The sequence below is a fragment of the Paenibacillus sp. FSL R5-0490 genome (genome assembly GCF_001956215.1).
In the GTDB taxonomy this organism is placed as follows: Bacteria; Bacillota; Bacilli; order Bacillales; family Cytobacillaceae; genus Cytobacillus.
The window spans coordinates 57672-103796 of sequence record NZ_MRTQ01000021.1 but is presented as its reverse complement, the minus strand read 5'-3'; the positions used below and the strand labels follow the sequence as shown (position 1 = coordinate 103796).

The window sequence follows — 46125 nt, the reverse complement described above, 5'->3', positions numbered from 1 at the left end:
AGATCTTAGCGACACTAGAACGCGACTAACAATCAGTGGGGGATAAGGAACCCCCCCACTGATTGAAGTTTCACTTTATTTCATTCTTTCGCTCACTAAATACTCAACGATCCAATCAGGGCCTTTAGGATCACCAATGCTGAAAAACGGTGCTTCAAAATTTGCATCGTTTAGTTTTATTACGTTATCATCCCAGCTGATCACTGCACATATATTTGTCAATTCCTTCAAAAGATGCATATCTTCATTACTTTTTAGCAAGAGAACCTTAGAATATGATGCCTTTTTATGACCTTCAATTAGCACCACGTCCGGATGCATCTGCAGCACAATGCTTACCTGCTCCTCCAGGCTCCAGCTTTTCTTTTCAGCATGCAGTAGCAGTCTGCCTCCCCCTTCTACAAGTGAAGCTGCAGCCCCTGATTCAATATGGCTTGTGGAATCCTTTCCTTCCGGGGTTTCAGGTTTGCCGCCATGACCATGATGTTTAATGGTAATGACAGAAAGCCCTTTCTCTTTTAATCCGGAAATTAATTTATTTATTAACGTTGTTTTTCCGCTGTTTTGATAGCCGGATACCTGAAAGATAACAGGTTCCTTTACCATGGCCATTCGCTTCCTTCATGGTCCTCAAGCAATAGCACTTCAACGGTGTCACCCTTGCCATAGCCTCTCGTTCCGCCTGGCAGAATCATTAGCGAATTCGCACCGGCAAGACTCATCACAATGTTTGATTTATCCACTCCGCTTGGTGCTGCCACCAGTCGTCCTGACAAATAATTAACAGACGTCCTGACAAATCGTGTAAACGGGTTTGCTTTTGGAAATTCTGCCACCAATTCAGCAGTTTCTTTCCTTAAATGCGGTTTCTCAGAGAAAAGCATTTTTCGGATGACTGGTCTTGTAAAAAGTTCAAACCCGACATAACAGGCAGAAGGATTTCCCGAAAGCCCAAACAGAAGCTTTCCTTCATGCTGGGCAACAGTCGTCACACTGCCTGGCCTCATGGCAACTTTATTGAACAGCACCTCAGCCTCAAGCTTTTCATAAATGCCCGGCAGATAATCAAAATCGCCCACAGATACACCGCCTGTAGTGATCAGCATATCCACATTGTTCAATGCTTCTTTCACAGCATTAAAACATGTATCAAATTCGTCAGGAAGCTTTCCATAATAAATAACTTCCGCGCCGGCCCGTTCAATTTGCGCTGTAATCATATGAGCATTGCTGTTTCTAATTTTCCCCGGCTCCAGCGGTTCATGGACTTCCAATAGTTCAGTTCCTGTTGCAAATAATCCAATAACAGGCTTTTTGGCAACAGGCACTTCTGCATAACCAAAGGTTGCGAGAATGGCCTGAATTCCGGGATTGATCTTTGTCCCCTTTTTAACTAATGAATCTCCTTTTTTTGCATCTTCTCCTTTGAAGGAAACATTGTCTCCCGGTTTATAGGATCGCTTTATGGACATATAATTCTTACCGTCTTCTTCATATGCTTTTGCCAGTTCAAGCATTACAACAGCATCACATTCCTGAGGCATTTGCGCCCCCGTCATAATCCTAACAGCCTGGAATGGACCAATGTTTTTAGAAGTCACATGCCCCGCCCCAATGTGGTCTACCACCTCAAATACGACGGGATTTTCCATTGAAGCTTCCTTTGTATCTGCAGAACGGACAGCAAAACCGTCATATGGTGATCGATCAAAATGAGGGACATCATGTGTCGCTTTTAAATCTTCCGCCAGAAAACGGCCGCTGCTTTCATTAATAGATACGTATTCCGAACTTCCGTTTAATTGATATGCCATGATTTTTTTTACGGCTTCAGCAACAGGAATGGGAGTTCTTTTTTCCAGCATGATATCAGCTCCTATGTACTTTTCTTAATGTATTTTCTAATTCAATTATTATAAACGTACATGAAAATCCATAACATGACAATTATCACACTTTCAGTTTTCATCTATGCAGAGTTTTACCCAAAAAACTTTATAAAAAGCCTGCAAGTGTGATGCCCATCACCAAATTAAAAAGGAAATTCGTTTATTCTTTAGATAGTTCACAAGATAGAAGGAGGAAAATTCAATGACTATACAAATTACAGAAGATCGTCTCGTAAAAGATATCGTAAATGAATTTCCAAAGACAAGCGATGTTTTTAAACGTCATCGCATTGATTTTTGCTGCGGCGGAAATATTCCGCTTGCGCGTGCTGTTTCAGACCAGTCAGCGGATATGAACGTCCTGATTAGCGAATTAAACGAAGTAATTCAAAAGGAAAACCAAACTGATGATTTAGAGGTTTGGACAGATAGTACAACAGATGACATTATTGAACATGTCATTAATCGATATCATCGTCCTCTTGAAGAAGAACTATCACAATTAAGCCCATATGTAACAAAGGTATCAAGAGTTCATGGAGAAAGCCATGAGGAGCTTCTTAAAGTCCATCAATTATTCTTTGAATTGAAGCACGAACTTCTTGAACATACTTCCAAAGAAGAAGAGTCAGTTTTTCCACTTCTGCTGAAGCTTGAAGATCCTAAAGTTGAAAATCGCGAAGAAATCATCAGCTATATCCGGGAGCTTGAGAAGGAGCATGATCATGCAGGTTCAATCTTAAAGGAATTGAGGGAAATTACAGCTGATTTTACTCCTCCAGCTGATGCATGCGGTTCTTACCGTCTTGTATATAAGCGGCTTGAAGATTTGGAAAGCCAAACGTTTATGCATGTTCACCTGGAAAATAATATTCTTTTTCCTCGATATATTTAAACACTCATTATCTGCAGCCAATATCGGCTGCAGATTTTTTGTGCATTCAAACGGCAAAAATAAAAGCCTGCCCGCTGTGCCTATTTCTCATGACACAGCAAAGCATGCTTTTTCATCCCCCAATATAGGACATTTCAATCTTTTTCCTGTTTGCAGCGGTTTCTTCTGTCCGTTCGTCTGAGTACCTGTCTTTTCTGCCATTCCAAATCTTAATAATCCGATCGGTAATTTCTTCGTCAGTAGCGCCTTTTCTCATAAATTCCTTTAAATCGTGCCCTTCACCATTAAATAGGCATGTGAAAATTTGGCCGTTTGCTGACAATCTTGAACGAGTGCAGCTTGAACAGAAGGATTCAGAAACAGATGTAATAAACCCAACATCTACATCGGTGCCTTTATAGCGGTACCGCTTAGCCACCTCTCCGAAATAATCCGGATCTACCGGCTCTAATAAATAGTGTTCCTTTAAGAGCTCATAAATCTCTTTTTTAGTTACTACCTCATCCATTTTCCAGCCGTTCGTGCTGCCGACATCCATGTATTCAATAAAGCGCAGCTGTAAGCCGTTATCTTTACAGAACTTAGCCATAGGGACAATTTCAGAATCATTCAGGCCTTTTTTGACGACCATATTGATCTTCACCCCAAGTCCTGCTTCTTTTGCTGCTTCAATCCCTTTAATGACTGGTTTGACACCCACATTGCGTCCGTTGATTTGTCCGAAAAGCTCATCATCCAGACTGTCAAGACTGATGTTAACCCTCAGCAGTCCTGCTTCCTTTAAGTCCTTCGCATGTTTGGGAAGCAATACGCCGTTGGTGGTTAGTCCAATATCTTTTAATCCCTCAATATCTGAAAGCATTTTGACAAGTTTAGGCATGTCCTTTCTCATAAGGGGCTCCCCGCCTGTTAACCTGATCTTCTCCACTCCAAGGCTTATGAAAATTTTAGCCAGCCTTTCAATTTCTTCATAGCTGAGCAGCTCGCTTTTTGGAAGAAAAGCAAAATCAGGACCGAAGATTTCTGCCGGCATGCAATATTGGCAGCGGAAATTACAGCGGTCAATGACAGAAATGCGCAGGTCTCTTAAAGGTCTATTCAATTTATCTTTAATAATCGTTTTAGCCATTTCGTTCAACTCCATTTAAAGAGTGACTTTATTAAGCTTTCTATACAGATGTATATTTTAGCCTTTCCCTTAAAATAACAGAAATAACCCAGTATCTCAAATTAAGGGCTTTTACTATTAGAACATACAATCGCTGCAATGTTAATAGGGAATTGCTGTTTATAAGTTAAGAGCGACCATTTCTATAGAAAATGCCACAATAAAGACACAAAAGCCGGCAATGTTTTCACTATACAAATGATATTATTGTGAGAAAAGACAGCTGTTTTATGAAGGAGGATTACCATGGCTCATACAGCCATTAAACAGACACATTCCATTGAGATTAAAGAGCTTCTTCATTTCGCTGACCGGCATATGAAAACACAGAAAGGGGCTTATATTTTTCAGGAAGGCATGGATGCTGATGAGCTATATATCATCCTTTCCGGCAAGATTCAAATCAGTAAGATAACAGCAGATGGCAGGGAACTCACCTTCAGGTTATGCGGAGAAAATGAAATCATTGGTGAGCTGACCTTATTTACCAGTGACCCAAAATATTTATTGAATGCTTTAGTTCTTGAAGCTGGTGAGGTAGCTGTGATAAAAAAAGATGTCCTGGAAAAGGAGATTTTTAAAAATAGTACTCTGGCCTATGAATTTATGAAATGGATGAGCGACCATTTCCGCAATACACAGACCAAATTCAGAGACCTTGTGCTTAATGGAAAAAAAGGTGCCCTGTATTCAACTCTTATCAGAATGACTAACAGCTATGGCGTAAAGGTGAATGGCGGCATACTCATTGATCTGCCACTTACGAATCAGGAACTTGGAAATTTTTGCGGCACCTCCAGAGAGAGTACCAACCGGATACTCGGCGAACTGAAGAAGGAAGGAATTATTTCAATTATGAATGGAAAAATTACAGTTAAAGATCTTCAGTATTTAAAAAATGAAATAGGCTGTGAAAATTGCCCTGCCGTATACTGCAGCATTGAATAGGAGTGCAGTCATGATGCACTCCTTATTCCTTTATGCTTTTGCTGCTTTCTTTCTAAGTGCCTTAGGAATATATACACAAAACGGTTCGCTCTCCATATAATCCCCTGTCATGGCAAATGCACGTGACCTTGATCCTCCGCACACATACCGGAATTCACATTGACCGCATTTCCCTTTGTATTTATCAGGATTTCTGAGATCTTTAAAAATGGGCGATTCCCTGTATATTTCAGCGAGGGGCTGTTCCCTTACATTTCCTGCTTTAACAGGCAAAAGCCCGCTTGGATAAACGTCCCCAATGTGTGAAATGAAAACAAACCCGTTTCCGTCATTTACTCCTTTAGGCGCCCTGCCTAAACCATCTATAGAACCCGTCAGCCCCTGCTGTGTAAGTGCATCGAGATATTGAATATCTTCATTTTGAGCTTTTGCTTCCTTCATTTTTTGCTGAATGACTACTCGGCGATAATGCTGGGCAGCTGTTGTCTTAATATCGAAGGAAACCTTTTTGCTTAAGTTATACAGCCATGTAAATACCTTCTCATGCTCAACCGGTGAGATCATATCTTTTTCCTGCCCTCTCCCTGTTGGGACGAGGAAAAACACACTCCATAGAACACATTTGAGTTCTTCTACAACCTTGGCCATCTCCTCCAGGTAATCGATATTATAGCGCGAGATCACTGTATTAATCTGGACTGGAATTTCAAGCTCGTGCAGATATTTAATCCTTTCAATCGTTAAATCGAAGGAACCGGAAGTCCCTCTAAAGTGGTCGTGAATTTCTGCATTTGGGCCATCAAGACTGAACGCCCATCGAGCTAAGCCGACCTGTTTGGCTTTTTCAATAGCTTCTTTTGTTACATTTGGTGTCGCACTGGGCGTCATGGAAACACGAACGCCCTTTTTTACCGCATATTCGGCAATGTCGAATACATCCTGCCTCATTAATGGATCTCCACCCGTAAACACAAGCATAGGGTTATTCATTTCCCTGATTTGGTCAATCAGGGCCTTCCCTTCTTCAAAGGAAAGTTCTCTCGGATCTCTCCTGTACTGTGCTTCCGCACGGCAATGCAGACATTTTAGCTGGCATGCCCTTGTTAATTCCCATATCACAATAAAAGGGTCTTTATTAAAATCCCTATCAAATCCCATTAGAAATGCCTCCTTGATGGCCTGACTCCCGGCCATTTGTCAACGCAAAGCAAACCATATTTTGTCTTTCCATTGTTATTATAGGATAATCGGCATGTGAAATAAGTGAACTACCTCACAAGGGCACAAAAAAAACAGCAGGAGATACTCCTGCTGTTTTGAGCTTAAATTTTACCGTACGCCAAGTGCAATTTTTGCATAGCGGGACATTTTGTCCTTGGACCAAGGCGGGTTCCAGACAATATTCACTTCAGTGTCTTTTACTTCAGGGATATCTGCCAGCGCTGACTTTACTTGTTCAACAATTGTGCCTGCCAAGGGACAGCCCATGGAAGTAAGAGTCATATCAACTATAGCTTTCCCTTCTTCTTCCATTTTCACATCATATACCAAGCCTAAGTTTACAATGTCTATCCCCAGCTCAGGGTCTACTACAAGCTCCAGTGCACCCATAATGCTGTCTTTTAAATCCTGATCCATATCTGCAGCACTCCTTCATTATTTACTATCTTTATCTTAACAAAAATTTAAATGAAATGAAAAAATACAGGTTATAAATGTTCCTCAAACCATTTAACTGTTTCAAGCAGCCCCTCCCTGCTGACTTTATGCCCCGCCTGTTCATCTGATATAAACAGGAGGTTTTCAGGTGAGTCACTATACAGGGGCTGAATGGTCTCATAAAATTGGTATGTATAGGAATAAGGAACAACCGGGTCCTTTTTACCATGCCAGAACATGAGCGGCCTTCCGCCAAGCTTTTCTGGCTGAAGGCTCAGATCCCGCTCCCTAAGGATTCTCAGAAGATCTGCCAGTTCTTCATTTGTGAGCGGAACCTTAATATTATTTTTCTTCAGTTCATCGAGCTGAAGCTGAGCAAACTTTTCATAATACGGCATACCCATAAGGCTAACTGCAGTTTTGACCCATTCATACTGTGTCAGGGCGCCCAAAGTGACTATTCCCCCCATGGAGGTGCCCACAAGTCCTATTCTTCCCTCATCAATCAGGTCCCAATCCTCATAGACATTCCTGATTATGTTCAATTCCGCAATGGTATTCAGAACAATATCCCAAAGCTTGAAGTTTAAATCGCTGCCTGATAAGCCCTCTGATCTTTCCCCATGAAATAAGGTGTCCGCCAGCACTACCCTAAACCCCTTTTCTGCAAGGAGATAGGCATAATGCAGATTATGTTCTTTGGCACTTGTAAAACCATGAACAAAAATGATAAAAGGCAGGGGTTCCCCTTTTATTTCCTGTCTGGCAAGTTCAAGAACAGGAATTTCTCTGATTAGCTTATGTTCAATAACAACCACAATTTTTCCTCCTAAACCTGTTGTACCAAGATGAACTTTTTTACAAAATTATAATAATATTGATAACATATATGTATAAAATGATTTTGTAAAAGCTTAAGCTCTTGTCTTTATGTAAATTCTTTCTATATTTTCAGTTTAACATGTGGACTTTTCTTTTCCAAAACCTTTACACTTAGAACAAAAGCGGGGCATACTTCAATATAAGCAATGCGCTGCAGTCCGCTGGCTGCAATTACATTATTATTATAAAAGTGCTGAGCGCTTAGAAGGAGATCTTATGGCTGAAAAACATTTAATTGCACTGGACCTTGATGGCACATTATTAAAAGATGACAAAACCATCTCTGCTAAAACTAAAATGATTATTCAAAAGGCACGTGAACAAGGGCATGAAGTAATGATTGCCACTGGAAGGCCATTTCGCTCGAGTGAAATTTACTATCGTGAAATGGATTTGACTACGCCGATTGTCAATTTCAATGGTGCATACATACATCATCCTAAAGACCATAATTGGGGTGTTTACCACACACCACTGCAAATGAACGTGGCAAAGGAAATTGTCGAAGCCGTTAATAGCTATACTATTCATAATATCGTGGCAGAAGTTATTGATGATGTTTATTTGCACTATCATGATGAGAAGCTTCTCGACATCTTCGGTTTTGGCGATCCGAATATTACGACCGGAGATTTGCGCAGTTACTTAAAAGATAATCCGACAAGCATGCTCATACATACTGATGAGGAGCATGTAAAATCCATCAGAAATCATCTTTCCGAAGTCCATGCAGAAGTAATTGACCACCGCAGATGGGCGGCTCCCTGGCATGTCATTGAAATCGTGAAAACGGGACTTAATAAAGCTGTTGGCCTCAAAAAAGCAGCCGATTATTTCCAAATACCGCCCGAGCGGATCATTGCTTTTGGCGATGAGGACAATGATCTCGAAATGCTTGAATTTGCAGGCTACGGGATTGCCATGGGCAATGCGATCGACCAGGTGAAAAATATTGCCAAAGAGGTCACATTAACCAATGAGGAAGATGGAATCGGCATTTATCTAAATGACTTATTAAATCTTAAAGCTCTTTAAGCAGCTGACCAAGAATAATTAATTTGAAACCATTAAATCCCCTTTTTAAATGCTTCCTTTAGAGCATACTAAAGATGAAGCAGCCCAATTGCGGCTTCAAACTCTTTCATGGAGGGGATTCGAATGGGTAAACGTAATAAATCAAAACGCTTCGTTCAACAGGGTGCAGATACTGTTAGTAAGCATGATGAGCGTATCCCGTACCACATGACCTATGCTGAGGCGGAAGCCCAAAAACTAGCAAATGTGAAAGAATCGTCCCTCGGAGGAATATAGCGATGGGAAACAGATTATTTCAGGAAGCCAGAAAATATGTGGAAATAGCCAAAAATTCTGCAGGCGAAGAAACTGTTTCCCGAGCGAAAAATGCTTTAAGTTCTGCATTTGCCAACTCCACTGCAGCTGAACAGGCACAGCTCCGGGAGATGCAGCAGGAACTTGAACAATATTCGCAGTATCGCTAAAAAAAGCTGGCGGCCTCAATGGCTGCCAGCTCTTTTTAACTGCTTTCCAGGATAACAGGAAAGGAGTTTATGATATCTCCGTTTACATTTTTTTCAAATAAATGCAAGACCACTGTTCCGTTTTCAGGGATGTTTTCAGAAGGAAGGCTTATTTTTATCCTAAAACTCTTCCAATCATTTGATGAAGCCACTATGGACTTTTCAGACTGCAGCTCATTATGGCCGTCTTCAACTGTATACCATAGCTTTCCGTTTTTTGGGCGAGCTTTAAATAATATGATATATTCCCCGTTCCTGCCTGAAACCTTTGCCTGGCTAAAGGAAGGATTTGGGCCCGGGATATAAACAGATGCTTCAGATTCAGGTTTTGTCTCCAGCTTTTTGCCATTTAAGTTTGATGCCAGAAGCCTGGCTTTTACTATGTACTCTCCCTCCTGAACTCTTTTCCCTTTATGCCTGTAATCCCACTGCTCTTCCCATACCTTGCTATCATCCGGGTTCACGGCAATGGTTTGGATAGCCTGTAAAAATGCTTTTCCTTCTGAGGAGGAATATACCTTTTCGCCTTTTTGAGTGAAAATCTCCACTTCATAAAACTGAGAGGATCCAAACTCAAAGCTCAGCGGATAATTGGCCTTATTCCTCAGAAGCAAATCGATCTTTAGTGTTTCCTGTCCTGCTTGAGGCTTTACATTAAAATCAAAAGGCATTTCCTTTACAGAAGCTTCAAAACTTTGCATAGGCATAGTGAAGATAATTACAGCAGCAGCCAAGAGCCGAAGCATCCTTCATCCCTCCATTCATTTAATCCCTGCGGAAGAAACCATATACACCCGTTGTTTGAACAATATTTGTAAAAGCATTCGGATCCACTTCTTTTATGATTCTTTCAAGGTCAAATAACTCATAGCGGGTGATGACAATCATCATCATTTCCTTATTTTCATTTGTAAAAGCTCCCTTTGCAGGAAAGGTTGTTATTCCCCTGACAAGATGGTCATGGATCGCTTTTTTCATTTCTTCGGATTTTTTCGTGATGATCAGAGCTGTAAGTTTTTCATGTCTGGTGTGGATAGCATCAATAACCCTGGTAGAAGCATAAAGGGTTACAAGAGTGTATAGCGCTTTTTCCCAGCCATACAAAAAACCTGCTGTAATAATAATAATGGCATTAAGAGTGAAGAAATATGTACCGACTGGTTTGTCTTTCATACGTGACAAGACCATCGCTATGATATCCATTCCTCCTGTGGATGCCCCCCATTTAAGTGTAATCCCTACACCTACAGCTGCTATGACACCTCCGAAAACGGCATTAAGCAAGATATCTTTTGATACGTGGATTACAGGTATCACTTCAAGGAAGAAAGACATCAGGAAGACACTTAAAAAACTATAAATCGTAAACGAACGGCCAACCTTTTTCCAGGCCAATATGGTAACAGGAATGTTCAGAATGAACAGCAATATCCCTGTTGATCCGAAATCACCCAGAATGCTTGATAAGAGCTGTGCCACCCCTGTAAAACCGCTTGCATATACATTAGCGGGTATCAGAAAAAAATTCATCGCGACAGCATTCAATATCGCGCCAATCAAAACAATAAAAACTTTCTTAGTTTCTAGCCAAACCATTTTTTACCCCCTGAATTTTTATAGTTTCTTTACCCCAATAAGGTGCATTTTCAACACAATTCATTGTTTTTTCTCCTTGATTTCTATAAACTGAATTCATATAGTTTGAAAGCAGGTGAAAGATAATGTCAGTAAAAATTCTAGCTGACAGTGCGTGTGACTTGCCGCTTAGCTTTTATAAAGAACATGGCGTCACACTTTTCCCGTTACAAGTCCAACTGAATGATGGAGAATATGAAGATTTAGTCACCATAGAACCTAAGGAAGTTTATAGAGCTATACGGGAAGGCCAAATGCCTAAAACATCTCAGGCATCCCCTCTTCTTTTTGAAGAAACGTTCAATAAAATGGCAGAAAACAATGAAGATGGCATTTATATTGCTTTTTCCTCCGAACTTTCGGGTACATATCAGACCGCTGTCATGATCCTTGAGCAAGTAAAAGAGAAATACCCCGATTTCCAATTAACCATCATCGATTCCAAGGCTGCTTCATTGGGATATGGATTAATTGTGAAGGCTGCTGCAGCTGCTGCGCAATCAGGCGCATCCAAGGAAGACCTCCAGAAAGTAATCGAATATCACTGCCGGAACCTCGAGAGCTTATTTACGGTAAATGATCTTGAATACCTCGCAAAGGGCGGCCGCGTTTCGAAAGCCTCGGCATTTCTTGGCGGACTTTTGAATATTAAACCTCTTTTAACAGTAGAAGATGGAAAACTTGTGCCGATTGAGAAACTGCGCGGCAAGAAAAAGCTGCTTCGCCGCATTATTGAGCTGATGAAAGAAAATGGGACTTCCTTTGAGATGCAGACTGTCGGCATCAGCCATGCCGATGATGAAGCCACAGCTCTTGAAATGAAAAAGCTGATACTGGACGAGCTTAATGCCAAAGAAGTATATATTACATCCATTGGCTCCGCAATCGGGGCTCATACAGGCCCAGGGTCTATAGCGATATTCTACTTTAAGCAAATTTAAACCATAAGTGCGGGATACATACTCCATTTCATTCTGACAGACAATATAACTGTACTTCAGTTATATTCCTGAAGGCTAAACCCATCAGTATGAAAGGAGTATTTTTATTATGCCGCATACTTCCGATAATGATAAGAAAGCGAAAGATAATAATGCACTTCTCCACGAAAAAAATATGATGCGCGAGAAAAACCGTAAAGCCGGGAAAAACCAATATTCCAAAAAGACAGATCATCTTTAATAATAAAACGGGCAAGCATTGGCTTGTCCGTTTTATTACTTTTTGCAGTTGATTAGTCTTTCTTAATATATGTCCAGCCTTCTTCCTGATAAATCCTGCCTTCCTTCATAAGCCGGCCCAAAGCTCTTTTAAAAGAAGCTTTGCTTAACTGAAAACGCTCCTGGATATCTTCCGGGGCACTTTTATCGCCATATGGCATCGCACCGCTTCGGCTTTCAAGATAAGAGATGATTTTTTCGGAATCATCATCAAGTGCTTCATGCTTTCTTGGAATGAGAGAAACATTCACTGTCCCATCTTCTTTCACATCAACTATGCGGCCTTCCACTTTCTCTCCAAGACGGGGCTCTCTTTTTCGCTGGGATTCATGGATAAAGCCTTTAAAGCCCTCAGCTGTATAAATCCAGCTTCCCACCTTTGCGGTTCTATAAATATGTCCGTGAATATTCTTATTATATTCACTTTTGGTTGCTTTAATTGAAATATCGGTAATGACAGGATCAGTAGCCATTTTTACATAAATTCTGTTATTCTTATTTACCCGGAGTGTAATGTATAATCTATCTCCTTCAATCGGCCACACAGCTTCGTGGACAGGAAGATCCTCCTCCCCAAGGAGCATGTCTTTCTGAATGCCAATATTGATAAATACACCGATGCCGGGCTTTACATCGCTTACATGTGCCCATCCATATGTACCAGCCTGAACCTCGGGAATGACAGTTGTTGCTGCGATTCTTCCCTGTGAGTCCATGTAAAGGAAAGCCTCAACCTCCTGCCCTTCTTCGAGCTTTTCATCCGTCTCATTCTGATGAAGAAGAACATCCTCCTCTCCATCTGTCAAAAAATAGCCAAATGCCGCTTCCCTTGAAACGATCAGCTTAACAGCACGGCCCAAATTCTCTTCTATAGCCATCTCTTTTCCTCCTTCTCAGCAGTAAACAGCAAATATTCATTATATTAAATCTTTCCCAAAAAAGATCACATAACTCCTAAAGTTGTTTGAACTGCTATATTTTACTATAATAAGGACAAGAAGTGAAACTTAAATTGTTATCGCCAAGGAGGCTGTCATGTCTAAAGAAAGCTCATTTGATATTGTATCTAAAGTTGACTTTTCTGAAGTAACCAATGCCATTAATATTGCCATGAAGGAAATTTCCACCCGCTATGACTTTAAAGGCAGCAAAAGTGATATAAAGCTTGATAAAGAGGAGCTTGTGCTTCTATCTGATGATGAATTTAAGCTTGACCAGCTTAAGGATGTTTTATTAGGCAAGTTAATTAAACGGGGCATTCCTGTAAAAAATCTTGATTACAGCAAGATTGAGGGAGCATCAGGCGGAACGGTCCGCCAAAGGGCAAAGCTTGTCCAAGGCATTGATAAAGAAAATGCCAAGAAGATCAATACCCTGATTAAAAACAGCGGATTAAAGGTGAAGAGCCAGGTTCAGGATGATCAGGTACGTGTGACCGGCAAAAACCGCGATGACCTGCAGAAGATTATTGCTGCTGTTAAAGAGGCAGATTTGACAGTTGATGTTCAATTCGTTAACTATCGCTAAAAAAAGCAAACGGAAAACTCCGTTTGCTTTTTTGTTCGTTTAGTTTATCCATTCATGCTGCAGCTATTTAACAAATTTATACATCAGCAATTCATCTGCATAGGTCCCATCTTTTCTTTTTATATGTTTGACTTTGCGGCCTTCCTCCTGAAATCCGAATTGCCTGTACAGGTGGATAGCCCTCTCATTATATGCAAAAACCTCAAGGCATATTTTTTCCAGACCAGGTTCTTCCTCCGCCCATTTCAGGAATTGTTTCATCATTTTGCTTCCCAGCCCCCGGTTGCAATGCTTCTCCTGTATTGTGATGCCGAAATAACCCAGATGGTTCACTTTTTTGCTTTTTGACCGCCGAAAGTTCAGCATTCCAACCACTTTGTTGCCAACTTCCGCTACTAAAATAAGATCCCCAGTTCTAATACTCCGCTCAATCCACGCTTCTTCTTCTTCAATTGTTAAATTAAACTCATCCGCCTCGGTCATTAAAAAATCCGTTTCTCCAAAAGCCTTCCGGCAATGAGCGAGAATGGCTTCCGCATCACTTTTGGCAGCTGATCGAATCTCCAATTCCTGTTCCCCCACTCTTTTTAAATCCATTATATAAGAGTGATGCAAATAATTTCCATGTTTTTTTATCATAATAAAATGGAATTAGAAGAGTATTAATGATTTGGAGGGATATTGTAAATGTCTAATACTCAAAACAAACCACAGGAATTTCCGCCTCAGCATCAGGATCATCAGCCCGGGACAGAGGCGCCAATGCAGCCTGAGCCCCAAACGGTGGATCCCAATTATAAAGGTTCTGATAAATTAAAAGGAAAAGTTGTTTTAATAACAGGCGGAGACAGCGGCATAGGTAAATCAGCCGCCATTTATTTTGCCAAAGAAGGAGCCAGCGTCGCGATTGTCTATCTGGAAGAACAAGAAGACGCAGAAAAGACTAAAGAGGCCATCCAGGCTGAGGGCCAGGAATGCCTGCTGATCTCCGGTGATATCGGAAGCGAAACATTCTGTAAGGATGCAGTCAGTAAAACACTTGATAAATTTGGTCAAATCGATGTACTGGTGAATAATGCAGCCGAGCAGCACCCTCAAAAAAGCCTGCTTGATATCACTGCTGAACAGCTTGAAAAAACATTCCGAACAAACATCTTTTCTTTTTTCCATCTGACAAAGGCAGTACTGCCACACCTGAAAAAAGGAAGCTCCATCATCAATACTGCATCAATAACCGCTTATGAAGGAAACGAACAGCTAATCGACTATTCTTCTACAAAAGGAGCGATAGTCTCCTTCACACGCTCATTGGCCAAATCGCTGGCTGGACAGGGAATTCGCGTAAATGGAGTGGCTCCAGGACCTATTTGGACACCGCTTATTCCATCTACATTCACAGCCGATAAGGTATCAAAATTTGGATCAAATACTCCAATAGGCAGAGCAGGACAGCCTTATGAACTGGCTCCGGCCTATGTCTATCTGGCCAGTGATGATTCATCTTATGTGAGTGGCCAGATGATCCATGTCAACGGCGGAACAATTGTAAATGGGTAAAGTGAAACTTCAATCAGCGGGGGTTCTCTTTATCCCCCACTGATAGTTAGTTGAGGCCCACAGGACAAGGAAGGCTTCGTCAGCATGAGCATCGCACGACCAAATGCGTCAGCTTTTGGGAGGAAGTGGGTCACAAAGACGTTGCCACAGGACAAGGAACTACGGTAGCGATACACCGCACGACCGAAAGCGGCAGCTTTTGCGAGGACGTGGCTTTCTTAGTCTTTGTTCGTTTTTTGGGCCTTTACATTATAAAGCGAGGCGACTTGCCCAGGGGTGACAAGCATAAGACGAGCAGATGGCGGGAAGTGCTTTTCTTCCCATCCGCTGATTGGCTTATGACCTCGAGCCCCTGGGAGCCGCAGCTGGATTGGGCAGTTTGACCCTCACTTATCCTATTTTGATTACTCTGAGTCTTAAAGTGGGGGTCTTACTGCCCGTTAGACTGCGATAAACAAAATGAAAGGAAAGCCTGCAGCAGGCTTCCCTTTTTTTATGATACTATCTCTGGATCTTCAGTTAGCGGGCTGCTGCATGAACAGCGTTTTACAATTTTATGTGGAATAATAATGCGCTTTACTGGCTCCCGAGGGTTTTCAATTCTGTATATGAGACTTCTGGCAGATTCAAATCCCAAATCGAAAATGTTGATATCGACAGAAGTCAGCGGGGGTCTGGACATTTCAGCTAACAGCACGTTATTAAAGCTGATGATTGACATATCCTCAGGAACTTTTATTCCCAATTCATCCAATGTATTCAGGACGCCTAATGCCATTAAGTCGTCGGCAACCACAAGGGCGGTTGGAGGTTTATCAAGGGAGATGAGGCCTCTGACAGCCTCCTGGCCTCCTTCTTTTAAGAACTCCTCATGAACAATATATTCATTTACAAGTTCAATGCCAGCATCCCTTAAAGCTTTTTCATAGCCAAGAAGGCGTTCAACTGTAACGGTTAAATTCAAATTTCCCCCGACAAATGCGATTTGCTTATGGCCAAGCTTAATCAAGTATTCCGTTACCTCTTTGGCTGCACGGAAATTATTATTATCCACGTAAGTGATTTCTTCTTCATCTGAAAACGGCTTGCCTATAACCACAAACGGGAAATCTCTTTCTTTTAAGAAGGCAAGGACTTTATCCTCCACTTTTGAATAAAGCAAAATTACTCCATCTACCCGGCCGCCCTGTACCATCTGGATGACGCCTTCATAGATTTCATCATCCGTTTTTCCGGTTGTCATATGGAGGGCATAATGCCTTTCATGCGCACCCTCACTCAGACCTCTAAGTACAGTAGGGAAGAATGGATTCTGAAATACAACATCTGTGGAACTGGGCATTATCAGTCCAATTGCGCGGGTTGACTGGCTTGCAAGACTGCGGGCAATAAAATTCGGATGGTATCCTAATTGTTCCATTGCCTCTCTGACTTTTTGCTTGGTTTTCTCGCTGATGCGAGGATTGTTGGCAATAACCCTTGAAACAGTAGAAGGCGCTACTTTTGCCATCTTCGCAACATCTTTAATTGTGACTGCCATAGAATCACCCTCTCTGCAGAGCCGCTTAATAGTTAATTATTATTATAAAACAAAAGTATGAATTTCTCCGTTTCTATTCTGCAATTCCTTCTCTTCACCGTTAATAATAAGTGAAAAATCTTCATTTGCACCATGAACAATCAGTTCAATTTGCGTCCAATCCGGCTTGTAATTTCCTGATTTCTCAATATCCAGACGTAATTGATTAGAGCCGCAAACGGCATGGAATGTGTGGAGAAGAAATTCACCTTCTTCATAATTAAATGTATTTCCATCATCATCATAGAGAGTAAAAGTTGAATCCACTCCAACTTCAAAGTAATAATGAAGAAATAGTTTAGCATCAGGTATGTTTGTGGACTGCTTAGTTTCTCCTAAAACAATAAAGGATCCTGATTTAATAAACAGTGGAAGTATATCCAATTCAGCTTCTATTAAATGATATTTTTGCCCTTCCAGTATTTCACCAGTCCAATAATTAACCCATTTGCCTTTTGGCAAATAGATTGATCTGCGGGTTTGAGATGGCTGCAGGATCGGAGCACAAATTACATTGTCCCCTATCATGAATTGATCTGATAAATTATAAGTATTCTTATCGTATGGATACTCCATAAAAAGTGGACGCATAATCGGCAAACCATTACGGCTCGCTTCTGCAAAAAGATTGTACAAATGAGGCAGCCATTGATATCTTATTTCGATATATTTCTTAATAATTTTTTCATATTTCTCTCCAAAGGACCATGGCTCCTGCCGTATAAATCCAAGAGCACTATGATTACGGAAATAAGGCGTGAAAGCTCCCACCTGAGTCCATCGCGCCAGAAGTTCTCCATTGGAATCATGGGCAAAACCTCCAACATCCGGACCGGAAAAAGGAATACCTGACAAGCCTAAGTTCATGACCATTGGAAGTGACATCTGCAAATGCTCCCAAAATGAACGATTATCACCTGTCCATACAGCTGCATACCTTTGAACACCTGAATATCCTGCTCTTGTCAAAAGGAATGGCCGCTTCCCATTTAAAAGGTCCTTCATCCCGCTATAAGTTGCTTCACCCATATACTGGCCATATAGATTATGAAGCTCCCGGTGAGTTTTAGGTTCACCGTCATTCCGATGCATCACTTTTACATCCATTGTCTTTGACTCGTTGAAGACAGCCGGTTCATTCATATCATTCCAGATGCCTTCAATTCCTAAATCACTGTAAAATTTATGCTTAGAACCCCACCACTCGCGCACTTTGGAATCAGTAAAGTCCGGGAAGGCACTCTTGCCTGGCCAAACATCACCGAAATAGATATTCCCTTCAATATACTTGCAGAAATGGTCTTGCATGATTCCTTCCTGGTATACATGATATTCAGGATCTTCTTTAACACCCGGATCCACAATAGGCACTATCCTGATTCCCTTTTCTTTTAAATCCTGCACTAATTTTTGTGGATCAGGAAAACGATTCTTATCAAATGTAAAAACTCTGTATTCATCCATATAATGGATATCAAGATATATAACATCAAGCGGGATGCCTTTTTCCAGGAAGGAACTTGCGAGCTCTCTTACCTCTGCTTCTGTTTCATAACTGTATCTTGATTGGTGATATCCAATTGCCCATTTCGGAGGCAGAGGCATTTTTCCAGTCAGATAAGTGTATTGCTCCAGAACATCCTTTGGCGAAGGCCCTGCCATGATAAAGTAATCCATATTTCCGCCTTCAGCAGAAAAAGAGTAGACGGTTTCTTCTGTTTTCATATCGAATGTGCTTTTGAACGTATTATTGAAAAATAAACCATGTGCATAGCCGTCTCTAAGTGTCATAAAGTAAGGAACCGACTGGTATAAGGGATCGGTCTCAGGGTTATGGGGGGCATAAACATCGCTATTCCACATGAAAAGCTTTTCTCCCCGTTTATTCAAAAACCCCGTTTTTTCACCAAAACCATAAAAAAAGTCGGCTCCGTCCATTTCTTTAAAACAGATTACTTCTTTGGAAGCTTTTTTGAACCCCATCCCTTTTATGCTTTCATTTACCAGCGAGCGACCTGTCCGGTCTAAGACATTAATTCTGATCGGAGATTTGTTAATAATAATATTTAATGCATCAGTTGTGATTCGAATAACATCAGCTTCTTCAACTGCTGTAAACACAGTATTAACAGGTTTGGAGACGATGGCAGGGCTGTTTCCCTGCTGTGTCTCACCAAAGAAATTAATGTTAAACCTAACAATGTCTTCCCTGTAAATCAAAACTTTCAATTCCCCTGAATCAGTTGAAATCCCTACTCCATTTTCTTCTTTATTTAAAGAGATGAATTTGCCGATATCCTGAAACCCCGACTCCAATATCTTTTTCTCGTTATCTGGATGAATCGCAAAACTTGTATCTTCGAGCATAAAAGGGCTCCTTCCATTTACCAAAAAGACGCTAATTGGTTCATGTTTTATTGACTTTTAATACAGAACCACTATTCTTTCTTGGCATTTCTATTTTTAGACCGCTTCCATATTAAATATATAAAAATCATAAATGCTGTATAGACAGCAGCAATTGATACAATATAGGGTATGTTAAGTCCGGTCTTTTCCTTGAGGACATACACTTCAGCTTCTTCACGGTCAAGAATCAATGTATAACTGCCATCCTTACTGGATACCAGATCTCCTGCAAGCATCCCTTGAAGTTCTTTGCCGTCTTCCAATACGTCACTATCAATTACTGCTTTCTGTGATTCGGCTGTATTATTGATAGCCACAATGGCTGTTTCATCTTCAAATTGACGTTTATATACCGCGAAGCCATTGTCTTCTTTTATCAATTCCATAGTACCTCTTGTCAGAGAAGGAAGCTGCTGCCGGACTTCACCTAGCTTAGTAATATAGTCGATTAATTCTTTATCTGTACGGAAATCCATTTGTCTTCTGTTATCCGGATCATTGCCGCCGTCAAGAGCAATCTCACTTCCATAGTACATAATCGGAATTCCAGGGCTTGTATATAAATAGGTTAATGCCAGTTTCCACCTTGGTCCCGGGTGCTGGTTTTGGCTTATTGCATCCCTGGTAAAACGTACAGTATCATGGTTATCCATAAATGTCCCCATTAGATAAGGATTTTCATAGATGGATTTATTCCTATCCCAGGAAGTGAAAAGCCAGCTCAATGATTGATCCGGTTTGGCAAAAGCAGGACGCAGAAAATCATTCAGAGGATAATCAACAAAACCATCAATACCTGTCTCCTCATACTGCGCTATATATTCAGGACTGTCAGACCACACTTCCCCCAGCAGATAAAAATCTTCTTTTTCGCTTTTTACTTCCTTTGAAAATTCAGTCCAAAAATCCTTGGAAACATGTTTAACAGTATCTAACCGTAATCCATCAATATCAGTTTCTTTAATCCACCATTTAGCTGCATCAATAAGATAATTTTTAACCTCAGGATTTTCCTGGTTTAAATCAGGCAATCCATAGATCCACCCATTTTCCAGATCGGTTTGGTTTTCCCAGTTTTGGATATCCTGTTTTTCATGAAACCATTCGTTTTTCTCAGGATCGTTCAACCATTCGTGATTGTAGCCAACATGATTAACCACAAAATCCAGAATCACTTTCATATCCCTCTTATGCGCTTCTTTTACAAGGGATTTAAATTCCTCGATGGTTCCAAAATGTTCTTCAGTATTGTAAAAATCCTTTATCCAATATCCATGATAGCCTTTAGATTCGTTATCAAAGACTGGCGTTAGCCATATGGCAGTAAAGCCCATATCCTTAATATAATCCAGCTTATCGGCAATTCCTTTAAAGTCACCGCCATGATAGGCTTTTGGATCTTTAACATCAACCTCATAATCATTATTGGAATCACCATTATTAAAGCGATCCACCATTAAGAAATAAATTGATTCATCTTGCCATTTACGCTCTTCTTTTTCAATTGCTCCGACAGGCAGGGCATAAAAAAGAAGAAACGGGATTAAGATGAAGATGGATACTCCTTTTTTCATCGCCGCTCCTCCTTTGTATTTTCAGGCCGTTTTCAATTAAATAAAAGCGGGCCCGTAAAGTTTCAGCCCTTTAAGATTAGCCTTTTGTTCCCCCTGCCGTCAAACCAGACACAAAGTACTTCTGGAATGATAAGAAAAGGATTGAAATTGGGATAGCAATTAACACAGAACCAGCTGCAAAAGTGGTAAACTCTGCGCCATATTGTCTGGAAACCAGTTCATATAATCCAACTGCCAATGTGTAGTTCTCCGTAGATCTCAGCATTACTTTTGCTAAAATAAAATCCGTAAATGGCGCAATAAATGTGAACAAAGCAATTACCGCAACTATGGGTTTTGCAAGCGGCATAATGATCTGCCAGAAAATTCGGAAGTGGCCGGCTCCATCCATTCTTGCGCTTTCATCCAGTTCTTTAGGTATGCTGTCCAAATACCCTTTCATTAGCCATGTATTCATCGGAATGGCACCGCCGACATAGATCAGAATAAGCCCAAAGTGTGAATCTAAGAGACCTGTAACCTGAGCCAGTACAAAGATGGCAATAAGCGCAGCAAAGTTCGGAACCATCTGTAAAATTAAGAAGGTGGTCAAGCCGTTTTTCCGGCCAACAAATCTGTACCTTGAAAATGAATAAGCCATCAGGCTAATGACAATTACAGAAAATGTCATTGTAATAAAAGAGATTTTCAAAGTATTCCAATACCAGATTAAGTAGCTGCTCTGTTCGGGATCAAAGATTGTACGATAATGATCAAATGTAGCATTCTTTGGGATTAGAGAGGAGTTCGTTAAACTTGTTCCTGGTGTTAAAGAAGCTCCAATTGCCCATAGAATTGGATAGACGATGATCACTGTCATAAACAAAATCACTAAATAAGTCAGTGACAGCCTGATGAATTTCTGCCTTTTTGTGCTCATTTACATCATATCCTCCTCTTGGAATGCCTTTGTTCTCTTGAATTGCCACAGTGCCACTGAAATAACAATAGCTGAGAGAATCATAGTGATTGCGGCAGCCATTCCATATTCCGATTTCGTAACTGTCAGGTTATAAATCCAGGAAATTAAGATATCTGTTCCCCCTGCATTTTGACCCGAAATTGCCGGACCTCCCATATTGAACAAATAAATAATATTAAAGTTATTAAAGTTAAAGGTATATTGTGTGATAAGGATTGGTGCAATTGAGAACATGATCAGAGGGAACGTAATGTTTTTGAACTTCTGCCACGCTGTTGCCCCGTCTACAGTTGCAGCCTCATACAGTTCATCCGGTATAGCCTGAAGGACTCCTGTAACCATTGCAAAAATAAACGGAAAACCAAGCCATGTCTGTATCATAATCAAAGCTGCCCTGGTCCAAAAAGCTTCTGTCATCCAAGGAATAGGTCCAATTCCGATTGCATCAAGAACCACATTGTTTATAGCTCCAAAGGTTTCATTAAATAATCCAGAGAAAATCAAAATGGATACGAAAGCAGGAACAGCCCAGGGAAGAATCAGTATAGTTCTGATAATGGCTTTTCCTTTAAGATCTTTTTGATTTACTAAAACAGCCAGGAAAATACCCAGCGCAATTTGGAATGTTGTTGCGCCAAATGTCCAGATGACAGTCCAGGCAAAAACACTTACAAACGTTTCTCTCCAAATATCAAGGGTTACCAAACGTGTAAAGTTGTCTAAAGCTACCCAGTCCATCAGCTTTGCTGGCCATTGGTGATAAAGGTTATAGTTTGTAAATGACAGCAGCAAAACGAACACGATAGGTAAAATAACAACGAAAACCAGAAGGAAAAATCCCGGAGTAATCATCAGATAAGGGAAACCTTCATCAATTAATGTATGATATTGATCTTTTATCGAGCTTAAAGGCTGGTTTAAGTCTCGTTTTTTTCCATTTTTATAGGCATCACGCAGGCTGAAAAGAACAAACCCTGCTGCAAAGAAAATCAGAATCACTGAAATGATTCCATAAACTAGTAAAAATATAGAGTTATCACGGGGCAATTTTTCCCCAAGGGTTACCAGACCCCATAATCCAATATTCAGGAAATCTTTAAAAGCTATGACAAATGAAAACGATAATATTAAAAAAGCAATACCTTTAATAAATTGTCTGTTGTATATCTGGCCGAGACCAGGGATGATCGATAGCCAAGCAGCGATCTTTCTGTGATTAGACTTGTATACTTCTTCCATTGAAAGGATTCCCCTTTCTGCCATTTCCCTTAAAGGGGTATATTTTTTACAACATCATACTATTCCCAAAATATATCGGTAATAAAATGGAAGCAGTACCCCGATGACTGGGAGTACCGCTTCTTTGGGTTTTTACTGAATAACAGCTGATTAATTTCCGCTGTGATTAGCTTCTATCTGCTGTTCGATTGTTTTAACTGCGTTATCCAGAGCAGGTTTTGGTTCTGATTTGCCGGTTACAATCGTTTCAACAGCTTTTTTCATAGGATCCCAAACCTCTGCCATTTCAGGAACACTTGGCATTGGCACTGCATACTGGGATTGCTCCATTACAGCAGCTGCACCTTCGTTATTCTTAACGAATTCAGGATCTTCCATTAGTGATTTCAATGGAGGAATTTCTCCAGTTAATTCAAAGCGTTTCTTTGCATTTTCTTCGTTTGTAATATATTCAACAAACTTTTGGGACCAGTCAGGGCTTTTGCTGAAGTTTGTTACAAACCACCCTTTAACACCCATGAATGTTTTAACAGGCTCGCCATTAGGAAGTTTCGGCATTGCCGCAACCCCATAGTTTACGCCTGCATCACTGTAATCCTTAAAAGCCCAAGGACCATTTTGCACAGCAATAGCTTTTCCTTCTTTGAAAAGACCATTCATATTATCATTAGATTTTTCTCCAATGATTCCTTTCGGGAAAAGGCCTTCTGCGTACCACTTGTTGATGTAATCTGCTGCTTCTACAGCTGAATCGTTATTTAAACCAATATCCGTTACATCTGTTTTCCCGTCTTTTTCACCAAATACATATCCGCCGAATCCAGCGAACACCCCGTGAGCATGGTAGAAATCATCCCAGATTGCAAGGAAACCGTAGTTTCCGTCTTTAGTAACTTCTTTTGATTTAGTGTATAAGTCTTCCATTGTAGCTGGAACTTCAGGAAGCAGATCTTTATTGTAAATAAACACTGGTGTTTCAGTAGCTTTTGGAAGCCCGTATAGTTTTCCTTCATATTTAAGAGCGTCTACAGAAGAATCTGTGAACTGTCCTAAGATTTCAGAATCAACTTCCAGTTCTTTAATGTAGCCTTTAACCATTGCCGGTCCTACACCGTCATGTGACATTGTTACAACGTCTGGTGCATTTTCAGTGTTGCCGTCAAGAGCAAGGTTTTCTTGCATCTTTGTAATGTTTAATTCTTTAAACTCAATTTTTATTCCATGCTCTGCTTCAAATTTTTCAGCAGCATCTTTTAAGGCTGATCCTTTATCTGTATCTTCCCAGACAATCAGCTTTTCAGGTTTTGAAGATTCCCCTTCAGTTTTGCTGTCATTGCTGCCAGTCTCTTCTTCATCTTTTGGACCGCACGCAGCTAAAACTCCGAATACCAAGACGATCATCATAAATAATGATAATGCTCTTTTCATTCTTGACCCTCCTATAATAGTGATCCTTTTTGAAAAAAGTACAACCGTTTGCACAAAAGTGTAAACGCTTAATCTATTTCTCTTAAACAAGCGCTATCAACTAAACTATTAATCAATGAAACCGCTTAATGAAAACGATTGCACAATTTCTAATTTTTATTATACAAGGTTTTTGGGCTTTTACAACTATTTTTTTCTAATATTTTTACTTTGGAACAATAATAATTTAACATACAGGCAAATGATTTATACATTCCCACTTCTTTCATATGGTATAATGCAAGCGATTGCACTTTGAAAGGGGAATTTTAATGGAAAAGGCAGCCATCATACACTACCCTGCTGATCATTTTGTTTATCCTATCAACAGGGAAACCTTACATATTAGACTGCAAACAAAGAAAGATGATATTTCTGAAGTCACTTTACTGCACGGTGATCAGTACTTATGGGCGGATGGTAAATGGCAGTATGAAAAAACAGGTATGCAGAAATCAGGTTCTGATGGGATTCATGATTATTGGCATGCCTATATGAACCCGCCATTTAGAAGATCCCGATACGGATTTCACTTAAAGTCCGGTGAAGAAGAATTGATTTTGACTGAAAAAGGCTTTTACGAGGAGGCTCCTGCTGATTCAGGTTATTATTTCAACTTTCCCTACCTGCATCCTGAAGAAGTATTTCAAGCCCCATCCTGGGTGAAGGATACGGTCTGGTATCAAATTTTCCCGGAAAGATTTGCTAACGGAAATCCGGACAATGACCCCAAAGGTGTTCTCCCCTGGGGAAGTGAGGAGCCTTCTAAGAATAATTTTTTTGGCGGAGATTTTGAGGGTATTATTGAACATCTGGACTATCTCGTGGAACTCGGCATTACCGGCATCTATTTCACACCTGTTTTTAAGGCATTTTCCAACCATAAATATGATACAATAGACTATCTGGAAATTGATCCCCAGTTTGGTTCGAAGGATACTTTAAAGAGACTGGTAAAAGAATGCCATGATCGGGATATTAAAGTGATGCTAGATGCTGTTTTTAACCATAGCGGATACTATTTCCCCCCATTTCAGGATGTGCTTGAGAAGGGAGAAAAATCACCTTATAAAGATTGGTTCCATCCACATAGTTTCCCTCTGAGAGGCGGGGAGTACCCTAATTATGAAACCTTCGCTTTTGTAGAGCAGATGCCAAAACTGAATACAAAAAATCCAGAGGTAAAAAAATATTTGCTCAAAGTGGCCAGATACTGGATTGAAGAGTTTGATATAGACGGCTGGCGGCTGGATGTGGCAAATGAAGTTGACCATGAGTTCTGGCGTGAATTCAGGCAGACTGTAAAAAACATCAAACCAGACCTCTATATATTGGGTGAAGTCTGGCACAATTCAATGCCATGGCTGCGCGGAGACCAATTTGATGCTGTCATGAATTATCCTTTTACCACCAACCTGCTAAACTTAATTGCAAAAAAATCCATAACCGGCAGTGAGTTCGCCAATAATATGACCGCTGAAATTCACAGCTATCCTGCCAATGTCTATGAATCTGCATTCAATCTGGTTGGAAGCCATGATACACCGAGGATTTTAACGGAATGTGAAGAAAATAAAGACAGGGTAAAGCTAATTTACACACTTTTATTCACCTTTATAGGTTCACCATGCCTATATTATGGAGATGAAATTGGACTAAGTGGTGTAATGGATCCCGGATGCAGAAAATGCATGGAATGGGATGAGGCAAAACAGGACCGTGAATTGTTTTCTCATATTCAAAAACTTATTAAGGTTCGGAAGGAAGAAAAGCTGCTCGCAAATGAAGGACAATTTGAATTTGTTCAGACAAATCCTAATATAGTTGCCTACCGAAAATACAATGATGAAAAAACAATTATAGTACTCGCCAACCCTGCGGATGAAAGCGCGGAATTTGTATTGCCTTATCCGCTTAAGGGTGTTAAGGTAACGAATATGCTTACAGACAAAGAATTTGCAGCTGAAGCGGAAAACCTTAAAGTTCAGCTTGATGGCTGGGGGTTTGAAATCCTGTCCTTCCCTGCAAGCTTCACTAAATAGGAAACCTGATTGAAATAAGGAAAAGTTTTTAAGGGCAAGACCTTAAGGCTTTTCTTTTTTCGTTTATATATTGTCGTGGGTCCCTCCTATTTACATGAAATCATTTACAAATAGGGAGAATTACCATGACTAAAAACCAGAAAAAAATGACATTATTTGCTCTAACCTGGCCGATTTTCATTGAAATATTGCTTCATATGCTCATGGGGAATGCCGATACGCTTATGCTTTCGCAATATTCGGATGAATCCGTGGCTGCCGTCGGGGTGTCAAATCAGATCCTTTCACTTGTAATCGTCATGTTTGGATTTGTAGCGACCGGGACATCCATCCTAATTGCCCAAAATCTCGGCGCGAAAAATAATAAAACGGCTGGTGAAATTTCGATTGTCTCCCTGGGGGCAAACCTGGTATTTGGGGTATTCCTCAGTATTATTTTATTCGTATCAGGCAAACCGCTGCTCCGCATGATGGATTTGCCTGAGGAGCTATTGAGCCAGGCAAATGCCTACTTAGTCATTGTTGGCGGCTTCTCCTTTGTTCAGGCATTGATTATGACAATTGGAGCCATCATCAGAAGTTACGGATTTACAAGAGATGTTATGTACATTACTATCGGCATGAACATTTTAAATGTGATTGGCAATTACTTTTTTATTTTCGGTCCATTCGGTTTTCCGGTATTGGGTGTAGAAGGAGTGGCCATCTCTACTGTCGTCAGCAGATTGATCGGATTGGCAGCTGCTGTCGCCGTCCTGCTTAAAAGAACGGATAAAGCACTTCCGTTCCGATTACTTTTCCGCTTTCCAAAGGAACATATCAAAAACCTTTTAAAAATCGGGATCCCTTCAGCGGGAGAGCATTTATCCTATAATGGATCGCAAATGGTAATTACGATATTCATCGCTGCTCTCGGAACAGAGGCTTTAACTGCAAAGGTGTATACGCAGAATATCATGATGTTCATATTCCTGTTCAGTGTCGCCATCAGCCAGGGCACACAAATCCTGATAGGCCACATGGTAGGCGGAAAGGATTATGAAGGAGCCTATAAAAGATGTATGAAAAGCCTGCGCTTAGCCATCATTATTTCATTCGGGACTGCGGTTCTTTTCTCCCTGTTCTCAGAAAAATTGATGGGCATTTTCACTTCTAATCCAGATATCATAAAGGTTGGCAGTGTTCTCATTCTTTTGACCATCCTCCTGGAGCCAGGCAGATCGTTTAATTTAGTCGTTATCAACTCCCTGCGTGCAGCCGGGGATGTAAAGTTCCCCGTTTATATGGGGATCCTTTCCATGTGGGGCGTAAGCGTTACCCTTTCCTATGTTCTGGGAATTCATTTTGGACTAGGCCTTGCCGGCATTTGGATCGCCTTTATTGCCGATGAATGGCTTAGAGGATTGCTCATGTTATGGCGCTGGAGATCCAGAGTCTGGGTGAATAAGTCGTTCGTGTCTTCAAAAGCAGTGTAAATAAGAAAAGCGGAAGCGCCTTGCTCACGAAGGAGCGCAGACTAAGAACGCCACGTCCTGTGGCAACGTCCGCATGACCCCCATCCTCCCAAAAGCTGTCGCTTTTGGTCGTGCGATGATTATGCTGACGAAGCCTTCCTTGTCCTGGGGGCCCCAAGCACAAGTCGAGCCTCTCGGAAAGGCGTTCTTTGCCTTTATGGGAGGATTGGCTTGTGACCTCGAGGGGGTAGGCGCTGGAGCAGTTATCGAAGTTTAAAATTTTATATATATTTAGCAATAAATTCTGCAGCCTGCTGCAAACTTACTCAATAGCAAAAGCGGCAGTTCAAGGCTGCCGCTTCTTTTTTCATTCTGCAATATTTATATTATAATCCTTAAACCACACATGTATCTGTGCAAGGTGTGCTAACAGCTGGGGACCAGTCATGAGCTGCCCAAACCATGGTTCCCGGAATGAGTCACCTCCCGACTCAATAATATCCCTCAGCTGGCTGCTGTCAAAGAATTCATACAGTGCGGATGAGCGGTCCTCCAGGTATCCATTAAGCATCTTCTGGACTGCAGCCGTATATGCTGGATTATGCGTTTTAGGATAAGGACTTTTCTTTCTGTATAACACTTCATTCGGCAGTATGCCTTCAAGTGCTTTGCGGAGGATTCCTTTTTCGCGGTTTCCATGCATTTTGATCTCCCACGGAATATTCCATACATACTCCACAAGCCGATGATCGGCAAAAGGCACCCGTACTTCAAGGCTGGCCCCCATACTCATTCTGTCTTTACGGTCCAATAAGGTCGTCATAAAGTAAATCATATTAATATAGAAAAGCTCTCTCCTGCTCGCATTCTCCCTGCTCTCCCCGTCTAAAGCAGGAGTTTCGGAGATTGCTTGAAGATATTTTTCCATAGCGTAATCTCGAAGGTTCAGTTTCTTCCTCCAATTTTCTCTCAACAGGTCCTGCCTGGCTTCGAGTGACCTCATCCATGGAAATCCCTTCCTCTTCAAGTCTTCCTCTCTATGGAACCATGGATACCCGCCAAATATTTCATCTGCACATTCCCCTGACAGACTGACAACAAAGTCCTTTTTTATTTCCCTGCAAAACCATAGCAGGGAGGAATCAACATCAGCCATACCCGGAAGATCCCTTACATGCACAGATTCGATTAATTCCTCTGCCAGCTGCTTCTGGGTGATTATACTGCTGTTATGTTTCGTATTAAAGGTCTGGGACATCTTCTGTATAAATGCTCCATCAGAATTAGGCTGAAACTCATTAGCCTTGAAAAACTCGTCATTTCCCTCATAATCTATCGAATAAGTGGTGAGTTGGCCCTTACCGTCTTTTTCGTAAGCTTTTGCAGCGATAGCTGTAATCGCACTGGAATCCACTCCGCCGGAAAGGAACGTGCATAACGGAACATCCGAGACCAGCTGCCTTGTCACAGCATCCGTAAATAGGTCTCTGACTCGCTCAGCCGTTTGCTCAACATTATCCTCATGTGGGGCACTTTTCACATTCCAATAACGCCATGCCTTCAGTCCATTTCTCGAAAAGATAAGCGCATGAGCAGGCCTTAATTCATCAATGCCTCTGAAAACACCCGATCCCGGAGATCGTGATGGCCCCAGTCCAAAGACTTCAGCCAAACCTTCCCTGTCTACTTCTGCTTTAACTTCAGGGTGGGCTAAAATAGCTTTTAATTCAGATCCAAATAATATGCCCTGTTTCATTTCTTTATAAAATAATGGTTTTACCCCTAAACGATCCCTGCCAATAAATAATTGTTCTTTCTTCTCATCCCAAACTGCAAATGCATAGATGCCATTCAAATATTGAAGGCAACTTTCTCCCCATTCTATATAAGAAGTCAGCAAAACCTCAGTGTCAGAATGGCCCTCAAACGAATATCCTTTTATAAGGAGTTCTTTACGGAGATCTTCCGTATTATAAAGCTCTCCATTATAGCAAATCGTATAGCGGTTTTGATGTTTTTCCCTAGTCATTGGCTGTTTTCCGCCTGCCGGGTCTACAACGATTAACCTTTTATGGCCCAATCCAGCATGCACATCTGTCCAAATGTTTGTTTCATCTGGACCCCGCTTTGCCAGCGTATCCGCCATTTTGCCAATTGCAGCCGTTTCTTTTCTCAAATCCCTTTGGAAATCAATCCAGCCGGTAATTCCACACACATTACATCATCCTTTCAAAGCGGAATCGCATGGGCACATTTTTCATGATGCTATTGTATGCTGGGCCTAGAAAAAAGTTAATTGTCCACATTCATGCGGTTATAAAAATCGCCAAAACTGTCTAAAAAGAAGTTGAGGAAGTTAATGGAGGTTTTATATGAATAGACAGCAGCGAACAAAGCTTATCGAATATCAATCCCGTGCTTTTACAGAAGGCACTGTAGAGTATATCAACGATCAATGGGTATTTTTTGACCATGAAACAGATGAAGCATCCATATTGGACGAATTCCTCCATCAGGAAATGGAAGTGTTCCGCTTTAAACGCTGGAAAAAGGGCATTTTATTCGAGGATGGCAAGGTGGCTTTTGATGATGAAACGTTTCACTTGAAGAACCAGGATTCAATTCGCATTCGAAAGCATCTGGTTTTCTCCCTTGAAAGATTATTGGAAGAAATGAATGATGACGCCTTCTACCAGTTCGTAACCACTCTAAATTCCATGCAATTTTCGGTCTATGACTGCATTTACTGCTATAACCAGCTCGCATTTTTTAATGATAAAGACAGGAAAAGCGGTGTTAATTTCATCGTTTTTGATAACCAGGATCATATATGCAATGTGCAGCATCATTTTTGCTATTATGAAAAAATGAGTGACCGGTTTGAATTCACCTTAAACAGCGGAAAAAGAATGGTAATTGAAAAGATTTCATCATAAAGAAACAGCAGCCTGCCTTTAATGGCAGTGCTGCTGTTTCTTTATGGCGCTAGCTGTGCGTTTGAACGTATTTTGATAGACCTTCCTCAAAATCTCTGGTCATAAGCGGCTTATGTATATAGAAGCCCTGTGCATAATGGCATTTCAATTCCTTTAAAAGCTCAATCTGCTCCAGTGTTTCCACCCCTTCAGCCACCACCTTAACGGAAAGTCCATGTCCCATGGTGATGATGGCTTTTACAATAGCAACATCAGAAGTATTTAATCGAAGGTTATTGATAAACGACCGGTCAATTTTTAATGTATTGATTGGAAGATCCTTTAAATAACTTAATGAAGAATATCCGGTTCCAAAATCATCAATGGAAACCTTGACGCCGATTTCCTGCAGAGACTGCATAACTTGTATACTGTACTCAACATTTCTCAGCATCGTGCTTTCCGTCAGCTCCAAAGTTAAATATTGGGGCTCCATACCGGAGAGCTCCAATGCCATTTTAACTTCCTGGAGAAATCCCGGCTGCTGGAATTGATAGGCAGACACATTCACAGAAATGGAGAGAGATTCATAACCGAGCATTTGCCAGCGCCTATTTTGCTGACAAGCCGACCTCAATACCCAGCCGCCAATATCCCCAATGAGTCCAGTTTCTTCTGCAAGAGGAATAAATTCACCGGGTGAAACCAGGCCAAGTTTTGGATGATTCCAGCGGATCAGAGCTTCGCTTCCGTATAAATTGCCTGTTTCAAGGTCGATTAATGGCTGATAGCATAAATAAAATTCATTTTTCTGCAAAGCTTTTCTTAAGTAGCTTTCAAGCTCAAGTCGGACCTTTGCCTGTTCATTCATTTCCATTGAGAAAAAAGTGACCCTGTTTCCTCCCTGCAGCTTGGAGCGGTTCGTGGCAATATCTGCATTTTTCAGCAGTATGTGCTCGTCCGGTCCATCGTCAGGATATAGACTTACACCAATACTCGCAGTAACAATAAACTCCTGATCCGACTGAAATAAAGGATGAGATATTTCATCTAATATCTTTTGGGATGCTTTCATAACTTTTTCAATGGTTGCTTCCCTCGATAATACCAGAGTAAACTTATCCCCGCTGAACCTTCCCAAATAAGAACCGGAAGGCAAGACTCTCTCAATTCTTTCGGAAATTTCCTTTAATACCATATCCCCGGCAAAGTGCCCGAGACTGTCATTTATGATTTTAAAGCGGTCAATATCAATAGAAAGAACGGCAATTTTTTTTTGTTTCTTCCTGGCTCTCTTTAATTGCATTTCCAATTGTTCTGTAAACTTCATTCTGTTTGGCAGCCCTGTATCCCTGTCAAAAAAAGCCAGTTCTGTTATCTTCTCTTCAATTTTTTTCTGTTCTGTAATATTTCTGCCGATTCCATAAATGCCTACACATTCCCCGTTAACCGTAATCGGAATATTTTTCAGCTGAAAGAGATTCTTCTCGCCGGTTTTTGAATCAATATAAACATTATAATATTGCTCCTTTCCTCTTAATGCCCGATAAAAGTGCATCCGGACCCTTTGTACATCTATATCGCTCACATAGGAAAGAGCTGTTTTTCCGATTATTTCTTCCCGGCTGTACCCGAAGGTTTTCTCAAATGCCGGGTTAACACTTGTGAAATTCCCCTTCAGATCAGTTGAATAAACAAAGTCTGCATTATTATCAAATAGAGATTTATAATATTGTTCTGACATTTTAAGACTGCTGTTTAATGCTTTAATATCATCCTGTGAAGCATGCATTAAATGAGTTAATGAAGTAATCGTATTAAATTGGGCGGTTTTTTCATAAACAAATTCATTATGCTGTTCCTTCTTTGATTCAGCACTATTTTCTGATAGAGCAAGGTATGTAAGAGAATGGCCGACCATCTGTGGAAGTCCGCCTTTACGGCAGGAAATTTCTCCATAAGAGAAGAAGCCGTTAGATGGAGCTATTTTCTGGAACATTGCCAGTTCTTTTTCCGTAAAGTCTCTTGCAAATTGCTTCCTGGCCATGCAATTGTATATAAATATGCTTTCAGGAGAAACCTGGTCAAGCTGTTTTAATTCCTTTAAAGACCGGTCAATAATGTTCTCCAGATTTGCATAAGCAAACGTAAGTGTATCTCCTGCCTCAACCCTTCTGTTTACTTTAATTGCACCATTTTCAAGTAATTTTATAATAAAAACAGATACTTTTTCTCCGTGGTACTGTAAAAGGAACGGGAATTCAGTACCTGATTTCGGCAGTTCCTTAATAAAAGCCTCTCCCAAATAGCGTTTTAGAATAGTTAAAGGCCTCTTATCGTCCAGGGAGTAGATGATAGATCCTTCGGCCTTTGTGACAGTAAAGCTCTTTCCAATCTCCTGCCACTGATAATTTTCAAAATGACGCACTGACAGATGGCCGCTTTGAAGGGCAACTGCCGCAAGACCATCGCTGGTGATTCCCTCTTGAGTAAAAGAAAAACCCTCCTGGAATAAACCATTATCACCGGCAAGGCCGCCGGAAATCACCATATCGGGCTGGGTTTCATTTATTCCCTCCAGGAGGTCAGTGGAATCGACATCAAATCCTGCAGGAAAGATAATTACAGCTTCTGTATTGAAGAGAGCAAGTTCCCGTGCCAGGGTTTTGCCCATTTCATAACTGTCCTTAAAATCGCTCCTGTTAAACAGGAAAGATTTTAATTCCGTTTTTTCGAAAACAGTAAAGCAAATGATTGTTTGTTTTTCAGTAATGCGCCCTTCATGAATTTCACCGGAAGTTGAACAGCCTGCTATATGTGCAAGTGGAAGCTTATTTTTCAGTTCCTTTTGAATTTCTGCGATAAATAGGCTTTCAGGAGTCCCTGTAAAGACCTGCACAAGCAAATTCGGGTATTCCGTCAATTCATTCAAGTCTATAAAACTATTAAGCTCGCTAATATTCTTATATAAACATGTAATCGTCTGTGCCATAAAAACCCACCATCATAGTAAGATCATTAGACCCGCTGAAAGGATTGCTCCTTATAAAGCTGAGGCTGCGGATTCTAATTTTTTATCATATAGTTAGCTATAGTTTTAAATTACCATATTTAGTGAAGTCATGACATGACAAAATTAGAAAAAGCTGCCTTTTCGGCAGCCTTTCTATAAATATCCATATTTACGTCATAAATGTTAATGGCAATTTAACAAAGCCTAAATATAAAACCAGGATTAATGCAACAATAAACTGGCCCCATAAAATAGAGGTTTTTTTCCCTTTGACAGTGCGGATGATAATCATTTCAAACATAGCAATTACCCAAACGCCTACTAATGACTTCAACACATAAAGAAGGTCGATGCTGTTAAGGCTGCTTAAAATCCAAACTCCTGTTCCAATGATCAGAAGATAAAATAATCTCAAGATCATGTGAACCACTTTTAAACCTTTTTGTTTGCCGCTTTTATGCATTATAAGGGCAATAATAAATAGAACAAGTGCTAATAACCATGTTGTTATATGGGCATGTATCATTCCAGTGCCTCCTAATGTAAATTCGATATCATCATACCATATTGGCTTTGAAATTCCTAAAGTTAAGATGCAGAAAAAGATTATCTAAAGGCAAATTTGTGAACTATTTATGACAAAGTGTGATATATATCATTGACACTCTGAAATTATAAAATAAATTCTTAGAAGCCTGTGTTTTTACACAGGCTTCTTTCTTTTTATTTCTCTATAAAATTCGTCAGAGTTCCTATATTTTCTACTGTAATTTCCACTTTATCTCCCGGCTTAAGAAAGCGCGGAGGCTTAAAGCCCTTGCCTACCCCTGCGGGAGTACCAGTAGCAATAATATCTCCAGGCTCAAGTGTCATGCCCTTTGACAGAACCGAGATGATTTCATCGATTGGAAAGATAAAGTTTTCAGTATTTGAACTTTGTCTGATCTCTCCGTTTACCTTTGTCTGAATGTCAAGCTGATTCGGGTTTTCAACAGCCGAGGAATGGACAATCCATGGACCCATCGGGCACGTGTCATCCAGGCTTTTACCGATAAAAAATTGCTTATGGCGGGACTGCAGATCCCTTGCTGTCACATCATTAATGATCGTATAGCCAAAAATGTGTTCCAATGCTTTTTCCTTTGGAATCGCCCGTCCTTTTTTTCCGATTACAACGGCAAGCTCTCCCTCATAATCAAGCTCTGCAGTGACATTCTTGTGATTCAATACTGTTGCATCAGGTCCTATGACCGTTGTTGGCGATTTCGTAAAGACCATTATGTGCTCTGGAATATCTTCTTTGCTCCCCATCTCAATGGCATGCTCTGCATAATTCTTGCCTATACAAAAGATATTCTTATCCGGACGGGGAATCGGCGCTTCCAATGCAACGGAAGCGAGAGGGTGAAAGAGTTCTTCCCTTGCAGGATTGCTGCTTAGCCAATCTGTTAAACTATGTACTTTATCAATGAACTTATCCCCTAAAGCAATACAATCCTTCAAAGTCGCCGGCAACTCACTTTTGCCTTCCATTTTTTCTAAAGCTGCTTTTATCGGAAGCACCTTTGTTCCGGTCTCGTCCAGTAAACCAGCGCCGCTTCCTGTGCTATCCTTAAAAGTTACAAATTTCATTCTTATCACCTCATTCTATTTTTCACTTTTTTAGTATAATATAAATTTTCAGTTTTTTGGACAATTTTAACCTTTTCTCTTCCAATTAGGGATCTTCAAATAAGTAAAGCTCCTCCAGAGCCATTCGACCGGTCCATAATAATAGCGGGCAATCCATAAGCGGCTGATAAGGACCTGGAAAGCGAAGATGACCATAACTAAAAGTGTCCCCCCAGATGCAGAGACCTTTCCATAGAAGCCTAAACCATAACTGTAAAAAATAAAAGTCGAGATAATCGACTGGAAAAGATAATTTGAGAGCGACATTTTCCCCACATATGAGAGCGGCAGCAGGAATCCTGGTCCATGACTATTGTTTATCATCACCGCTATCCCTAAGCCATAAGCAATTGCCAGCAGTGGACCTCCGAATATGTCCTGCATGTAATCCAGTCCCAGGTTGCTTTCCGTTATATAAGGCAGCAATTTGAACAATAGCCCTGCAGCCAAAGAAATTAGCATAATTTTCATGAGGAATGCCCGGTTTTTTACTGGCTCCTCAAGCCATCGCAGCTTGGCTGCTCCTCCCCCTATTAAAAACAAAGGAAAAATAGATGCCAGCATGATAGGCAGTGAAGCAAGATTATTAACACCTGACCAATCCTGGATACGCTGTGAGGTAATCTCGGAAAAGCTTCCATTTTGATAGGCCTGTAAAGAAGCTAATGCGGCTTCTTTGTCATAGATTGACAGATCTTCAGACGGAACAAACAGAACTGTTGAAAATAACAATAGAACAAATAACAGATTGGGAATGATATAAAGCAATATTCCGGTTAATAGCATATTTTTTCCGGACATTTTTACAAACATTAAAAAGATAAAGCCAAAGATTGCATAGTTTATTAAAATATCCCCATGCCAAATAAGAAAAGCGTGAATGATGCCTATCAGCAGCAAAAGGGAAAATCTCCTTGCAGCCATTCCTCCAAAACCAAGGCCTTTGGCCATTGCCCTCTCCCTTAGAATGACTAGCCCATAACCGAACAGCATTGAAAACAAAGGATAGAAGCTTGCCTGCACAAAGATATCGATAAACGCATAAGCCCCTTTATCTGCCGGACTATCCCACCATTCAAAAGGATCAATGTACAGATATGGTGAATGGAAGGAAAGCATATTAACTAAAAAAATCCCGAGAATGGCAAATCCTCTCATAATATCCAGCGAAATGATCCGATCCTTCTCCGGAACCGGGCTGACCTGCCTGTCCATAAAGCGCCTCCTTCTATGTAAAGAAAATCTAACCTTAATGATAGAGAGCCGGATTCTGCTTGTCCAGAAAAGAAGTGCTCCAGCGCTTGTTACTCGGCGCTGGAGCTGGAAGGCAAATAACATTGAAACATTCCCGCTTTCATTTAATTAACAAAACGGCCTGATTTCCCTTTTGACTCCCAGTAGCTGTTCCGAAGGTGGATTTTTTGAATTTTCCCTGAAGCCGTTTTCGGCAGCTCATCGACAAAAGTCACTCCTGTTACAGCTTTGAAGTGGGCCAGCTTCTCCCTGGTAAAACTGATAATCTCCTGCTCAGTCAGTGTATTCCCTTGTCGCACGACTATAAAGGCATGAGGCGTTTCCCCCCACTTTTCGTGAGGCACTGCTATGACAGCTGCTTCTGAAATGGCAGGGTGCTCGTATAAAACCCCTTCTACTTCGATGGATGAGATGTTTTCCCCGCCGCTGATAATAATATCTTTTTTTCGGTCAACGATTTCTATATTGCCATATTCATCTACATTTCCCATATCACCTGTGTGAAGCCAGCCGTCCCGAATCGCTTCCATTGTTGCCTCTTCATTTTTCCAATAGCCTTTCATGACCCCGTTGCTGCGGACAACTACCTCACCGATTTCTTTGCCATTATGGGCAACTTCTTCACCGTGTTCATTGATTACCCGGACTTCACAGCCAATCATCTGATGCCCTGCCTTCGCTTTCATCCGGTACTGCTGGTTAAGCGGAAGTTCCTGAAGGTGAGAACGAATCGTCGATACTGTGCTTAGCGGAGATGATTCGGTCATGCCATATACCTGTATGAACTCCCATCCAAGCTCCTTTTCCACTCTTGTTACAAAAGCCGGCGGAGGCGCCGATCCAGCTATAACCACCCTGACATCCTGCTCAACAGAAGGAGCAAATTGTTCATAATGCTGCATCAGTGAATTCAGTACAGTGGGAGCCATATGCATGACTGATACTTTATGCTCCTTGAGGGCGTCAAATATCTTTTCCGGCGTGGCTTTTCTCATGCACACCTGAGCAGCGCCATTTGCCGTGTAATAAAAAGGCGAACCCCATCCATTCACATGGAACATTGGCAGGACATGCAGCAATACATCCTGATCGCTGATCCTCAAATGATGCATAGTTGACAATGCATGCAGGTAATTATTGCGGTGGGTCAGCATGACACCTTTAGGATTGCCCGTTGTACCGCTTGTATATAAAAGGCTGCATACGTCATTCTCGTCAAGGACTTCCCTTTGATATGGGCTTTTGTCCTGGCTGCTGAGCCATGAATCATAATCGGTTTCTTCTGTATCTTCCTCTTTATAGTGCACGAAGATTTTTTCCACAGTTTTCAGCTGATCTTTTACAGGAAGTATAAGATGGTAAAGGTCCTGATCTACAAACAGGATTTTGGATTCGCTGTGATTCAATATAAACAAATAGTCTTCCGGCTTCAGCCTGATATTTAGTGGAACCATTATTCCGCCCAGCTGAAAAACTCCATAAAACCCCTCCAGCATTTCAACTGAATTGGGTGCCAGGTAAGCAATACGGTCCCCTTTTTGAATACCTGAAGCTTTTAAACCATGAGAGAGCTGATTAACCCTTGTGTTCAATTCCTCATATGTAAAAGTTCGATCATCTGCAAAAATGGCTTTCTTAGAACCGTAAAGGGATACAGCACGGTCTAAAAACTGCGTAAGTAATAATGGAACATTCATTTACAGCACCTCACAGAAAATTTTGTTAATTTTATATTATCACAAAAATTAAAACAGTTTCATACTATTTTTGTCTGTTATATAACATTTTATCGCCTCCTTAAATTAACGTACAACTGAGATATTATTGGGCTGATTAATCACATTCAGCAATTAGGCACATACGATATACAAGAAATCAATTTAAAGGGTGTTATGTATGCCAGCTATTGTGGGAGTCGCACAGGTCATATCGATCGGGAGCAGTTCTGTCTTCAATATCGGGGATGTATATAAAATCATGCCAGTTTCTAACGCCAAGACCTTTTCAGGTGCCGGATCATTTAACACTGGAGATGGCCTGAATGTTTACAATCACCGGAGCTCAACAAACACTTATGATTGTGATGGCGTGGATCAGGGCAATTATTTCAATGCTTAAAACGGGTGATACTATGAATTTTTATATACAGCAATCCATTCATATTCATTTCATAAAGATCGGCGGGATTACAAACTCTTCCGTCTTGCAAATTGGAAGTGCAGGCATTATAAAGCCGGCGTCTTATTTGTATAACACTGGCGGCTTTACCGAGCCTGCGCCTGAAGCAGAAGGTCCGGCGCCTGCTGGGCCAGCAGGGGGGAGTGTTTTTCTGTCACCTTCTGTACCTCTGACTGGTGCGCAGAAACGATAAAATCATTTTTTTATAAGCGAGGTGGTGCGCTTGAATCAGCAATTAAATACCTATCTTCAGCAATTGCATGCTTTTGTAGAAGCACAGGAAAAACGAATACAGAGACTTGAAGCTGCGGTTAAAAAACTTCAGGAAGAGACTGAAGTTCTGAAAAGCCGTCCGCCAATGCAGGTAGATCGGATTGAGTATAAATTTGACCAGCTTAAGGTAGAGTCTCTTGAAGGCACTTTAAATATTGGCTTAAACCCTTCTGAGCTGCAAAACATTGAAGATTTTGCCGTAGATAACAAAAACATTAAAGCACCTGTTTCGCCTAAAAACCAGATGAAGAGAACGATGGAAATCGAAGACGCCATTTATCAGTATTTAGAACGGGAACTTCCGGAAATTACAGCCTCTGCTCAGAAGAAATTAAATATCAATGTGGATGACTCGTATATTGCGTTTATCAAAGAAGATATCAAAAAGCAGCTGCCTAACCGGATTGACTTCTATATCCAGCAGCAGGCATCGGAACGCTCCGGGCAGGAAAATAACGAAGAGATTATCGAGCTGATAAAGAAGGAGATTCACAATGGGGTCTATGCCTTTATCTCGCATTTGCCGGAGAATATGAAGGGAATGAATAAAGAATGAATTATCAGGTATATAACAGAGATCTGTGCGTTGGCAGCATAAGAGTACTGGGTGTATCCAGTTCATCTGTTCTGATGGTTGGGGATACGCAAACGATCCAGCTGGCAGCCACTTTTGATACACCCCCTGAGTCACTTCTGATAGGGCCATTTGTGCCTCTTACACCGGAGTAAGCTGCCTATGCTGCAAAGAACATCATCTGTTGATAAGATCAATATTGACACCATTGCCTTTTCTTCTGTATTTGAAATTGGGGACTCATGCTTTATTAAAGGATTCTCAAGAGCAATTGCAGACCAGCGTGAAGCTGAGTATTTTAACGCGAAGGAAGGGAATTTTTCAGTCTATCCTGTATTCAGGGAACCCATTCCTTTAATCCCTATTGAAGAAAACATAACGATGCAGACAACACAGCTCAATCCGATCATTCGGGTTCAGAACATTGATATTATCGGGGTTTCCTCCTCATCTGTCATCCATATCGGGAACAGTGGAAACATCTCAATGGAAGCCCGGGTCAAGCATATCCGTCAGATTTATCCAAAAAACAGCAGAACGCAAGGATGAAAATTTTTCATAAAGGATGTTTTACATGCCAGCTATAATCGGACCGGTACAAATCATTAATGTCAGCGGGGGAATTGTTCAATTCGGAGACTCCCTTTATATCTCTCCTAAAAACAATTCCAAATCAACAACCGGACAGGGTGCCGCTAACACAGGCGGTTTTGTCATTACGAACAATGGCCTTAGCGCCAGTAACGTACTGGATACAAGTCTGGTTGATCAGCCTAATGTCGGCAATAACTAATTGAATGAGCGTATTATGGACGATAGCACCTTCGTTATCGTCCTTTTAATTTCCGTTCATTCGACTTCCTTGCTTTTGTCAGCTTAGATGATGGCTGTTTCCTGATCCATTTCAAATATTTCCGGATTTTATCATCCTGCTGCAATAACTCGATTGAATTCAGCCGTACAGCCAGCTCTGCATTCGTATATAAAGCATGAATCTGCTTATGGCAGGGTATGCATAATTTAGCGGTCGGCAGGAAGGTGCCCTCCATTTCTTTCGGCGTTAAATGGTGGACTGTTATATCAGTATCCTCCCTCAGGCATAACTCGCAGGTTCCGGTTTCTGTGCGCTTTTTTCCCATGCTAAGCCTCCTTTATCTTTACATTACCCTTTATATTGGGACGGTAGTAATTTGCGGGGATATTTCGGCTTCGCGAGCCTTTTCAGCTGATGTTCGTTATAAATACATCTCCTGCACATACACAAAAGCCGGCAAGTCTCCTTGCCGGCTTTTCCTATAACTTAATTGTATGAGCACCATCAAAGAAAAACAGGTATCTTTCATTGACTTCCCGTTTTAAAATCTGTTCCAATGCTCTGGTGTACATATCAATTTGTACTTTGTACCTGATTTCAAGAACGGGTTTGGCTTCAGCAAACCCTCCCTTATAACGGCCGCTGATTCCATCCGTTTTATAATCCAGGAGCACCAAACCATGCTCATCTTCGAATACACAGTCCACAATCCCCTGAATGAGAACAGGTTCATCTTCACCCTGCCAATCTGAATAAATTTCCCGGGCAGGGAAAGATAAACTGAATGGGATTTCTCTGCGTACCGATTTAGCCTGAACCATTCTTTGTCCCAGTTCAGTTTCGAAAAATTGCACAATCAGCTGTGGCTCAATGCTGGCACGCTGCTCTTCCGTGAGCAATTCTTTCCTGACCATCTCATCCATTTTGGAGGATATCGTTTCCACTGTTACAGGCCGGCTGAAATCAATATGCTGCATGACAGCATGCATAGCAGTACCCCGTTCAGCAGGAGAAAGTGATTTTTCCTGCATAAAGCGAGGCCGGCTGAGCATCGGTTTACTGATTTTACGGATTAATTCAGTACTGCTGTCTTCTTCAGAAAAAATCTCCCGCTGCCTCTTCACTTCCGAAACGGATTGTTTAGATCTGGCTTGAGCTGCCTGCTTAAAGGAATATTTCCAGGAAAGCTGTTCCTCAACTTTATCCTTATAAGCCGATTCTGCCGGAACAGTTTTTCCTTCATAAACCAATTTCAGCAAATCCGTTTCGCCCTCATTGGCTTCTTCCGGAAGAACAGCAGCTTCTTCGCTTTTAATTATGGTTATATTCCAGCAGGAAGGGTGTTCAAGTATATCACCCGGGACGAGAGGATCCACCAGCACTTCCCCTCTCAATGCCTCACACTCCCGATGCCGGACAAGAGCCGGGCCAATCCAGTCCAGATAACTGTTTGCAGAAGCCCTGTCATACTCATTCAGGAGCCAGTCTTTATGTTCGGATGCCTGCAGCCACTTATTTAATTTTTTTTCTGCACTCTTAACAGACGAAACCAGGTACAGTTTTTCCTTCGCCCTCGTTAAAGCAACATATAAAACCCGCATTTCTTCAGCCAGCATTTCCATTTTCTTTTTTCGTTTAAAAGCAATTTGCGGCAGAGAGGGATACGAAATTCTCTTCTCGGCATTTACATATTTTGCAGCGAATCCAAATTCCTTATCAAGCATATATGCCTTTTTCAAGTCCATCGTATTAAAGCTGCGGGCAAGCCCTGCAATAAAAACAAAGGGAAATTCAAGACCTTTGCTGCTGTGGATCGTCATAAGACGTACAACATCTTCCTGCTCACCTAAAGCGCGGGCAGCACCAAGATCATCGCCTCTGTCCCGCATTCGTTCAATAAACCTTAAAAAGCGGAATAATCCTCTGAATGAGGTTGCTTCATACTGTCTGGCTCTGTCGTACAATGCGCGAAGATTTGCCTGCCTCTGTTTTCCGCCAGGCATACCGCCGACAAAATCATAAAATCTGGTTTGTCTATAGAGATGCCAGATCAGCTCTGAAAGGGAACCCTGCCGCGCCATTACACGCCATTCTTCAAGAGCATCAAAAAATGGCCGGACCTTTTCATATAATTCTCCCGTTTCAAGGGTTGGGTGATTCCGGCAAAAAGAAGTTAATGCTTCATAAAATGAACCCCTTTTATTATGGATTCTGATTTGTGCAAGCTCTTCTTCGGTCAGACCCAAAATAGGAGATCTCAGAACCGATGCCAGCGGAATATCCTGATACGGATTATCTATCACTTTTAGAAGTGACATCATAATCGCTACTTCTGTTGCTTCAAAATAACCGCTGGAAAGATTGGCATAGACAGGGATTCCCTGCTGTTTGAATTCCTCCATAATCTGAGGAGCCCATGTCATGGAACGAAGCAGGATGACAATATCCCTGTACTTGGCAGGACGTCCGGAATGAGTCTTTGTGTTGTATACTTCTTTCCGATTCCCAATGATTTCTTTTATTTTTGAAGCCATATATCTGGCTTCGAGCTGTGATTGGGCTAAATCTTCGCTGTCAAAACCCTCATCCATGGATTCAGGTTCCGGTTCACTCTTTTCATTTCCTTCAAGGTCAATAATAGCAACCTCAATAGGCTGCTCCTGATCCTCTGAAAAGGGAGCTCCTTTAATAAGTTCAGCTGCCTGGTCATACTCAATTTCACCGACAGACGTCCCCATAATCTGCTTAAAGATATAGTTGGTCCCATGCAGAACTTCTTTACGGCTTCTGAAATTTCGCGCCAGATCAATTCTGAGCCCTGCTCTTTCTCCATCCCGGTCAAACCGCGTGTACTTGCCCAGAAACAGATTAGGCTCTGCAAGGCGGAAACGGTAGATCGACTGCTTAACATCCCCTACCATGAATAAATTCCCGTTTTCTTCTGAATCTGCCGTTACCAGCTGCAAAATAGCTTCCTGAACCATGTTGGTATCCTGATACTCATCAACCAGAACTTCTTTGAACTGATTTCTGCAGACAAGAGCCGCTTCTGAAGGCCAAAGCCGTCCCTCCTCATCTGGTGATGAAAGAATTTCAAGGCAATAATGCTCAAGATCAGCAAAGTCAACAAGCCCTTTTTCAGTTTTAACCTGATTAAAGCGAATGGAAAATGCTTTAACTAACCTAACAAGCTCTTTGATATGGGGCTTCATTTCCGCCATATCACGCATGAAGCTTTCCTGTCTGCGGAGAAACAGTTCTTCCTGCAGGCCGGTTATGATTTTCTTGGCCTGATCCCTAAGTTTTTTTGCTTTTTCGACCAGTCCTTCATCATATTCATCGCCCTTACACGTTTTGGCTCTGCCAAAAGACCATGATTGCATCGCTTCATACAGCATCGTCCATGAATCATTTTTCGCTTCAATTAGTGTATTTACAACATGCAGATCTGCGGTAAAGTTCTCTGCTCTAGGAGCCGGTCCCCCTGGAAGCTTGGTCAGCTCAAGTCCAAATTGAAGCAGCTGTTTGGCTCCTTTCAGTTGAAGATCAATATCCTCCAAAAGCGAACGGACAAATGGAAGCTGCTCAAGACTGCTGACTCCTTCCACATTGTACATCTCAACAATTGAATCAAGATATTGATCAGGCGAAGGGTTGGAACGGGCAAAATCGTATAAGTCCCTTATTATATCCTGAAGGGCAGTGTCACTTCTATCATTTGTAAAAGTGTCAACAAGTGCAAAGAATCCTTCATTTTCCTCTTTGCCGTATTCATCTTCAAAAAGCTCTTCGAGTACTTCATCCCTCAAAAGCTGTGCTTCAGTTTCATCAGCGATCCGAAACCCCGGATCAATATCGGTCATATAGTAATATTTGCGTATCATCTCTAAGCAAAATGAGTGCAAAGTCGAGATGGATGCCCTGTTTAATAAGCTTACCTGCTTTCTGAGGTGAACAGATCGCGGATTATCATTTATAGCCTTTTCAAGAGCCTCGCCGATTCTGTGCCTCATTTCTGCTGCCGAGGCATTTGTGAAAGTCACAACAAGCAGTTCATCGACATTAATAGGATCTTCATCCGCGATAATCTTATTGATGATCCTTTCAACCAAAACAGCGGTTTTCCCTGATCCGGCTGCTGCAGCCACCAGGATATCCTGGCCCTTGGCCATAATCGCTTTCCATTGGTCATCAGTCCAGGTTGCACCTTCCGGCTTAGGCGGTATGGTCATTTTCATCTCCCTCCACCTCCTTCTTGATGATTTCAATCATGTCTTCTTTTGGCTTAGGAGTAAATAATCTGTAATCATTTGTTTCAAGAGATTCATCAAATTGGCATACAGATTTATAGGCACAAAATGTACATGGTGTTTTTTCCTTCATTTTATATGGAGCAATTTCAACATTGCCCTCAGTAATCTTATTGCCTGTATTCCTATACATCTTTCTTACATAGCGGCGCAAATAATCAAACTCCTGCTTGCTTGCCACTTTAGACCGCTTCGAAAGGGTGCCGTCCTTTTTGAACCCCGCTGAGATAATGGATGAGTCGCCTGTCTCAATAGTCTGGTCCATTAACCTGATTACATTTTCTTCTCCGAGCAGGAGGCCATTCATTTTGAATTTCTTATAGAGTTCCTGTTCGATATCCTCCAATGTCAGCATTTTTGAAGTGCTGACGATCGGATTATGGACATGGAAGTAAAGGACTCCTGCCGGGTCGGCTTTTGTTCCAATTAAAGAGCTGGAATGGGCAATTATGATGTCCAGATACGTCAGCATCTGCAGAGCAATGCCATAGTAAACCTCACTTACATTCAGATCCTTGGAGCTGGATTTATAGTCTATTACCCGTAAAAATGTCCCGTTGGCATCCTGAGCCTTATCTACTCTGTCAATTCTTCCGACAAGCTCCATTTTAGCCCCGTTTTTAAGAGGAAAAGCAAGCGAAGGAAGCTCTCCTTTCGGCCCAAACCCCAGTTCAAGGCCCACCGGCGAGAATCCGCTTGATTTGGCATGCTCGCTGATGACATAGGAAGCTCTGCTGATAATTTGCTCAAGCTTTCTCTTAATATAGTGATGCCTGTTCGAGCTTAAGAGAATTTCATTTTGAAGTTTAGGAGCAAGCATTTCAACCGCTTCTTTTGCAAGGATCTCACACTGTTCCCTCGTCATATCTGTCCATGAAAGTTTCTGAGTCATAACTGTTTCTGCAATAAATTTTAAAGCAGCATGGAAAAGATCCCCGATATCCGGTGCCTCCAGGCGGTACACCTGTCTTTCCCGCAGCCTTAGTCCATGCTGTGCAAAATGGGAAAATGGGCAGCTATGGAATAATTCCATTCTCGAAACACTCGCCTGAATATGATCTCCATACAATTCCTTACTGACGTCTTCACCAAGCTGAAGTGTCCTGTTTTCATAATTAAGACTGGAAAGCACCTTCAATGCAGGCCTTCTCCACTGCTCATTTTTAAGGTAATAGTTATAAACATCCCACCAGAGGTCATAGATTGGATAGCTGCGTTTTTTGAGCTGAAGCTGTGAAGTCAAATACGATAATGCTGTATTAAGGTTATCAGCATACTCCAGCTGCTCCGTTTCCTTAAGCTCTGCCGGATCAGACATGAAGGAATGATGCCTGCAATCAGGAAATAAATCTCCCAATCTCTTAATATAAGGAGACGGCATAAGTGCTTTACCTTCTTCATTTGCCAATGGATAGCTGATAAAAAGTTTTTCTGATGGAGTAACAAACGCTTTATAAGCTATAAATTCCTCATCAAGCAA

At 41.3% G+C, this 46125-nt stretch carries 44 protein-coding genes (1 of these 44 cut by a window edge); 19 read left to right on the top strand and 25 right to left on the bottom strand.

The genetic code is table 11. The annotated features are described in order from the left end of the window. Window positions 1-75: 75 nt before the first annotated feature. Entirely contained in the window at window positions 76-606 is a 531-nt protein-coding gene (gene mobB / locus BK139_RS17435) for a molybdopterin-guanine dinucleotide biosynthesis protein B (protein WP_286149047.1), read from the bottom strand. Then, window positions 600-1865 (bottom strand): molybdopterin molybdotransferase MoeA, encoded by a 1266-nt coding sequence (locus BK139_RS17430; RefSeq protein ID WP_076261278.1) that lies wholly within the window; start codon window positions 1863-1865, stop codon window positions 600-602. Before BK139_RS17430 ends, mobB begins: the two co-directional genes overlap by 7 nt. Window positions 1866-2091: 226 nt before the next feature. Here BK139_RS17430 and ric point away from each other — a divergent pair, with 226 nt between their 5' ends. After that, window positions 2092-2784 carry an iron-sulfur cluster repair di-iron protein gene (gene ric, locus BK139_RS17425; RefSeq protein ID WP_076261276.1) on the top strand — a complete coding sequence of 231 codons (693 nt, stop codon included), beginning with the start codon at window positions 2092-2094 and terminating at the stop codon, window positions 2782-2784. A gap of 112 nt (window positions 2785-2896) precedes the next feature. Here the strand turns inward: ric and moaA are convergent, their stop codons facing one another. After that, window positions 2897-3913 carry a GTP 3',8-cyclase MoaA gene (gene moaA / locus BK139_RS17420; RefSeq protein WP_076261274.1) on the bottom strand — a complete coding sequence of 339 codons (1017 nt, stop codon included), beginning with the start codon at window positions 3911-3913 and terminating at the stop codon, window positions 2897-2899. 285 nt (window positions 3914-4198) lie between these two features. Between moaA and BK139_RS17415 the strand changes: the two genes are divergently transcribed. Further along, on the top strand, window positions 4199-4900 hold the full coding sequence (locus BK139_RS17415) for a Crp/Fnr family transcriptional regulator (RefSeq protein ID WP_076261273.1): 702 nt from the start codon (window positions 4199-4201) through the stop codon (window positions 4898-4900). A 30-nt stretch (window positions 4901-4930) separates the two neighbouring features. Here the strand turns inward: BK139_RS17415 and BK139_RS17410 are convergent, their stop codons facing one another. The 3 genes from BK139_RS17410 to BK139_RS17400 form a co-directional block, all read right to left on the bottom strand. Continuing rightward, window positions 4931-6058: a TIGR04053 family radical SAM/SPASM domain-containing protein gene (locus BK139_RS17410; RefSeq protein WP_076261271.1), complete on the bottom strand. Its 1128-nt coding sequence runs from the start codon at window positions 6056-6058 to the stop codon at window positions 4931-4933. Window positions 6059-6229: 171 nt separating this feature from the next. Then, window positions 6230-6538, bottom strand: coding sequence for a metal-sulfur cluster assembly factor (locus BK139_RS17405; RefSeq protein ID WP_048011912.1), 309 nt, complete (start codon window positions 6536-6538; stop codon window positions 6230-6232). Between the two features lie 71 nt (window positions 6539-6609). Beyond that, window positions 6610-7377, bottom strand: a complete 768-nt coding sequence (locus tag BK139_RS17400; protein WP_076261269.1) for an alpha/beta fold hydrolase — start codon at window positions 7375-7377, stop codon at window positions 6610-6612. A 280-nt stretch (window positions 7378-7657) separates the two neighbouring features. On the opposite strand from BK139_RS17400, the gene BK139_RS17395 reads away from it, so the two are divergent. From BK139_RS17395 to BK139_RS17390, 3 genes are all read left to right on the top strand, one after another. Beyond that, window positions 7658-8476, top strand: a complete 819-nt coding sequence (locus BK139_RS17395) for a Cof-type HAD-IIB family hydrolase (protein WP_076261267.1) — start codon at window positions 7658-7660, stop codon at window positions 8474-8476. Between the two features lie 123 nt (window positions 8477-8599). Further along, window positions 8600-8752, top strand: coding sequence for a hypothetical protein (locus BK139_RS24085; RefSeq protein ID WP_174750431.1), 153 nt, complete (start codon window positions 8600-8602; stop codon window positions 8750-8752). 2 nt (window positions 8753-8754) lie between these two features. Next, window positions 8755-8940: a DUF3813 domain-containing protein gene (locus BK139_RS17390; protein WP_048011909.1), complete on the top strand. Its 186-nt coding sequence runs from the start codon at window positions 8755-8757 to the stop codon at window positions 8938-8940. Between the two features lie 35 nt (window positions 8941-8975). On the opposite strand, the gene BK139_RS17385 is transcribed toward BK139_RS17390, so the two are convergent. Together BK139_RS17385 and BK139_RS17380 are read right to left on the bottom strand one after the other, a co-directional pair. Continuing rightward, entirely contained in the window at window positions 8976-9725 is a 750-nt protein-coding gene (locus BK139_RS17385; RefSeq protein ID WP_076261265.1) for a BsuPI-related putative proteinase inhibitor, read from the bottom strand. Window positions 9726-9744: 19 nt separating this feature from the next. Further along, complete coding sequence (locus BK139_RS17380) at window positions 9745-10575, bottom strand: YitT family protein (RefSeq protein ID WP_076261263.1); 831 nt, start codon at window positions 10573-10575, stop codon at window positions 9745-9747. Between the two features lie 125 nt (window positions 10576-10700). Between BK139_RS17380 and BK139_RS17375 the strand changes: the two genes are divergently transcribed. Next, a complete protein-coding gene (locus tag BK139_RS17375) occupies window positions 10701-11555 on the top strand; it encodes a DegV family protein (protein WP_076261261.1) in 855 nt (284 codons plus the stop codon). A gap of 109 nt (window positions 11556-11664) precedes the next feature. Further along, complete coding sequence (locus tag BK139_RS17370) at window positions 11665-11796, top strand: DUF3941 domain-containing protein (RefSeq protein WP_009331260.1); 132 nt, start codon at window positions 11665-11667, stop codon at window positions 11794-11796. 52 nt (window positions 11797-11848) lie between these two features. Here the strand turns inward: BK139_RS17370 and BK139_RS17365 are convergent, their stop codons facing one another. Continuing rightward, window positions 11849-12712, bottom strand: a complete 864-nt coding sequence (locus BK139_RS17365) for a CvfB family protein (protein ID WP_076261259.1) — start codon at window positions 12710-12712, stop codon at window positions 11849-11851. Between the two features lie 157 nt (window positions 12713-12869). Between BK139_RS17365 and BK139_RS17360 the strand changes: the two genes are divergently transcribed. Further along, the gene (locus BK139_RS17360; protein ID WP_035327116.1) at window positions 12870-13361 is read left to right on the top strand and encodes a YajQ family cyclic di-GMP-binding protein; all 492 of its coding nucleotides are present in this window, start codon (window positions 12870-12872) and stop codon (window positions 13359-13361) included. A 63-nt stretch (window positions 13362-13424) separates the two neighbouring features. On the opposite strand, the gene BK139_RS17355 is transcribed toward BK139_RS17360, so the two are convergent. Further along, window positions 13425-13928, bottom strand: a complete 504-nt coding sequence (locus BK139_RS17355) for a GNAT family N-acetyltransferase (protein ID WP_083675398.1) — start codon at window positions 13926-13928, stop codon at window positions 13425-13427. Window positions 13929-14048: 120 nt separating this feature from the next. On the opposite strand from BK139_RS17355, the gene BK139_RS17350 reads away from it, so the two are divergent. Both BK139_RS17350 and BK139_RS17345 read left to right on the top strand, forming a co-directional pair. Beyond that, the gene (locus tag BK139_RS17350) at window positions 14049-14918 is read left to right on the top strand and encodes an SDR family oxidoreductase (RefSeq protein WP_076261255.1); all 870 of its coding nucleotides are present in this window, start codon (window positions 14049-14051) and stop codon (window positions 14916-14918) included. Between the two features lie 125 nt (window positions 14919-15043). Further along, complete coding sequence (locus tag BK139_RS17345) at window positions 15044-15301, top strand: hypothetical protein (RefSeq protein WP_076261253.1); 258 nt, start codon at window positions 15044-15046, stop codon at window positions 15299-15301. Window positions 15302-15411: 110 nt separating this feature from the next. On the opposite strand, the gene BK139_RS17340 is transcribed toward BK139_RS17345, so the two are convergent. The 6 genes from BK139_RS17340 to BK139_RS17315 all read right to left on the bottom strand — a co-directional run bounded on the left by BK139_RS17340 (window position 15412) and on the right by BK139_RS17315 (window position 24108). Next, on the bottom strand, window positions 15412-16458 hold the full coding sequence (locus BK139_RS17340; RefSeq protein ID WP_076261251.1) for a LacI family DNA-binding transcriptional regulator: 1047 nt from the start codon (window positions 16456-16458) through the stop codon (window positions 15412-15414). A gap of 42 nt (window positions 16459-16500) precedes the next feature. Then, a complete protein-coding gene (locus BK139_RS17335; protein WP_076261249.1) occupies window positions 16501-18864 on the bottom strand; it encodes a glycoside hydrolase family 31 protein in 2364 nt (787 codons plus the stop codon). Window positions 18865-18935: 71 nt separating this feature from the next. Further along, on the bottom strand, window positions 18936-20480 hold the full coding sequence (locus tag BK139_RS17330) for an alpha-amylase family glycosyl hydrolase (protein ID WP_076261247.1): 1545 nt from the start codon (window positions 20478-20480) through the stop codon (window positions 18936-18938). A gap of 76 nt (window positions 20481-20556) precedes the next feature. Further along, window positions 20557-21399 carry a sugar ABC transporter permease gene (locus tag BK139_RS17325; RefSeq protein WP_061794119.1) on the bottom strand — a complete coding sequence of 281 codons (843 nt, stop codon included), beginning with the start codon at window positions 21397-21399 and terminating at the stop codon, window positions 20557-20559. After that, on the bottom strand, window positions 21400-22704 hold the full coding sequence (locus BK139_RS17320; RefSeq protein WP_386852630.1) for an ABC transporter permease subunit: 1305 nt from the start codon (window positions 22702-22704) through the stop codon (window positions 21400-21402). Window positions 22705-22830: 126 nt separating this feature from the next. Then, window positions 22831-24108, bottom strand: coding sequence for an extracellular solute-binding protein (locus tag BK139_RS17315; RefSeq protein ID WP_076261244.1), 1278 nt, complete (start codon window positions 24106-24108; stop codon window positions 22831-22833). 311 nt (window positions 24109-24419) lie between these two features. Between BK139_RS17315 and BK139_RS17310 the strand changes: the two genes are divergently transcribed. Both BK139_RS17310 and BK139_RS17305 read left to right on the top strand, forming a co-directional pair. Beyond that, window positions 24420-26189 (top strand): alpha-glycosidase, encoded by a 1770-nt coding sequence (locus tag BK139_RS17310; RefSeq protein ID WP_076261242.1) that lies wholly within the window; start codon window positions 24420-24422, stop codon window positions 26187-26189. Window positions 26190-26314: 125 nt separating this feature from the next. Next, on the top strand, window positions 26315-27664 hold the full coding sequence (locus tag BK139_RS17305; protein ID WP_076261240.1) for an MATE family efflux transporter: 1350 nt from the start codon (window positions 26315-26317) through the stop codon (window positions 27662-27664). A 346-nt stretch (window positions 27665-28010) separates the two neighbouring features. Here BK139_RS17305 and asnB read toward each other — a convergent pair whose 3' ends face one another. Beyond that, a complete protein-coding gene (gene asnB, locus BK139_RS17295) occupies window positions 28011-29858 on the bottom strand; it encodes an asparagine synthase (glutamine-hydrolyzing) (RefSeq protein WP_076261236.1) in 1848 nt (615 codons plus the stop codon). 157 nt (window positions 29859-30015) lie between these two features. Here asnB and BK139_RS17290 point away from each other — a divergent pair, with 157 nt between their 5' ends. Further along, on the top strand, window positions 30016-30579 hold the full coding sequence (locus BK139_RS17290; RefSeq protein WP_048008486.1) for a DUF2777 domain-containing protein: 564 nt from the start codon (window positions 30016-30018) through the stop codon (window positions 30577-30579). A gap of 49 nt (window positions 30580-30628) precedes the next feature. On the opposite strand, the gene BK139_RS17285 is transcribed toward BK139_RS17290, so the two are convergent. The 5 genes from BK139_RS17285 to BK139_RS17265 all read right to left on the bottom strand — a co-directional run bounded on the left by BK139_RS17285 (window position 30629) and on the right by BK139_RS17265 (window position 38193). Next, the gene (locus tag BK139_RS17285; protein ID WP_076261234.1) at window positions 30629-33550 is read right to left on the bottom strand and encodes an EAL domain-containing protein; all 2922 of its coding nucleotides are present in this window, start codon (window positions 33548-33550) and stop codon (window positions 30629-30631) included. Between the two features lie 190 nt (window positions 33551-33740). Next, complete coding sequence (locus tag BK139_RS17280) at window positions 33741-34097, bottom strand: YisL family protein (protein ID WP_076261232.1); 357 nt, start codon at window positions 34095-34097, stop codon at window positions 33741-33743. Window positions 34098-34294: 197 nt separating this feature from the next. Continuing rightward, window positions 34295-35203 (bottom strand): fumarylacetoacetate hydrolase family protein, encoded by a 909-nt coding sequence (locus tag BK139_RS17275; RefSeq protein ID WP_076261230.1) that lies wholly within the window; start codon window positions 35201-35203, stop codon window positions 34295-34297. Window positions 35204-35269: 66 nt separating this feature from the next. Next, window positions 35270-36457: a DUF418 domain-containing protein gene (locus tag BK139_RS17270; RefSeq protein ID WP_076261228.1), complete on the bottom strand. Its 1188-nt coding sequence runs from the start codon at window positions 36455-36457 to the stop codon at window positions 35270-35272. Window positions 36458-36600: 143 nt separating this feature from the next. Then, window positions 36601-38193, bottom strand: a complete 1593-nt coding sequence (locus BK139_RS17265; protein ID WP_076261225.1) for a long-chain-fatty-acid--CoA ligase — start codon at window positions 38191-38193, stop codon at window positions 36601-36603. A gap of 199 nt (window positions 38194-38392) precedes the next feature. Here BK139_RS17265 and BK139_RS17260 point away from each other — a divergent pair, with 199 nt between their 5' ends. The 6 genes from BK139_RS17260 to BK139_RS17235 are packed head-to-tail and all read left to right on the top strand — an operon-like array spanning window position 38393 to window position 40314. Beyond that, window positions 38393-38614 (top strand): spore germination protein, encoded by a 222-nt coding sequence (locus BK139_RS17260; RefSeq protein ID WP_076261223.1) that lies wholly within the window; start codon window positions 38393-38395, stop codon window positions 38612-38614. A gap of 13 nt (window positions 38615-38627) precedes the next feature. Then, window positions 38628-38867, top strand: a complete 240-nt coding sequence (locus BK139_RS17255) for a spore germination protein GerPB (protein ID WP_076261285.1) — start codon at window positions 38628-38630, stop codon at window positions 38865-38867. Window positions 38868-38897: 30 nt separating this feature from the next. Then, window positions 38898-39503, top strand: a complete 606-nt coding sequence (gerPC, locus tag BK139_RS17250; RefSeq protein WP_076261221.1) for a spore germination protein GerPC — start codon at window positions 38898-38900, stop codon at window positions 39501-39503. Then, a complete protein-coding gene (locus BK139_RS17245) occupies window positions 39500-39676 on the top strand; it encodes a germination protein GerPD (RefSeq protein ID WP_009331284.1) in 177 nt (58 codons plus the stop codon). Before gerPC ends, BK139_RS17245 begins: the two co-directional genes overlap by 4 nt. Window positions 39677-39683: 7 nt before the next feature. Next, complete coding sequence (locus BK139_RS17240) at window positions 39684-40070, top strand: spore germination protein GerPE (protein ID WP_076261219.1); 387 nt, start codon at window positions 39684-39686, stop codon at window positions 40068-40070. Between the two features lie 25 nt (window positions 40071-40095). Next, window positions 40096-40314: a spore germination protein gene (locus tag BK139_RS17235; RefSeq protein WP_035327074.1), complete on the top strand. Its 219-nt coding sequence runs from the start codon at window positions 40096-40098 to the stop codon at window positions 40312-40314. 34 nt (window positions 40315-40348) lie between these two features. Here BK139_RS17235 and BK139_RS17230 read toward each other — a convergent pair whose 3' ends face one another. From BK139_RS17230 to addB, 3 genes are all read right to left on the bottom strand, one after another. Further along, window positions 40349-40660, bottom strand: coding sequence for a hypothetical protein (locus BK139_RS17230; protein WP_076261217.1), 312 nt, complete (start codon window positions 40658-40660; stop codon window positions 40349-40351). Window positions 40661-40814: 154 nt separating this feature from the next. Next, complete coding sequence (gene addA, locus BK139_RS17225; RefSeq protein WP_076261214.1) at window positions 40815-44573, bottom strand: helicase-exonuclease AddAB subunit AddA; 3759 nt, start codon at window positions 44571-44573, stop codon at window positions 40815-40817. Continuing rightward, a protein-coding gene (gene addB, locus BK139_RS17220; RefSeq protein ID WP_076261211.1) for a helicase-exonuclease AddAB subunit AddB crosses the window boundary here: on the bottom strand, window positions 44551-46125 show its 3' end. 1932 nt of this gene lie beyond the right edge of the window; the window shows 1575 of its 3507 coding nt (coding positions 1933-3507); its start codon lies beyond the right edge, outside the window — the gene reads right to left on this strand; its stop codon occupies window positions 44551-44553. The genes addA and addB overlap by 23 nt, the downstream gene beginning before the upstream one ends.

Coding starts and splice junctions, on each gene's coding strand:
- mobB (WP_286149047.1), bottom strand. CDS start 606: ATGGTAAAGGAACCTGTTATCTTTCAGGTATCCGGCTATCAAAACAGC.
- BK139_RS17430 (WP_076261278.1), bottom strand. CDS start 1,865: ATGCTGGAAAAAAGAACTCCCATTCCTGTTGCTGAAGCCGTAAAAAAA.
- ric (WP_076261276.1), top strand. CDS start 2,092: ATGACTATACAAATTACAGAAGATCGTCTCGTAAAAGATATCGTAAAT.
- moaA (WP_076261274.1), bottom strand. CDS start 3,913: ATGGCTAAAACGATTATTAAAGATAAATTGAATAGACCTTTAAGAGAC.
- BK139_RS17415 (WP_076261273.1), top strand. CDS start 4,199: ATGGCTCATACAGCCATTAAACAGACACATTCCATTGAGATTAAAGAG.
- BK139_RS17410 (WP_076261271.1), bottom strand. CDS start 6,058: ATGGGATTTGATAGGGATTTTAATAAAGACCCTTTTATTGTGATATGG.
- BK139_RS17405 (WP_048011912.1), bottom strand. CDS start 6,538: ATGGATCAGGATTTAAAAGACAGCATTATGGGTGCACTGGAGCTTGTA.
- BK139_RS17395 (WP_076261267.1), top strand. CDS start 7,658: ATGGCTGAAAAACATTTAATTGCACTGGACCTTGATGGCACATTATTA.
- BK139_RS24085 (WP_174750431.1), top strand. CDS start 8,600: ATGGGTAAACGTAATAAATCAAAACGCTTCGTTCAACAGGGTGCAGAT.
- BK139_RS17390 (WP_048011909.1), top strand. CDS start 8,755: ATGGGAAACAGATTATTTCAGGAAGCCAGAAAATATGTGGAAATAGCC.
- BK139_RS17385 (WP_076261265.1), bottom strand. CDS start 9,725: ATGCTTCGGCTCTTGGCTGCTGCTGTAATTATCTTCACTATGCCTATG.
- BK139_RS17380 (WP_076261263.1), bottom strand. CDS start 10,575: ATGGTTTGGCTAGAAACTAAGAAAGTTTTTATTGTTTTGATTGGCGCG.
- BK139_RS17375 (WP_076261261.1), top strand. CDS start 10,701: ATGTCAGTAAAAATTCTAGCTGACAGTGCGTGTGACTTGCCGCTTAGC.
- BK139_RS17370 (WP_009331260.1), top strand. CDS start 11,665: ATGCCGCATACTTCCGATAATGATAAGAAAGCGAAAGATAATAATGCA.
- BK139_RS17365 (WP_076261259.1), bottom strand. CDS start 12,712: ATGGCTATAGAAGAGAATTTGGGCCGTGCTGTTAAGCTGATCGTTTCA.
- BK139_RS17360 (WP_035327116.1), top strand. CDS start 12,870: ATGTCTAAAGAAAGCTCATTTGATATTGTATCTAAAGTTGACTTTTCT.
- BK139_RS17350 (WP_076261255.1), top strand. CDS start 14,049: ATGTCTAATACTCAAAACAAACCACAGGAATTTCCGCCTCAGCATCAG.
- BK139_RS17340 (WP_076261251.1), bottom strand. CDS start 16,458: ATGGCAGTCACAATTAAAGATGTTGCGAAGATGGCAAAAGTAGCGCCT.
- BK139_RS17335 (WP_076261249.1), bottom strand. CDS start 18,864: ATGCTCGAAGATACAAGTTTTGCGATTCATCCAGATAACGAGAAAAAG.
- BK139_RS17330 (WP_076261247.1), bottom strand. CDS start 20,480: ATGAAAAAAGGAGTATCCATCTTCATCTTAATCCCGTTTCTTCTTTTT.
- BK139_RS17325 (WP_061794119.1), bottom strand. CDS start 21,399: ATGAGCACAAAAAGGCAGAAATTCATCAGGCTGTCACTGACTTATTTA.
- BK139_RS17320 (WP_386852630.1), bottom strand. CDS start 22,704: ATGGCAGAAAGGGGAATCCTTTCAATGGAAGAAGTATACAAGTCTAAT.
- BK139_RS17315 (WP_076261244.1), bottom strand. CDS start 24,108: ATGAAAAGAGCATTATCATTATTTATGATGATCGTCTTGGTATTCGGA.
- BK139_RS17310 (WP_076261242.1), top strand. CDS start 24,420: ATGGAAAAGGCAGCCATCATACACTACCCTGCTGATCATTTTGTTTAT.
- BK139_RS17305 (WP_076261240.1), top strand. CDS start 26,315: ATGACTAAAAACCAGAAAAAAATGACATTATTTGCTCTAACCTGGCCG.
- BK139_RS17290 (WP_048008486.1), top strand. CDS start 30,016: ATGAATAGACAGCAGCGAACAAAGCTTATCGAATATCAATCCCGTGCT.
- BK139_RS17285 (WP_076261234.1), bottom strand. CDS start 33,550: ATGGCACAGACGATTACATGTTTATATAAGAATATTAGCGAGCTTAAT.
- BK139_RS17280 (WP_076261232.1), bottom strand. CDS start 34,097: ATGATACATGCCCATATAACAACATGGTTATTAGCACTTGTTCTATTT.
- BK139_RS17275 (WP_076261230.1), bottom strand. CDS start 35,203: ATGAAATTTGTAACTTTTAAGGATAGCACAGGAAGCGGCGCTGGTTTA.
- BK139_RS17270 (WP_076261228.1), bottom strand. CDS start 36,457: ATGGACAGGCAGGTCAGCCCGGTTCCGGAGAAGGATCGGATCATTTCG.
- BK139_RS17265 (WP_076261225.1), bottom strand. CDS start 38,193: ATGAATGTTCCATTATTACTTACGCAGTTTTTAGACCGTGCTGTATCC.
- BK139_RS17260 (WP_076261223.1), top strand. CDS start 38,393: ATGCCAGCTATTGTGGGAGTCGCACAGGTCATATCGATCGGGAGCAGT.
- BK139_RS17255 (WP_076261285.1), top strand. CDS start 38,628: ATGAATTTTTATATACAGCAATCCATTCATATTCATTTCATAAAGATC.
- BK139_RS17245 (WP_009331284.1), top strand. CDS start 39,500: ATGAATTATCAGGTATATAACAGAGATCTGTGCGTTGGCAGCATAAGA.
- BK139_RS17240 (WP_076261219.1), top strand. CDS start 39,684: ATGCTGCAAAGAACATCATCTGTTGATAAGATCAATATTGACACCATT.
- BK139_RS17235 (WP_035327074.1), top strand. CDS start 40,096: ATGCCAGCTATAATCGGACCGGTACAAATCATTAATGTCAGCGGGGGA.
- BK139_RS17230 (WP_076261217.1), bottom strand. CDS start 40,660: ATGGGAAAAAAGCGCACAGAAACCGGAACCTGCGAGTTATGCCTGAGG.
- addA (WP_076261214.1), bottom strand. CDS start 44,573: ATGAAAATGACCATACCGCCTAAGCCGGAAGGTGCAACCTGGACTGAT.